Origin of the sequence: Embleya sp. NPDC005575 (genome assembly GCF_040605455.1) — a bacterium.
Taxonomy (GTDB): Bacteria; Actinomycetota; Actinomycetes; order Streptomycetales; family Streptomycetaceae; genus Embleya.
Genome location: NZ_JBEXCV010000071.1, coordinates 1 through 41,544, shown reverse-complemented (window position 1 = coordinate 41,544; position 41,544 = coordinate 1). Strand labels below are relative to the sequence as shown.

The window sequence follows — 41,544 nt, the reverse complement described above, 5'->3', positions numbered from 1 at the left end:
CCGCCGAGGCGCTGCGGGCGGCGACGCCCCGGACGTTGGTGGCCGCCTGCGACCGGGTCGTCGACGACTACCGGCGCGACCCCGACTCCGGCCGCCGTCACTACGACCCGGCCATCCACGCGCCGGTCGTCGACGGCGACGTGCTGCCCACCGACCCCCTCGCCGGCCTGGCCGAGGGTCGGGCGCGCGGACTGGACCTGCTGGTCTGCCACACCGCGGAGGAGTATTGGCTGTTCGACGCCGTGGGCAGCAGCGCGAAGGTCACCACCGATCGTCAACTAGCGGTCTTCACAGCGGACTTCGGCCTTTCCGAGGCTTTGGTGAGTGCGTACCGCGCGGCGATGCCGCAGGCGCCGGTCCTGGACGTCTACCTCACGATCCTCGGCGAGGTGATGTTCGGCGAGTACAGCCGGCGTCTGGCCGAACGGCATGCCCGCGCGGGTGGTCGAGCCTTCCTGTCCCGCTTCGCCCGTCGTCCGAATGCCCCGGGCGCGGTGCCCCGAGCCTGGCACTGCGCGGACGTCCCCTTCGCCTTCGGCAACCTCGATCTCGACGAGGTGCGATTCCTCATCGGTGGCCCAGCCGACGACGCGGATCGCCGACTCTCGCAGCGCATGGTGCGGACCTGGGCCGCGTTCGCCGCCACCGGCGACCCCGGCTGGCCGCACCTGGACGACACGGCACGGCACACCAGGGTCTGGGACACCCGGGACCGGCCCCGGCCGGCCGTCCACGCACCCTGGTCAAAGGTCGACTTCGGCCCGCTGTACCCGTGAGTGCGCGATGTACCGGAGAGCACGGCGAAAGACCTTGCGCGTCCATGAGCAATGTGGACCGGATCTGGGAAGGCTGGATGCGGCGCAACGGCCGGTCCCATCTTCCGCCCATGACGGCGTCGAGCGACCTGCTGGGCCATCGGATCGACGACCCGATCGTGACTCCGCTGGGACCGGGCGCACCGGGCGGCAGGCCCCGACTGACCCTCGACTTCACCTCCAAGTACGCCTACGACGTCGTCCCGTGAGAGATGTGCGTCGGTCATCCCGTGTGTGGCGCTTGCCGCCCGCCCGCCCGTTCCGCTCCCGGCGGGCCATTCGCCGCGCGCCGGACGTGGTGTTCATGTCGGCGTCACGCGCTCGTGGCCACGTGCTCACGCAGCCCTGCGACGGTAACCCTGAGGGCAAGTTGTACAGACAACTTTGCGCACTCTCTGAGACCGAGGAGACGCCCATGGCTACCGCCCCGGACATCGGCGGCCTGCCCGCCGTGTGGCTGCGGGACAACTGCCCCTGCCCGCTGTGCCGCGACCCGCGCACCGGGCAGAAACTGTTCCAGATCACCGACCTCCCGCTCGACCTGATCGCCGCCGAGGTGCACGAGCACGGATCCGACGTGGAGGTCGTGTGGGCGCCGGACGGGCACCGATCCGTCTACGCGCGCGCGTGGTTCGAGGCGCCCGGCGAGCCGGATCCGCGGAGCGAGGACGGCAAGACGTTGTGGGACGCCGCGGAACTGGAGGCGCCGCGCTTCGAGTTCACCTGGAGCGGCTACACGCGCGACCCGGCGCCCGCACTGACCGCGGTGCAACGGCTCGGACTCGCGCTGCTGCGCGGCGTCCCGTGCATCGAGGAGCAAGTCCTGTCGGTGGCAGGGACATTCGGCTTCGTCCGCGAGACGAACTACGGCCGGCTCTTCGACGTCCGAGTCGAGGACCGGCCCAACAACCTCGCCTTCACCTCGGTGGCGATCACTCCGCACACCGACAACCCCTATCGCGATCCGGTGCCGACCGTGCAACTCCTGCACTGCCTGGCCAACGAGGCCGCCGGCGGCGACTCCGGCTTCGTGGACGGCTTCCGGGCCGCCGCGTTGCTGCGCGCCGAACAACCGGACGCATTCCGGGTGTTGGTTCGCACGCCGGTGCCGTTCGAGTTCCGGGACGCGCACACCCGACTGCGGGCGCACCGGCCGATCATCGGCGCGGACGAGGCCGGTCGCATCCGTGAGGTGCGATTCAACAACCGCTCGATGGGCACGCTGCGGCTCCCAGCCGGCGAACTCGCCGACTTCTACTCGGCCTACCGTGCCTTCGCCGAGATATTGGCCCGGACCGAGCTGATGCTGACCCGGAGGCTGGAGCCGGGCGATTGCGTGGTGTTCGACAACACCCGGGTCCTGCACGCGCGCACCGCGTTCGACGGTGCGGGCAGGCGGCACCTGCAAGGGTGCTACGCCGATTTGGACGGCCTCGCCGGCACGTTGGATGTACTGGGCCGCACGACCGGAGACGCGTCATGACGGACCGCCGGGAGATCGACACGGCCATCCTCGACGAACTCGCCGACCTGTTCGCCGACCAGGGCGCGGGTGAATACCTCGGCGAGGCGGTGACGATGGCCGAACACATGTTGCAGGCCGGGGCGATCGCCGAGGCGGAGAGCGCGCCCGAGCACCTGATCGCGGCCGCGCTGATGCATGACATCGGGCACTTCCACGGGCCGCTGACCGGCCGCGACCTGATGGCGGGCGAGGACAACCGGCACAGCCACACCGGCGCCGATCGGCTCGCGAAGCGGTTCGGGCCCGAGGTGACCGAGCCGATCCGGCTGCACGTGGCGGCGAAGCGCTACCTGTGCGCCACCGAGCCGGGCTATGCGGCACGCCTGTCGGACGCGTCCGTGTACACGCTCCGTGTGCAGGGCGGGCCGATGGGCGAGGCCGAGGCACGCGCGTTCGCGGACGGGCCGTACGCGCTCGACGCGGTGCGGGTGCGGCGCTGGGACGAGGCGGCGAAGGACGCCGACGTGTCCGTCCCGGACTTCGCCCACTTCCGGCCGTTGCTGACCCGGCTGCTGCTGCCGTGAACGGTCGGCTCGGCGCGCCTGCCCGCAAGCGCCGACCGGGCCGATCCGCCGCGGTCGGGCCGACCGCCGCCGGTGCGATCGTCCGCCGCGGGCCCGGTCAGCCGCGTCGGCGGTACAGCGCCGTCGTGGCCACCGAGTTGTGCACCGTGAAGGCCACGGTGCCCGGGAGGTAACGGTCCTGCGACCACTCCACGGGCACGCCCGTCGGGTCCGTCGTGCGGCGCCGTTCGCGCAGCAGCGACGTGCCCGGCGGGCACCCCAGCAGGCGGGCGTCCTCCGCGTCGGCCGGCCACTGATCGATCGTGTGGTCGGCGTCGGTGAACAATACGCCGAGGTCCTCCAGAGGCTCGGTGTGCGAGACCGCGTCGATCGGGAAACCGTGCACCAAGGCCCCGATCCGCTCGGGATAGATCGTGCGCTCGATCATCACCGGTACCCGCGAGAGCGTCCGCAACCGCAGCACCCGGAACACCGTCGACCCCGGCTCCAGGCCCAACTGCGCGCACTCGCCCGGATCGCCCGCCGCCGGCTCGATCGCCACGGTTCGCCCGCCGGGCTCCTCGCCGATCGAGCGCGCCCAGCGGGTGAAACTCAGCAGTTCGGCGAAACTCTGCGTCCGGGCTGCCCCCAGCACCACCCGGCGGGTGCCGCGTCGGGACGTGACCATCCCGTCCGCGCGCAACACCGCGAGCGCTTGGCGCACCGTGCCGCGGGAGACGCCGTAATGCTGCGCGAGGTCGCCCTCGGCGGGCAAGCGGCCGCCGGAGCCGTACCTGCCGGTCGTGATCGCCTCCCGCAGATCGGCCGCGACCTGCCGATACCGCGCCTCGCCCTGAACCCCCATCGCCACCCCCCGAATTCCATTGCCGGGACGTCCGACCGTGGCGACCCTACCCGTTCGTCGAGAGCCTGCCGGGCCGCACGCCCATTTCCCGGGAACCTCGCACGCCCGTGTGCCTGCGTTCACGTTGCCGACATCGACGTCGGGCGTACTGGACCAAGTTGTACAGCCAACTCCGGCACACCATTCGAAGCTCCAGGAGAACCCCGTGACAGTGCTCCGCGTTCGTGCGACCGGACTGGTCGCCGGCCTTGCCGTGGCCGCGCTCACCCTGAGCGCGTGCGGCTCGGCATCCGACAAGAAGCCTGCGGCCGGCACCTCCGCCGCGCCGGGCGCTCCCGCCGCGGCCAAGGACGCGGCGTCGGCCACGTCCGTCCAGGACTTCGGTGGCATGGAGGCACTGGTGGCCGCCGCGAAGAAGGAGGGCAGGCTCAACGCGATCGCGCTGCCCCGCGACTGGGCCAACTACGGCGCGCTGATCGACGCCTTCCAGGCGAAGTACGGCATCAAGGTCGAGGTCGAGAACCCCGACGGCGCGTCCCAGGACGAGATCAACGCGGTGACCCAACGCAAGGGCCAGGACCGCTCGCCCGACGTGGTGGACCTGGGCAACGCGTTCGCGCTCAGCGCCGCGAAGCAGGACCTGCTCGCGCCGTACAAGGTCGCCGCGTTCGACAAGATCCCCGAGCCGCAGAAGGACGCGCAGGGCCGCTGGTTCAACGACTACGGCGGCTACATCTCGATCGGCTGCGACGCCGCGCGGATCAAGGAGTGCCCCAAGACGTTCGCCGACCTGCTCAAGCCGCAGTACAAGGGCCAGGTCGCGCTCAACGGCAACCCGACCAAGTCCGGCTCGGCGTTCGGCGGCGTGTACGCGGCGGCCCTGGCGAGCGGCGGCTCGTTCGACAACATCCAGCCCGGCCTGGACTTCTTCGCCAAGCTCAAGAAGAACGGCAACTACAACCCGGTCGAGTCGACCCCGGCCACCGTGCAAAAGGGCGAGACGCCGATCAGCATCGACTGGGACTACCTCAACGCCGGCTACGCGGACGAGTTCAAGTCCAAGGGCGTCGACTGGCAGGTGAACATCCCCGCCGACGGCGTCTACGCGCAGTACTACTCGCAGGCGATCGTGAAGTGGGCACCGCACCCGGCCGCCGCGCGCCTGTGGCAGGAGTTCCTGTACAGCCCCGAAGGCCAGAACCTGTGGCTCAAGGGCTACGCCCGCCCGGCCCTGATGGGCGCCATGAAGGAGGCCGGCACGCTGGACGCCGGATTCGCCGCGAAGCTGCCCGCTGTGCCCGGCGCCGGCGCCCCGGTCTTCCCGACTCCGGACCAGGTCGACAACGCCAAGAAGGTCCTCACCGGTGGCTGGGGCCAGGCAGTCGCCGGATGAGCACCGACCTCTCCGACGTCGGCGCGCCCGCCGCGGTCCGGATCGCGCCTTCGCTCGCCTCGCGCGAGCGGAGCGTGGCCCGGCCGCGGCGGCGGCGCCGCGTGCCGCACTGGCTCGGCGTCGCGCCGTTGTTGCTGTTCGCCGCCGTGGTCTTCGGCGTACCGACGGCCGCGATGGTCTTCGGCGCCTTCACCACACCCGCGACCGCCCCCGACGGGGTACAGGCCACCGGCGCCAACATGTCCGCGTCCGTGCAAGGCGCCTACCTGACCGCGTTGATCGGCAGCGTGAAGCTGTCCGCGGTCACGGCGCTGATCGCCACCGGATGCGCGCTGCCGATCGCCTACACCGTGGTGACCTCGCGCTTTCGCTTCGTCCGCGAGGCCGTACTGACCGCCTCCGGCGTACTCGCCAACTTCGGCGGGGTCGCACTCGCCTTCGCGTTCGTGGCAACGCTGGGCAACGCGGGCGTGGTGACCGGCAAGTTCGACCTGACCGAACACGGCTGGAGCCTCTACAGCTTCACCGGACTGTCCGTGGTCTACCTCTACTTCCTGATTCCGCTCATGGTGCTCATCCTGACCCCCTCCCTCGAAGGACTGCGCAGGCAGTGGCGCGAGGCGGCGCGCAACAACGGGGCCAACGCGTTCCGCTACTGGGTGCACGTCGCGCTGCCGATCCTGACCCCAGCACTGCTCGGCGGATTCGTGCTGCTCTTCGGCTCGGCGTTCGCGGCCTATGCGACGGCCGCGGCGATGGTCGGCAGTTCCGTGCCGTTGGTGACGATGCAGATCGCCGACGCGCTGTCCGGCAACGTCCTGGTCGACCAGGGGAACGTGGCGCTCGCGCTCAGCCTGGACATGGTGGTGGTGGCCGGCCTGGTCACCGCCGTCCATCTGCCCCTTCAGCGCAGGAGCGCCCGATGGCTCGACTAGCCGCACTGCGCGGCCGGATCCGCTGGTCGCGAGGCGTCGTCCTGGTGATCGCCGGGACGTACTTCCTGCTGCCGATGGTGTGTTCGGTGGTTTTCAGCATCGACGTGCCCGGCCAAGGCATCACATTCGACGCGTACACCGGGATCCTGGGGGCCGACGGCTTCCTCGACAGCCTCACGCTCACCCTCGAACTGGCCGCCGCCACCGTGGCATTGGTGTTGCTGTTGCTGGTGCCCGCGCTGATCACCGTGCGGTTGACCGCGCCGCGACTGCGCTGGGTGATCGAGGTGGTGTGCTCACTGCCACTGGTGGTCCCCGCCATCGCGCTGGTCGCCGGCATCGGCACGGTGCTGCGATGGGGGCCGGACCACCTGGCCGACACCCCGCTGTACGACACGTTCATCGCCATCCAGGACCCGGACTTCCCCGTCGTGCTCGTGCTCGCGTACACGCTGATGGCGCTGCCGCTGGCGTATCGCACGCTCGACGGCGGGCTCGCCGCGATCGACCTGAAGGTGCTGGTCGAGGCGGCGCGCGCGTGCGGCGCGAACTGGCCGCGCGCGGTGTTCCAGGTGGTCCTGCCGAACCTGCGCGGCGCGCTGCTCAACACCGCGTTCCTGACCCTCGCGCTCGTGCTCGGCGAGTACACCGTGGCCGCGATCCTGGGCTACCGTCCCTTCGCCGTGTGGATCGTCGGCATCGGCGGCTCGCAGGCCGAGATGTCGGTCGCGGTGTCGGTGATCGGCCTGCTCGTCACCTGGGTGCTGCTGCTCGCACTCGCCACCGCCGGCCGGCCGCGCAGCGCCCGGACGAAGACCACCCCGGAGACCTCGTGACCATGACGTTCGACCAACCGAAGATCCTCGCCGAGGACGGGACGCAGATTGCCGGCACCGGTGCGACCGTCGAATTCCGGGGCCTACAACGCTCGTTCGGTGATGTGCGGGCCCTGGCCGGGCTGGACCTGACGGTCAACCAAGGCGAACTCGTGGCCCTCCTGGGCCCGTCCGGGTGCGGCAAGACCACCGCACTACGGGTGGTCGCGGGCTTCGAGCATCCCGACGCGGGCGAGGTGCTCGTCGACGGCGAGGACATCACCCGAGTCCCCGCGCATCGACGCGACGCGGGCATGGTCTTCCAGTCGTACAGCCTGTTCCCGCACCTGAGCGCGCTGGACAACGTCGCGTTCGGCCTGCGGATGCGGGGCGTGGGTCGGGTCGAGCGGCGTGCTCGCGCCGGCGAACTCCTGGAATTGGTCGGCCTGCCGGACCAGGCCGGCCGCTATCCGCACCAGCTCTCCGGCGGCCAGCAACAGCGGATCGCGCTGGCCCGGGCACTGGCGCTGCGTCCGCGGGTCCTGCTGCTCGACGAGCCGCTGTCCGCGCTGGACGCCCGCGTGCGGCTGACCCTGCGGGACGAAATCAGGCGGCTCCAGCAGGAGTTGGGCATTACCACGCTGTTCGTGACCCACGACCAGGAGGAGGCGCTCTCGCTCGCCGACCGGGTCGCGGTGATGAACGCGGGCCGACTCGAACAGTGCGCGCCGCCGGCGCAGCTGTACGCCCGTCCGGCGACCGCCTTCGTAGCCGAGTTCGTCGGGGTGATGAGCCGGATTCCCGCTCACGCCGACGGTGCGACGGTGCACGTGCTCGGCCGCACCCTGCCGATCGACGGCGACCCGGCGCACGGCGACGTGGACGTGCTGCTGCGCCCGGAATCGATCGAGGTGGTGGCCGCGGCGGACGGCTCGGCGCAGGTGCTCGGCGCGGCCTTCCTGGGCGCGATCACCCGCCTGAGCGTGCGCTCGGCCGCCGGAGCAACGGTCAAGGTCGACGTACCCTCGCACGCCACCACCACGCTGCCACTGGGCTCGCACGTCGAACTCGCCCTACCGGACCGACCCGTACTGGTCGCACCTCGCAAGGAACCGGCGCGGGCATAGGGCCGGCCGGGCGCCGTTCGCGCCGAGTTCGACACCCGGGAGCGTGCCGCCGTCGTGCCCGCCTCCGGTGCGGCGGAGGCGGGCACGGCGGCGGTCGCCGGGGTCGCGGACTGCCGCGCGGGCCGCCTCGGTTCATGGCGCAGAGTGTGTCCGCCGCGGCACCCGTGAGGATCGAATGGTCGCGGCTGTCGGGCTCGCCGTGGTGCTGGTTTCCGGCGATCGTCACCTGCTTGGTGCCGTCCTCGCTGGAGAAGCTGCGGCTGAAGCAGCCGATGACGTTGCCGCCGTGGCTCCAGGCCGTCCCTCCACAGGGCAGCACGAACTTGGAGACGCCCAGCCCGTATCGGTCGAGGGTGCCGGAGCCGATGGGGCCGGCGGACCGCCTCACCTACCGCGGCGCTCGGTTCCGGGAGGGCGCGGGCCAGGTTTCGCCTCGATGTGACGCTCCGTCATGCAGGCCCCGTTGCCCGTCGTTCGCAGATCCGTACCGGTGTGCGTACCGGCACTGGTCGAACGGTCGGGAAGCCTGGACGCAAAAATCGAACTTGACTAGGTTTTCTCGCATGGAATCCGAGCGGCAGGCGCGCCACGACAACATCCGTACGCCGCGCGGCCGTTACGCAAAGGGCGTCGCCCGCCGCAACCAGATCCTGGGAGTGGCGCTCGACGTCTTCGCGACGCTCGGCGAAAAGGGCGCCCTGATCAAGGAGATCGCCGACCGCATGGGCATGTCCCAAGCCGGCGTCCTGCACTACTTCGGGTCACGTGAAGGACTGCTGATCTGGGTGCTCGGCGAACGCGACAGAGTCGCCGGGGAGAAGGTTCCCCAGGACGCGTGCGGCGACCCGCTCACCAGGATGGCCGAGATATTGCGCCACAACGGCGATGTCCCCGGCCTGGTGCGCCTGTACGTGAGCATGGCCGCCGCGGCCGGCTTTCCGGGTCACCCGGGACGCGACTTCTTCGAGGTCCGCTCCACCGACATCCTGGCCGCCCTGCGCGACGGCCTCGCCGACCTGCGACACCGGGGGCGCATCCGCCTCGACGTCGATGTCGACGCCATCGCCCGCCTGGCCCTCGCCGCCGCGGACGGCATCCAATACCAGTGGCTGATCGACCCCACCGTGGACATGGGGAGCGTCATCGACACCATCGTCGCCCTGGTGATGGACGTACCCCCGACCCCGGACGTGCCGTAGTCCCGCCGGCAGACGGTCTGTTCGGGTCGTAGCGCTCGACCCGGACACGGCCCGGCGGGCCGTCCCAGCCGGTCGCGTCCCTCGCCGGCGGGCACGAATCACCACAAGTGGGGTACCACGTTTGGGGTAATATGGGCGAGGTGAATCAGGATCGACGAGACCGTCTGCGAGACGCGGCCATCGAGGTGTTGGCGGAGTTCGGCGGACGTGGTCTGACCCACCGTGCGGTGGACGCGGGCGCGGATGTGCCGCTCGGTACCACCAAGAACTACTTCCCGACCAGGGACGCGCTGCTGCGTGCGGTCGCGGAACGATGCCTGGAGCTCTACCGCGAGTTGCCCGGACCGGCGCCCGGCGACCGCGAGAGCCTGGTGGTCATGCTGCGCAGGCTTCTGGAGAACGTCGCAGGACCCGGTCGACCCCGAATGCTGGCATACCTGGAGCTTCAGTTGGAGGCGGCGCGCAGGCCGTGGCTGGCGTCCGTTCTGGACGCCATCGCGGCCGCGGACTTCGCGGACTTCGAACGGGCCCAGCGAGCCGCCGGGTTGACGGTCACCCCGGATCGGGCCGCGGCCGTGACGCTGGCCTTGCACGCCGCCATCCCACACCTATTGACCGGTGGTCCGAACACCCTGGCAGCGAGCGGACTGGACGACCTCGACCGATTCGTCCGCAACCTCCTGGACACGGTGTACGCCCGAGCCGCGCCCCGGGCGGTCGCCGAGACCGCCTGATCGGGCGGTCGACCCGGGTGTTCGTGCATCGATCGAGGCTCTTCGCGGGTGCCCTCGCGGCGGCTCGGGTGCGTTGACAGACGGGGCGCGGCACGCCGCGCGCGACGGTACGGGCCGTCGGGGTGATGCCCGCGGAGCCGGCGGCTGGACGTTGTGGGGACCGCCCCAGAAGTGGTACCACAGATGTGGTAACTCTGATGGCGACGACGATCCCGGGGTGGTCCTGTGCCGGTTGGATATCTCGTGACGGTGGCGTCCGTCGCCGTCGCCACCGTGCTTGCGCTGGCGCCGCTGCGCCGACCGGGGTTGCCGGCGAACCTGAGTTTTCGCCTCACCCTCGTCCTCAACGAGGTGCCGTTCATCTGCTTCTGCTGGCTTTTGCTGTGCACGGCGTGGGCCTTCTCGCAGCGAGACGTGCGGTCGGTCGTCGGTTGGCTGACGGTCGGGCTCGCCGCCCTGACCGCGGCCGGGCTCGCGGTGATCGCACGGAACGGGATGCGGGCGGGCCCGGTGGTGGAGCGAGCCCTGGCCGACGCCCTGGGCGAAGACTGGCGCGCCCGCATCGACCCCGAGGCGGCCGCGCGACTGCGCCGCCGCCTTCCGCTCGGCCGCATCCTGTTCGGGCCATTCCTCCGCCGCCGCCGCGACGTCGTGCGGAGGGCGAACATCGGCTACGGCGACGCGGGCCGGAGAAACCTGCTCGACGTGTACCACCATCGATCCCGCCCCTCGGGCGGGCCCGTGCTGATCCACCTGCACGGAGGGAGATACGACCGGGGCGGAAAGAACAGCCAGTCACTGCCCTTGATCCACCGCCTCGCGAGCCAGGGCTGGGTGTGCGTCAGCGCGAACTACCGTCTGCGGCCCGACGCGCGGCATCCGGACCACCTCATCGACCTCAAGAAGGTGATCGCCTGGGTGCGCGAGCACGGCCACGAGTACGGCGCCGATCCGTCGAAGCTGTTCGCATCCGGCAGTTCGGCCGGGGCGCACCTGGCGGCCCTGGCCGCCCTCACGCCCAACGACCCGGCCTTCCAGCCCGGTTTCGAGGAGGTCGACACCACAGTCACCGCCGCCGTCTGCCTCAACGGCTACTACGGCAACTACTATGACCAAGGCCCCGATTCCTCGCCCCTGGCGTACGTCGCCGCCGACGCGCCACCGTTCTTCATCGCGCACGGCGACCACGACACGGTGGTACCGGTCGACATTGCCCGACGCTTCGCCGACGCGCTGCGCGAGGTTTCGGCCAATCCCGTCGTCTATGCCGAACTCCCGGGTGCCCAGCATGCGTTCGACCTGTTCCACTCGTTCCGCTTCGAGCGGGTCGTGGACGCGATCGAATCCTTCGCCGCCCGGATCGACGCACGCGAGAAAGCTGCCGGCCCAGGCGATCGTGAATCCCCACAATCCGACCGGCTATGTACCCAGCCGTGAGACGCTGCGCCGGTTGCCGGACGTCGCGGCCCATCCCGGCGGATGCGCGGGCCGGGCTGCTGCGCCGGCCGGTCGACGATCGGGTGGGTCAGCCTTCGGCCACGTCCATCCGGAGGAACTCGGTGATGCGGAACAGCTTCGGCGGGCGTGCCACGTCGTCGGCGAGCGCCTGGAACGCCTCGACCTCCCCGACCAGGCGTGGCGCGGCGACAGGACATCGCCGGCCGAGACCGCACTTGTTCGGTACGCAACGATGGATTCGTTCGATCCGAAGGGCCGCACGGTGAATGCCGAGCCGCCGAGAGCGCCGAAGCCGTGCGTCGATCCGGTCGCCGACCTGCCGTGATTGCGGTCCAAGCCGTTCCTCGTGGACAGCGATGGACACCTACGAGGTGTGGCCTCCGGGGGCGCCGGTGCGCTCGGAAGGTCGTTCCTTACGCGTCCGGGTCGGTGCCGACGGTGACTTCGCCGAAGGCGGCTGCGAGTGCCTTCGCGATCACGGTGGGCAGTTCGGTCCGTCCGTCGTCCTCGACCCAGCGCACCAAAGCCGTGTGCATGGCGGCAAGGCAGGCACTTGCCGCCACTTGGGCGCGGAACACCGTGTCGGGATCGGTCGTGTCGTACCCGAGGGCGTCGACGATCGCCTGCTGAAGGACGTAGTGGTTGTCCAGATGCCTGGCCCGCAGGGCCTGCGTCGAGATCATGAGCCGCAGGCGCGCCAGCAGGAACTCCTCGCTCGCCGACGGGCCTTCCCCGCGGCCGCGGCCGGTCAACGTCGCGGCCGAGTCGACGAGCGCGTTGCCGATACGGCGCACCGGAGGCTGCGCTGCGGGCTGCGCGACGATGCGCTCGGCGACCAGCGCGCCGTACTCGTCGACGAGCACGAGGTCTTCCTTCGTGGGGAAATGCCGATACACGGTCATGGGCGACATGCCCGCGGCCTCGGCGACGTCGACCACGGTCGTGGCGTCGTAGCCGCGTTCGGTGAAGAGCCTTACCGCGTGCTCCTGGATCGCGCGCCGGGTCTCGGCGCGCCGTCGCGCTCGCAGTTTTGAGGGCTGAACAGGCATGTGATAGACCCTACCGGAGTGATAGCAGCTACCAGATTGGTAGTAACTAACATCACATGGTGGTTGGTATGACTGATCTGACCGGCAGGACGGCTCTGGTGACCGGGGCATCGCGCGGCATCGGGCAGGCGATCGCGGCCCGGCTGGCGGCGAACGGGGCGGTGGTCATCGTGCACTTCGGCACGGACGAGGACGGCGCGAGGGCGACGGTCGAGGAGATCGAACGCACCGGGGGTGCCGCGCTCGCCGTCGGGGCGAGGCTGGGCGTCGACGACGACGTCGAGACGCTCTTCGCGGGAGTGGAGGCCGGCCTGGCCGGACGCCCGCTCGACATCCTCGTCAACAACGCGGCGGCCGCGCCCGCCGGCCCGCTCGGAGTCACGACACGAGCGGAGTTCGACCACCTGTTCGCGGTGAACGTGCGAGCGGTGTACTTCATCATCGAGCGAGCACTGCCGTTGCTCAGCGACGGCGGCCGCATCGTGTCGATCTCGTCGGTGGCAACGCGGATGGCCAGCTCGAGCCAGACGTCCTTCGCCATGACGAAAGCCGCAGTCGAGACGATGAGCAAGACCTTGGCCAACCAGCTCGGGACCAGGGGAATCACGGTGAACGCGGTGGCGCCCGGCGCCACCCGAACGGCGACCAACGGATCCTTCTTCGAGGTGCCGGGCCTTGCCGACCTCATCACCGACGCGACGGCGCTCGACCGACTGGGCGCCCCCGAGGACGTCGCCGACGTCGTCGCGTTCCTCGCCTCGGACGCCGCGCGCTGGATCACCGGCCACGTCATCGACGCGAGCGGTGGCCTGTTCCTCGGCCCGCGCACCTGACCGCACATCGTCGGCCCGCCAGTGCAGGTACACCCGGGCCGCCGCGTGTTCGAACTCCGGGCCGTGGCCTGCCTGTTCGCCGATGGCGACGTGGGCCCATCGACAGCTCCGCGGTGCTCGGCCGGCCATCACGGGCGCCCCGGCCATCGCGCTGCGACGTCGTCCCGGATTTCTGCGTCGGCTCGCGCGGGCTCAGGAGTGGTTGGGTGAGCCGCGGTCGGGTTCGGCTTCGGTTGGGTCCGCGGCGGCGGGGGCCGATTCGGGCGGGTCGTCGGGGTTGGGTGGCAGGGGCAGGTCGGCGACCACGCGGAAGCCGCCTTCGGGGCGGGGCCCGGTTTCCAGGGTGCCGCCGTGCAGGGCCACCCGTTCGCGCATGCCCACCAGGCCGTAGCCGCTTCCTTCCATGCCGGGCGACGGCACGCTGCCCTTGCCGTCGTCGAGTACCTCGACCACGACGCGGTCGGGGAGGTGGCTCACCCGTACGGTGGCTCGCGCGTCGCCCGCGTATTTGCGGGTGTTGGTCAGGGCCTCCTGCACGATCCGGTACACGGTCGGTCCCGCGGTGGGCGGCAGTGGTCGCCGCTCGCCGATCTCCTGGTAGTCGACAGGCAGCCCGGCCGCGCGCGACTCGGCGAACAGGCGCTCCAGGTCGTCCATCCCGGGCCGGCTTCCGGTCGGTGTGTCGTCGGGCCCGTCGGCGGCGCGCAGGACGCCGAGCAGTTGCCGCATCTCGCCGAGCGCCGCCCGGCCGGATCCTTCCAGGGTGCGCAGCGCGTCCTCCGCCACCTCGGGCTCCCGCCTGAGGGTGGCGCGGGCGCCGCCGGACATGAGGTTCATCGTGGTGATGTGGTGCGAGACGATGTCGTGCAACTCGCGGGCGATCCGGCGCCGTTCCTCGGTCACCGCGCGCTCCGCGAGCAACCGACGCAGCAGGGCGCGCTGTTGCTTCCACCTCGCGGTGCCGACGCCCACCGCGATCACCAGCGCCGTCGTTGCCAGGTCGGCGAGGGCCGACAACGCCACGTCTCCGGCGCCGTGCACCGAGCGCAGGATCTGCACCGCCATGCATCCACTGGCGGCGATCGCGAGGTCGCGGGTCCCGCGATAGCGGGCGACGGTGTACAGGGCGAGGATCATCGCGCCGCCGGAGGTGTGCGTGGTCGGCGCGAAGATCCAGATGAACGCGGCCTGGGTCAGGAGCACCGCGGCGAGGACCCGCATGGGCCGGCGCCGGCGTACGACCAAAAACGCGGCACCCGATGCCGACAGCACGATCCCCAGCGGTGTGACGTCGACGGTGTCGCGTTGCTCGGGGGAGAGATAGTTGAGCAGGTCGAGGGCGCCGGCCAGGAGCGCGAGCAGTACGTCGTTGCGTACGGGCCGAACGGTCACGACGGCGCGTAGCGTCCGGGCGAGAGCCCCGGGGGTGCGACCCGCGTCCTCGACGTCGCGCTCCCTCTCCGGGGTCGCTCGTGGGTGGTCGGACCCCATTCTCGGTTCTCCTTCGCTGGGTCGTCGTTGATCGCCGGACGCGGGAGGTGCCGGGTCCGGGGCGAGGGGTCGTCATCGGAGCCGGCCTCGATCGCTCGGCTGCGGTGAATATATCCGCCGGCGCGGTGCGGACGGTCACGGCAGAGGGTTGCCATGCGTGCGGCGGCGCGGCGCGGCGTGCGTCCGGCGGCATGAGCGACGCCCCCCTTTGTCCGCCATGCCCCACCTCCTTCCGCGCCCCGGGCAGCTACATATTCAAGTTCTGGTTAGAAGATCTCACGCAAGCACTTGACGCTAGCCATTCACGAGCGTTACAACTTATAACGAACGGCAGGGCAACTAAGTGTCATGGGCGGTGCGGCACCTCCGTGATCCGCACGTCCGACCACTCGCACACGAGGGAAACGTCATGTCAGCGTCATCGAACGTCCCGGCACGACGACGGCGGCCCTCGTCGAACATCGACAAACGCGCGCTGTGAAGAAGATCCAACACTGCCCACTTTTGCATCGTCTCGCCCGCGTCATCGGCGGCGGCGGCGACGAGTGCGGCGCCGCACCCACCCCCGCCGGGGCGAAGAGCCTCCGTCGGAGCCGAGCCTCGCGCCGGCTCCCCGCTGCCGACCCCACCCCGGCTGCTTCACGTCGTTTTCACCGCAGGAACGCAAAGGAGACAGCGCGTGTTTGAACGCATAGCCGACCTGGCGATTCGCCGGTCCCGGCTGGTACTGGTCGTCGCCGCCATCGCCGTGGTCCTCATGGGTGCCGCAGGCGCCGGTGCGTTCGGCAAATTGATGGGGGGCGGCTACGACGACCCGGCCTCGCAGTCCACCCGGGCCGCGGATGTCATCGGCAAGAAGTTCGGCGGGGAGACGAATCTGATCCTGCTGGTCCGCGCCCCTCGAAGTGGCATCGACGACCCGGCCGCCAAACGGAGCGGCCGGGCCTTGGTGGCCGACCTCAACAAGGAGCAGAGCCTCGACAACGTGATCTCGTACTGGGACGCGGACAACCCCGTCCTGCGCTCCAAGGACGGCCGCCAGGCCATGGTGCTCGCCCATGTGAAGGGTGACGACACAAAACGGGACGAGAACGCCAAGAGCCTCATCGACGCCTACTCGGGATCGTACAAGGGCGCACTCACGGTCCAAGCCGGAGGCGGCGCCGCCGTCAACAGCGACATGGGCACCCAGTCCGGCAAGGATCTCGTCCTGGCCGAGGCCATCGCCGTGCCGCTGACCCTCCTGCTGCTCCTGGTCGTCTTCGGCAACGTGGTGGCGGCCCTGCTGCCACTGGTCATCGGAATCATCGCCATCGCGGGCACGTTCGCGGAGCTCTACGTCCTCGGCAGCGTCACCGATGTCTCCATCTTCGCGACCAACCTGACCACGGCCCTGGGCCTCGGGCTGGGCATCGACTACGCCCTGCTGATGGTCAGCCGGTTCCGGGAGCAACTCGCGGCGGGGGCGAGTGTGGACGATGCCGTCCGGCAGACGGTGAACACCGCGGGCCGCACCGTCGCGTTCTCCGCCGCGACAGTGGCGGCGGCACTGGGCGCACTCCTGGTGTTTCCGCAGTACTTCCTCCGCTCGTTCGGCTATGCCGGAGTCGGTGTCGTCGCCATCGCGGCCTTCGGCACCCTGTTCGTGATGCCGGCCCTGTTCGTGGTCCTGGGGCACCGGGTCAACAGCGGGCGGATGCCGTGGGCGAAGCCCGGGCGCTCCGCCTCCCGGGCGCCGCTGTGGGGACGGCTGGCCCGCGTCGTCATGCGGCGGCCCGCGCTCACCGCGCTGCCCGTGCTCGCGGTACTGCTGTTGGCGGCGAGCCCGCTGCTGGACATCACCCTCGGCACGCCGGACGAACGCGTGCTGCCCGAGGACGCCCGGAGCCGGCAGGTCTCCACCGAGCTGCGGAAGAACTTCGACGGCAACGACGCCGCGGCTATTCACATCGTCATCGACAAGGCGGTGAGCGAAGCCCCCTTGGACGCGTACGCGGCCCGACTCTCCAAGCTCGAAGGCGTAGTCCGCGTCGAGGCCGGCACGGGAACCTACGTCGACGGGCGATCCACCGCCGCCGGACCCGGCAACGCCGACCTCGGCCGCCCCGACGCGCAGCGGATCAACGTGGTGAGCGCCGTGGCACCGAAGTCGGACAAGGGTCAGAGCCTGGCGAAGGAGGCAAGGGCGGTCACAGCGCCTGCCGGGACACACCCCCTGGTGGGCGGAACCGGCGCCGAGCTGGTCGACTCCAAGGGCTCCATCGGCAGCCGGATCCCCCTCGCCGCGGGCCTGGTCGCCCTCACCACCTTCCTCCTCCTCTTCCTGTTCACCGGCAGTGTCGTGCAGCCGCTGCGCGCCCTGGTCCTGAACATGATCAGCCTGGGAGCGACCCTCGGCGTCATGACATGGATCTTCCAGGACGGCCACCTCGCCTCCCTGCTCGGCTTCACACCTCAGCCGATGGACACCTCGATGACCATGCTGATGTTCTGCGTCGCCTTTGGCCTCTCGATGGACTACGAGGTGTTCGTCACCAGCCGGATCAAGGAACTTCACGACCAGGGCGAGGACACCGAGTCCGCCGTGGCCAACGGCCTCGGCCACACGGGACGCATCGTCAGCGCGGCGGCCTGCCTGCTCGCGGTGAGCTTCTTCGCCTTCGGAACGGCCAAGCTCAGCTTCATGCAGATGTTCGGCCTGGGCAGTGGGCTGGCCATCCTCATCGACGCCATCGCCGTACGCGGCATACTCGTTCCCGCCGCGATGCGTCTGCTCGGCCGCTCCGCCTGGTACGCGCCCCGCCCGCTGCGCAAGTTCCACGACCGCTTCGGCCTCAGCGAAGGTGGGCCCCGGCCCGCGACCGCCGCGGCCGAGTCGCCGTTCGTGAAGAACTCGACGGGAGCCTGACTCGCGAGACCGCCCCGCCGCCGTGCCCGCCTCCGCTGCCCCGGAGGCGGGCACGGCCGTGTGTGGCACAGGGCCTTTCGTCAGGGGCGGTGGGTCAGGAAGGTGCGCAGTGCGGTGGTCAGTACCGGCGGGTTGTCTTCCTGGACGTTGTGTCCCGCGTTCGGTATGACCACGAGTTGCCCGTCCGGGATGCGCCCGACCAGGTGTTCGGCGGTGGCTTGGGGGAGTACTCTGCTGCGTCCGCCGCGTACCAGCAGAACCGGCACGCCGGTCAGCCGATCGGCGAGCCGATCGATGGCCGCGAGAATGGCGGGGAAGTCGGGGGGACGCGGATCGCCCTTCGGCACCCAATCGCCGTCGGGTATACGGCGAAACAGTGTGCTCATGCGGTACGCGACACTGGCGCGGTCGGCGCGCGGATTGACCCGCATCGCGGCCTCGAGCACCGTTTCGAGATCTCGCACGGGACCGAGCCCGGTCATGAATGCCCGCACTCGCCGGGTGCTTTCGAAGTCCACGCCGGGTGCGACGTCGACGAGCGCCAGCCGTTCCACCCGGTCGGGCCGCGCATCGGCGGCGTGGGCCGCGATCAGGCCGCCGAGCGACATACCGACCAGCTGGAACCGGTCGAAGCCGAGGTGATCGGCCGCAGCGACGACGTCGGCCGCCATGGTGTCGATGCGGTAGTCGTGGGACCAGCCGCTGTCGCCGTGACCACGTAGGTCCAGCGCGACCAGCCGGCCGGCGTCGCGCAGGCCGAGGCAGACGAAATCCCAGGTGTGCGCGGTCAACCCGCCGCCGTGCAGCAGCAGTACCGGGGGTCCTGTTCCACCCCAGTCGAATCCGTGCAACCGGCAGCCCGCACGGGAGAAGCAGATCTCGCGGGGCGGCGTCGGATCGTGGATCACGACGCCGAGGGTCGTCGCCAACTCGGTCATCGCCACCATCGTGGATGGTCCGTACATGGCCCTCCGTCCTTACCTTGGCTGCTCAAGGTAAGGACATTACCTTGAGTGGTCAAGGTAGAGTTGGCGCGTGGCCACCCGAGTACGACGCAACCCCGATGACGCCAGGCGGATGATCCTCGAGGCGGCGAGCAAGCTGCTCGCCGCAGGCGGTCCGGCCGCCGTGCAGGTGCGCGCCGTTGCCGCCGAGATCGGGGTGTCCGATGCCGCGATCAACCACCACTTCGGTACGCGCGAACAACTACTGGAGTCGCTGCTGCGATTCGGCGGGGCAAAGCTGAAGGCCGAACTGCACGCCGTGCTGGGCACGTGGACCGATGGCCCGAACGACCCCGCCGAGTTGGTGCGTGCGCTGGCCGCGCTGTACGCCGACGGATATGCCGAACTGGCGCTCGCGCTGCATCGGTCCGGCCGGCGCGATACCGGGAGCGGAATGCTCGACGAGGTGGTGGACCGGCTGCACGCCCAGGCGCGGCAGCACTGCGCGGCCACCGGACGAACGCCGCCGCCACGCGAGGCGATCCAGCTGACGGTGGCCGGATTGCACCAAGCCGTCGCGACGGATCCGCTATACGGCAATGAATTTCTCAGGAGCGTCGGACTCGACGCGGCCGCACGGGATCGCATGCTCGACTGGTGGATCGAGACCCTGCGCACGACCGTTGCCGGACAGGACCCCGTTGTCCGGCCGCCCGACGTCATGGACGTTCCGCTCTTCGGCCTCTAGTCGTGGCACCGCGTCCCGTCGTGGCATCGCTCAAGAACCGCAGAATCCTGCCGCGACGCATGCTCCGGAGGTTGTCCGTGCCCCTTGACGAACTTGTTCGAATGTCGACCGCGCCAGGGCGGCCGGCGGCCGGTGAGTCGAAGGAACGGCCGGTCGCGGAACTCGTCGACACCTCTCGGGCACGACCTGCCGGATTCTCGGGGGTTGCGGGCGGTCCGGGGGGTTGTCTCTGTTATTTTCGGATGCTGCCCTACCGGCGACAGCCGACCGACGTCGTCGTGATCGACCGCCGGGGATCGGGCCTCGAATCAGGACAGGACGCCGGGTGAACTCTCTTTCGAACGGTGCGGCCACGACGGGCGGGCTGCTCCGGGCGTGTCGCCACGCCGTTCTGGAGGATCTTCCGGGGCTGATCACCACGTACGCCCGGCCGCTGGGCCTGGTGCGCCCGCTGATCTACCTCGTGGACGTGCAGCAGCAAGTGCTGCGCCTGGTTCCGGGCCGAGGCGCGGACGAGGGGGTCGGGGGCGAGGCGCCCGAGGCGGAGTTGCGAGTGGATGCCACGTTGGCCGGTCGGGCCTTCCAGAGCGCCGAGCCCGTGGAGGCCCCGACCGGCGCGGACGAGGGCGAGCCCGAGGAGCCGCGGCCGAGGCGTCTGTGGCTTCCCCTGACGGACGGAGCCGAACGCCTGGGTGTCCTGGGCCTGGAGACGGACGATGTCGACGACGGCGCCGTGGACCGCGCGCTGGACCTGGCTCTGGTGGTGGGGCTGCTCCTGGTGAGCAAACGCGCGTACAGCGACTCCTACGAGCGCCTGGTGCGCACCCGCCCGATGGGCCTCGCCGCCGAGATGCAGTGGACCCTGATGCCGCCGGGTTCCTTCGCCGGCGAACAGGCCACCGTCAGTGCGGCCTTGGAGCCCGCGTACGAGATGGGCGGCGATGCGTACGAGTACGCGGTCGACGGCGACACCGCGCACCTGGCCGTCTTCGACGCGATGGGCCACGACACCTCCGCCGGCCTCACCGTCGCCCTCGCGCTGGCGGGCTGCCGCACCAGCCGCCGCCACGGGGTGGGCCTGGTCGAGACGAGCGAGGCGATCGAGGCCGCCCTCCTGGAACAGTTCGGCCGCAGCCGCTACGCCACCGCGATCATCGGCCGGCTCGACCTGCTCACCGGCCTGTTGACCTGGGTCAACCGCGGCCACCACCCACCGGTCCTCGTCCGCAACGGCCAATGGGTCGCCACCCTGGAACGCCCGCCCGCCCACCCGATGGGCACGGACATGGGCCTGCCCGTCGCGCTGTACGAGGAACAACTCGAACCCGGCGACTGGCTCCTGCTCTACACCGACGGCGTCACCGAGGCCCGCAACCCACAGGGCGAGATCTTCGGACTCGACCGGTTCGTGGACTTCGTGATCCGCCACATAGCCGATGGCCTCCCCGCGCCCGAGACCCTGCGCCGACTGATCCGCGCGATCCGCGAATACCACCACGACCAGCTCCATGACGACGCCACCATTCTGCTCCTGCAATGGCACGGCTGCGCCCAGACCTGACCTGACCTGACCTGACCCGGCCCGGGCCGGAGCTCTCCTGCTCAGGCGGCCGAGGGTCGAGCCGCGGCGAGGAGGTTCACGAGCATCAGGCCGGACCCCCGTCGGCGCGTGCGCCGCAGGTGTCGAACCGTGGAGGGCATGCCCGCACGCACCGCCGTACCGATCGCGCCGACCCGGCGCCACACCTCGGCCACCGGCAGGCCCGCGGGGGTCCGTCGATCGGCCGCCACCGGGCCCTCGCGCCACCGGCATCGGAGAATCGCCCGGATCGAGGAGGCCGTTCCTTTGACGCCCGACCGCCGCGGGCGATGCGAAGCGGCGGGAGAGGACGCGTCGATGTCGGCCCAGACGGTCTTACCGGCCCGGTGCGTCCGGACGCCCCAGCCGGTGGTGATCGTGTCGAGGATGTGCAGCCCGAAGCCGCCCTCGTGTTCGGGACCGGTGTCGCGGCGAGTCGGCACCCGGGGGTCGGTGTCGGTGACGGACAACCGCACCCCGCGCCTGGTCCGGCGCAGGCTCAGTCCCACATCCCCGTCGGTGTACAACTGTGCGTTGGTCAACAGCTCCGACAGGACCAGGACGGCCGGCGCGACGCGATCCTCGTCCCAACCCCAGCCGGCGAGAGTGGTTCGTACCGCGCTCCGGGCCCGCCCGGAAGCACCGGCCCGTCGTGGCACGCGCCACCGGACGAGGGAACGACGACGGCGAGACATGACCCTCCTCAGGGGTACGGGCTCCTCAGGCTTACGAGGGGTGGACGGCGGACGCTGTTTCGGCCCGAGTTCGGCGCAACCACCAGGACAAGGAATACTGCGGTCGTGTTCTCGTCCGGACGGTCCACGTGCGTGCGATCCGAGCGGACGGGCCGATCCCCGGTGGCGGGGCCGTGACGTGCCCGCTCGTCCGGCGCCGGCGGTCCCTTCCTTTGGGCCGACGCCGTCATGCCCGCACACCTGCCCCCCGACTCGCGCCTCAAGCGTCACCCATCCGAATGGATCGGAGCCGCCGGCCGTCGACGCGCACACCCCACGGTCCGGACGCCCCGTCGTCTCCCTCAGCCGAGCAAGGGGGACGTCCAGGCGTCCCCCTTGCACAAGCGACGCCGTTTGCGCCCGCGCTCGTGTACTTCTACCGCGACGGCCGAGCACCCCACCGCACCAGCGGCCTACGACGCCTCTTCGGTCGATACCGATACCGACAACTGCTTTCGGGTATGACCGAATGTCACCGGTTGCCAAGCCCCGGCGCCGAGCAAACGGACAACGGAGGACGCATGTTACGCATCCACTTCACCCCGAAGGACCTGGCGGGGTTGGTGTTCGCCCACAACCGCGCGCTTCCGATAAGTGAGGCGGTGATGAGTCTGCAGGTGCTGCGCCGGGGCTCCGTCCCGCTGTTTCGTGCCTGGCGGAGTCAGGTGCTGGAACGGCTGCCCTCTCATGCGTCGTTGCTCGGGTCGTTGGTTCCGGCTGCCGGCTGGGTACCGGACTTCCTCACCCCCAGCGCACCGGCGTCCCCCGACGCGGGGGTCTTCGAGGCGATACGAGCCACGCCACGCGAGCGCCTTGCGACCGATGTGCATCGCCTGTCGTCGCACCGCAGCCTGCCCGGGTGGGTGCGGCAACTGGCCCATGGGGACCGAGACGCCCTGGACATGGTGGCCGACACCCTGGCGGCGTACCACGACATCGCCATAGCGCCGTTCGCCGACCGCATGCGGGCCGTGTTGGACGCCGACCGAGCCTGGAGGGTCGACACCATGGCACGCGCCGGGATCGGCGCCCTGCTGGCCGGGCTGCATCCGCAGGTGCACTGGCGTGAACCGGTACTGGAGCTTCCCGGCCTTCCCGGGCAAGGCGACATCGACTTCCACCTGGAGGGTCGGGGACTCCTCCTGTGTGGGCACATCTTCTGCGGCTCACGCCCTCGGGCGCTGCTCAACGACGTCGACACCCCTGTGCTGATCTACGCGCCGCTCCGGGATCCACAGACGAACGACCTCGTTTCGACACCGTCCCATGCCCGGAGAAATGCGCCAAAGTCCCTGGCGACGCTACTGGGGCGCACCCGCGCGGCCGTTCTGCGGACACTCGCGGACCCGGGCGGTCACACGACCACACAACTGGCCGGACACCTCGGTATTTCTCTCGCATCGGCTTCCGAACATGCCGCCGCCCTCCGGGCCGCCGGCCTGGTCACCAGTCTGCGTCAGGCCGGCACGGTTCGGCACACCACCACTGCCCTGGGAACCAGCCTCCTCTCGACCCCACACGACTCGCCCGCGTGAGCCGGCTCGTCGACGGCGCCCGCGTCGCCCAAGGTCGTGGATCCGCACCGCCTGACCCCGCGCGGGGCGATCGGGTCGGTTTCGAGAGAACGGAACACCCCTGCGCCGGCCACTCCTTCGGGTGACTCTCCCCCCATTGCCGGGTGGCCCGCGTCCTGCCGGGTGGATGCGCCTTGTCGGGTCCACACAGTCACCAGCGTGTCCTGTGCGGGCTGTGCAGGGCGCCGTTACGGGGCCTCGGTCACATCGACCGACCGAGGCCCCGAACACGTTCCGGGCGGGCGTCGGTTGCGCGTGCCGGTAGTCGCCCGGCCGCCGACCGGGTCGGGGACCTTCGTGGCGCGGGACGCCGCACGGTCGTACCCGCCGGCCGCTTCTTCCGGCGTGCCCGGCTCTGGTCTACGCCCTTCCCGTCCTCGTCGACCGGATGCTCGACACGGCCTTTCGCCAACCACCCGGATGCGGTGGGTGTCGTGTCGTGTTTCGCTGGTCGCAAGTCGCTGGGTCGGTCGTGCGCGGGGATGCGCGTGGTCGCGGCTCGTCGTTCGAGTCGCGGGCCCCTTCTCGCGTCGACGTCACGAGAAAGGACCAATGGTGCAGGTCTCGGGGATTGTGGGTGCCCTGGTCTTGGTGGGATTGGGGGTCTCGATGCCGTCGGGTGGCGCACAGGTTCGGGCTCTGTCCCCGCCGCCGCCGACCACGCCCACTTACAGTTGCTGCACGGAGACGCCGACTACGCCCTCGGCGTCGACACCTCCGCCCCGCAGCAACCCACCTCCCTCCCGAGGCCCGACGTTGCGCCCCTCGGTCCCCGGGTCGCATCCGGTGCTCGTCCTGACGCCGGCAGGGGGAGGCGCCGGTACGACGGTGGTGGTGCTCGGCTCGGGCTTCGCGACCTGTGCGCCCGACTACCGCGTCGACATCTATTGGGACGGCGCCGGTATCGCCCCCTTTGCGGTGCCCGTCGCCCCGAATGGCGGATTCAGTGCCCGACTGGTGGTCCCGAAGGACGTATCGAAGGGAAGCCACGAGGTTTCGGCACGATGCGGCGCAGCCGATCGTGCCTACGCCTCCTTCGAGGTGTCGGCCGGCGCTCGACCGGGATCACCACCCGTGCCCGTGTCTCCGGTGCGACCGACCGGGACCCGCTCTCCGTCGCCGTCCGCCGCGGTGGTCGACACCGGAGCCGGCGCCGGCGGAACCGCGGGATGGGTGATCGGGACGCTGGCGGCCGGCGGCTTCCTGGCCGTCGCGCTGGCCGGCTACATGGGCTTCTTCCGTCATCCGCAGCGGGGGCCGCGCTGGACCCGCCGACATGTTCGCGCCGTCATGCGACCGGGCCTCGCGTCGGGGGGAGTGCAAGACGTCGGGCAGACGCCCGGGCCGAGTCGAACGGTGCGTCTGGAACCTCGTTCCGACCCCGGTCGACAAACCATCGAGGAGGCGGATCCGTGATTGCCGCTGTGGCGGGGCCCGCGTTTGCGCCCGCGTTCGCGTGTGCAGTGTTGTTCGGTGACGACGGCGATGCCCTCATCGAGGAGGTGGATTCGTGACTGCCGCTGTGGCGCAGCCCGCGTCCGTACGGGAATTGTTGTTCGGCGAGGACGGTGAGGCGGCCGCGGCAAGTCTCGTGGACGCGGCTCGTGAACACGAGGTGGCCTCGATGCTCGGGCGTGCGGCCCAGGGCCTGACCGACACCGCGGGGCAGACCGTCGAGCGGGAGGTCGCCTCGATGGTCAACGAATTCCTGAGTCTGGATCTGCTCGATCTGGCGGCGGCCGGATGGGCGAAACACGCCGCGATGGTCGAGGCCGCGCGGCGTACCCGTGCGGCTCCGGGGACCGAGGAGGTCATCGCCCTGGCGACCCACCGGATCACGTCCACCCACCGTCCCTGCGTCGATCTGACGGTTGACGGTGCCAGGGTCGGGAGCCTGGAGATCTGCCTCACCGTTGCCTTCGACATCGAGGGGATGCTCGCCGTCATCCGCCAGGCCCGCCTGATGTCGCTGCGGTGCGGCACCTGCACGACCACCGGCACCCTGGCGATGCAGCAGGCCGTGGTGGCCAGCCGGCGCTGCATCCTGGACCTACCCGGTGCGCTGCAGCTCAGGTCCGGTATCGCCCTCCTCCCGACGCGGGACGTGACCCCGCCACAGGACCCACCCGAGCGGGCATAGCCCGGCGACGGCTCCGCCGAGTAGGCCGCGTGGCGGGTGGCCGTTGGTATTCGGCGGTGTAGGCCCGGACCCACGTCGCCGGCGGCACCGGGCCGGGACCGGGGTTCGGGTCGGGTCGGGGCCGGTCCGGACGAATGGCCCGTCGGCGACGCTCGGGCACGGTGGGGAGCGGAGCCGCAACTCGGTCGGCTTCAGCGCCTGCCGCAACACTCCGGTGGTGTCGACGACTTCCCGGAGAGAGATCAATTCTCCCACCGCCGGCGCCCGTTCCACCGCATCCACCGACAGCAGACCGGCCGGATGCGGCAACAAGGCCTCAAGTACTCGAAGTTCACACACTGGGCGCGGAACCGGACTCGGACCGGCTCTGGTCCTGCGCTGCGCCGCCCGTGACGCGGGTTTTCGGTGGACGAGGCGACGTTCGCGAAGGTACTGCCGGCTTGGGGCTGTGGACCCACGCGGCCCGGACCGCGTTGTTCGCCGGGCCGCTGCCTTCACGGGCGACACGCCTGGATGGGTCTCGCGCCCGGCGCGCCTGTGCGGTTGGATGGGCATACGAGCCCCGGATCAAGCGAAGGAGGTTCCCCGTTGGCCTTGCCACATATGCGCCCCGCCCGTCGCGACTTGCTCATCGTCGGCGCCGCGACGGCACTGGGCGGTCTCGTACTCCCGGCGAGCATCAGCAGCACGAACGCGTTCGCGGGGGTGCGCGACACGGAAATTGTCCGCCGGCTGCGCCGACTCGAAGAGCAACACGGTGCACGGCTCGGGGTGTTCGCCTTCGATCCGGCCACCGGACGGCACGTGGGCCATCGGGAGGAGGAGCGCTTCCCGATCTGCTCGGTGTTCAAGACCGTGCTCGTCGCGGCCGTCCTGCGCGACCTGGACCGGGACGGCGAATTCCTCGCCGAGCGCATCCACTACACCGAGCAGGACGTCACACGTTCCGGCTACGCGCCGATCACCGGCCGACCCGAGAACCGCGCACACGGTATGACGGTGGCCGACCTGTGCGCGGCGGCCATCACCCACAGCGACAATACAGCGGCCAATCTGCTGCTCCGCGCCCTCGGAGGCCGGGCAGGCGAGGCCGCCGGCCCGCACGCGGTCACCCACTTCTGTCGCTCGGTCTGCGACCCGGTGACCCGCCTGGACCGCCCGGAACCGGACCTGAACTCGGCCGAACCCGGCCGGGACACCGACATCACCAGCCCCCGGGCCGTCGCCCGCACCTACGCCCGACTCGCCCTGGGCACCGCCCTGGCCCCCGCGGATCGCACCCGCCTCGGCGGATGGTTGCTCGCCAACACCACCGGCGACAAGCGCATCCGAGCCGGCCTGCCGCCCGACTGGAGCGTCGCCGACAAGACCGGCACCGGCGGCTACGGCACCACCAACGACGTGGCCATCGCCCGCCCACCCGGCCGCGGCCCGCTCGTCCTGGCCGTGCTCTCCACCAAACCCGACGCCCACGCGCCCGCCGACGAACCCCTCCTCGCCGAGGCCGCAGCCCTCGTCGCGGCACACCTCGCCTGACCGCGACCGGCCCCATCGCGCCCGAACTCCCGCCCAAGCCTGGCTCGTTACCCTGCGGATGAGGCGGGGTACGCCGGGCGGGTCCCCCCAGGCGAACCGCTCGCCGGCGGAACCGACGGCGGCCCGGTCTCGGGTTCGGATGCGAAGTGCCGGGACCCTGGACGGCATGGCCGCTGGTGTGCCTGCCAGGCTCGCCGGGAAACTCTCCCCCGAGGTCGGCGGATTCCACCCGCCCGAGCCGCGGACACGAGGACGAAGGAAGGAGCTTGTCGCCGTGAAATGGCGAATCCAGCCGCCCGCCCGGAAGGTCCGGGAGGCCGGGCGGCGGTTCCGGAAGGAACGAGATGTCCCGTACGGACAGGACGAAGCCGCTGTGGGTACGCCATGTGGAGCACCACCCCCGGCCGGTCCACACGATCACCGCTACGGCGCCTGTGACCTGCCTCCCCACCCGACGGGGGAGGACTCGGACACCCGCTGCCGATGGGAACACCCCGGCGCGTTGTTGTTCGGCCGCACGTGCTGCGCGGGTTGCACCGTGCGCTCCTGCGTCAAGGAGCGGCAGCAGATGGGCAGGGCAGCCAACCGCAAGGAGCGCTACGCAGGCCGGCGCGAGGCTCGCCGAGGCGCGGCCGACCCGGCATGAGACCGGTGACCACCGGCGATGCCCACGTCGAATGAGCGCAGAAGGGCCGGGGGACGGGAGCAGCGAGGTGTCCACGGCGGACCCGGCCGTTTCACCGGTGGCTACGGTACTCGCGTGCGCGAACCGGATGCCGGCCGCGTTCGAGACGACGCACCGGCCGAACTCGTCAGGTAGGCCCGCTGATGCTGTGGCATCGTGAGCGTTCCGGGCCTTCCGGGTGGTGAGAACCGCCCGGAACACTCACGACCATCCAGTGGTCGGAGGCCGACGTACCCGCCGATCGACCAAGAGGCCGATGGCGAGCCGTGCCGGCGTCCGGCTGCGACGGAAGTGCGTTGCTGCTCGTCGCGGCCAGTCGTCGAACGCCAACCGGCTGCGCATTGCCGTGCTCGGCCGAAAGCCCTGAGACGACGTCTATCCGACCAGGCGACGGCGCCAGTCCAGGGGGGTGACGGTGATGGCCCGATCGGGGTCGCGGTCCCACTCGACGGGGAGGCCGACTGCTTCGAGAGCGGCTACGACCTCGTGGCCGACGGCCGCGGTGGTTTCGGACGAGCCGTCGAAGCCGCCGTAGAGCAGCGTCAATCCGTGGCCGGCCGCCGCTGAGTCCGTGCACTGCGTGTGGAAGTAGACGAAGCCGCGGGCATCGGGCCCGCTTTCGCCGCCGATCTCGGACTGGCCGCAGTTGCGGCAGCAGGTGAAGTGCTCACGGGCGGTGATGCCGGCCCCCTCCAGAGCGGCGAATGCGCGGGTGAGCCGTTCAGGGTGGGTCTCGCCTTGCCATTCGGTCTGCTCCGCGACGCGTTCCATCCACATCCGGTCGGCCAACGCCACCCCCTGCTCACGCGAAATGGGCCGGCGGTTTTCGGTGACCAGGTAGTCCTCGGCGAGCTCCGCCAATTCGGTGCGAGAGGCGTAACCACCGACCAGCACCTCGCGAACCCGCTTCTCCAACATCTCGAACTCGCCTTCGTCGAGGTCGAGCGGCGGCACCGCACGAGCGGGACCCATGTCCACCAACGACCAGGCCAGGCCGGCGTCCCAACCGAACTCCCGGCGGGCCCAGCCGATCATCGCCGCGATCACAGTTTCGGGAGCGTCGACCATCACCCGGAAGTGCCGGTCGGCGGCGCCGTCACGGTGCTCCAGCGTGTAGTGTCCGCCGGCCTCATGCCAGACCTGGGCGAAGACATCCGGCAGGTCGGGTATCCGCTGGACCACCAGAAATCGCTCACCGTCACCGCCGATGCGCCGGACCAGCTCGGCCAAGTCCTCGGCGGAAGCACGGACGTGCCGCTCCCGGTTCTCCGTATTCACCACGATCTCAAGCATCCGCAGACTCTGACACACGCCTGTGACACGCGGCGCGAACCGGCCTCGGTGGCGTGCCGGGGGAGTGGTGTTCTTGCCCTGTGACCCCGCAGGCGTTGCCGGGGGTCGGTAGGGTCGGTTGACTCGACGATCACGGGAGGACTCCATGTTCAAGTTACCGGTGCGGGGTGCGGTAGTTGCCGTAGTGGCGTTGGCCGCGTTCGGCGTCTCCTGCGACAAGACGGACGGCGATGCGAACGCGGCGGGCGAGTCCGCTGTGCCGGCGAGTGCCTCCGTCTCGCCCTCGGTGCCGCGCGGAGCCGCCACCGTCCCCGCACCGACCTCGGCACCGGTCGAGAAGGTCCGCGATGCCTTCGCCGGGCTCCAGGCGACCTTGCGCGAATCGTGTACCCCGAGCAACTGCGCCTACTTCCTCGGGCGGGTCCACGACGAACTCCACCGCCTGGACCGGGCCATGAAGGCGGACCCGAAGGGTCCCGGCCACTTCCCCGAGCCGATCGCCCTGATCAGGAAGCTCGACGCCGAACTCGGCGGCGACCGGTCCTCCGAGAACCTGAGGAAGCATCAAACCTCGCTGATCGGCACCCGGGACAAGATCAACACCTGGATGCAGGGCCACCCCGACGACTACCGCTGACGCGCTGTCCGCTGAGACGCCACCCGCCGACGCGCCGTATCTCGGCCGCCGTTCACAAGCCTTCCGGATGACGGGAAAGCCAGTCGGGGTGTGAGGCCCCGAGCGCATCGCGTTCCACCGGGCTTCGGGCGATCACGTCGAGGCCGCCGTCGTACGGGTGCGCCAGCCAGTCGAGCCCGACCGGAGCGAGGATGACGCCCGCCGTCTCGTCGTCGGCCACGGATCGCAGCAGCGGATCGAGCGCGGCCGGTGTGTTGGGCAGGCTGCCCGCGTACACATGGACATCGGGATCGGCCGCATCGCCCGAGCGCACGCTCCGCCAGTACGCGCCCGGGGCAAGTGCCGCCAACTGCCGTGAGCGGCCCGCCGGTTCGACGCCGTCGCCGCACGCGCAGCCGACGACCACCAGGCGCGGCGGTGCGCCCAGGTCGGCGAGTACCGTGTGTTGCCGTTCGAGCAGCACTCGGTACTCGCTGTCGTTTCGCGCGTAGCGCCGGGAGTCGGGCAGGCTGTGAAAGCGCACCCACTTCTCGGGGAACGCCTCTTTCAACAGGTGACCGAGTGGCGGGCATCCGCCCCAATGGGTCCGCCAATCGGCGGACAACCGGGCGAGATCGACATGCCCGTCGGCACGGCCGGCGATCGCCCCTGCCCCCACGGTTGCTCCTCCCCGAGAGGCCGGCGGCACATCCGGCCGAAGCGTCCCCACGGTACCGGGCAGGCCGCCCATCCGGCCGCCGGGTTCGAGAGCGGGAGCCCGCCTCCGGGTCCGACCCGTGCGCGGGGTCGGTCAGTTCCCGGCCCGGCCGTCGACCGGGACGAGGAGGACCGGGGATTTGGCGTGGTGGAGGACGGTGTGGGTGACGCGGCCGAGGTTGGGGCCGAAGCGGCCGGTGTTGCGGTGGGCGGCGAGCACGACCAGGTCGGCATCGGCGCTCGCGGTGATCAGGGCGTGTGCGGGGGTGTCCAGGACCACGTCTTCGGTGACGGTGACGTACGGGTACTTCTTGCGGAAAGGTTCGATCGCGGCGGCCAACGCAGCCTGTGCCGCCGTCCGCCAGTCGTCCATGACCCACATGGCCGGGGCGAAGCCGATGCCGCCGGCCATCATCGCGGGGTAGCGCCACGCGTGGACGGCACGCAGGGGCAGGTGTCGGGCCTGGGCCTGGGCCGACGCGGCCTCCAGGGCGGGGGCGCAGTCGTCGTCGGAGACGCCGATCACGACCGACTTCGGGGTGCGGTCGGCGGCGGCGTCGTGGTCGGGGTGGACGACCAGGAGCGGGCACCGGGCCGTCGCCGAGACGGGGAGGCTGACCGAGCCCATCAGGAGGCCGGCGAAGCCGCCCATCCCTCGGCTGCCCACGACCAGGAGCGCGGCGCGATCGCTCGCGGCCTCCAGCGCGTCGCCGGCGTTGGCGAGTTCGACCGTGGCGAGCACCGGCAGGTCGAGCCGGCGGGCGCGGGCGCGGGCGACGCCGCGGTCGACGATGGCGCGGGCGTTCTCGCGCAGTTGTTGACCGAAGCGGTCGTCGGCGGTGGCGACTTCGACCCATTCCAGCGCGTGCAGCACTTCGAGGGTGGTGTGTCGGCGTGCGGCTTCGTCGGCGGCCAGGTCCACGGCGCGTTCGGCACCGGGAGAGCCGTCGAATCCGACAACCACGTGGCCGAGGACCGGAGTCGAAGGGGAGGGCGATCCGGTGCTGGAGGTTGACGGCTGGTTCATGGCGCATCCCTTGCGGACGGTACGGACGGTGATCGGCGGGTCGGACACGGCCCATGGTGCTCGGGCGGGCACACCTCAGTCGTGGTCGTCCGATGTCTCGTCGGGCGGGGTCGGGACGACCACGAGGGGGCAGCGGGCGTGGTGGATCAGCCCCTGGCTGACCGAACCCAGCAGCAGGCCCGTGAAGCCGCCCCGACCGCGGGTGCCGACGACCAGGCACAGGGCGTGCTCGGCGGCCTCGCGCAGGACCTCGACGGGGTGACCGACGGCGACCTCGCGGTGTACCGGCACGGTCGGATACTTCTCGGTCCAACCGGCGAGGGTCTCGGCGAGCCCGAGTCGCCCCTCCTGCATCTCCTCGCGCATCCGCAGCCCGGCCAACAGTCCGCCGGACAACTGGCGGACATTGACGGCCACGATCGTGGCGCCCCGGCGGGCGGCCTCGTCGAAGGCGTACGCCACGGCGGGTTCGGAGCGCCGGGCTCCGTCCACCGCGACCACGATGGTCGGGGGCTCCGCGCTGGTGTGCTCGGGCTCGCGGACGACGACCACCGGGCACCTCGCGTGCGCGGTGATCGGGACCGCGATACCGCCGGTGGTCAGCAGTTCGGTGGCCGTCGGCAGTCGGCGCGAGCCGAGCACGACCATCGCCGCGTCCCGCGTGTGCTCGCGCAGGCCGGTCACGGGCGCTCCGTCGGCCAGGACCGCATCCGTGGTCAGCCCGGGGTGGCGGGTCGTGACGAGGTCGCGGGCCTCGTCGAGCGCGCGGACGCCGGCGTCGCGGAAGCGCCCGCTCCAGGTCTGCCGGTGCGGGTTCACCTCGGGGTCGCGGTCGGCGCCGCCCGGCCAGTCGAGCGCGTGCACCAGGCGCAGCGACAGGCCGCGCCGGGCCGCCTGGTCGGCCGCCCACACCACCGCGAGCCGGCCCGCGTCGGTGTGTTCGACTCCCACGACGATCGGCGTTGTTTCCTCGTGCGTGGTCACGGTCGGCTCCTTCTCCCGGGGCCGATCGCCTGTCGGCCCGTGTTACGAACACTGCTCGGTGTCGGTGGGGACGGACAGGGCCGTTCGACCCGGGCGTCGGGACCGGTCGGCCCTGCCTCACGCCGGTCGTCGGCGCGAGGCTGGCGGCGAGCGGCGCGGATGCGCCACGGCCGAAGGGAACGGGTCCATGAACGAGTTCGGCACACCGCACGAGGTCTGGGCGCTGGCCGCGGACGGCGAGACGGTACTGCTGCGACCGCCGGGACCCGAGGATCGGGATCGGGTGCTGGCGATGCACCACGCCATGTCGGCGGAGAACCTGTACCTGCGCTTCTTCGGCGCCTCGCAGACGTCGGTGCGCGAGACCGCCGAGCGGGTGAGTACGCCCGGCCGGGTCGGGTGCGGCGCGCTCCTCGCGCTCACCCACGACGGGGGCGAGGTCATCGGAGTCGTCGAGTACAACGGCGACCCCCGCTCCGGCGAGGCCGAACTCGCCCTGGCGGTGGCCGACGCGTGGCACGGCCGGGGAGTCGGCACCCTGCTGATCGAGCACGCGGTCACGATGGCCCGCGCGGACAAGGTCCACACGCTGGTCGCGGACACGTTGCCGTGGAATCGGCCGATGTTGCGGGTCCTGGAGGACATGGGCCTGCCGGTGCGCAACCGTCTCGTGGCGGGCGTGCTGAACTGCGCGATCCCGCTGGACGGCGATATTCCCTCGACCGAGCGGTACCTGACCGCCCTGGCGCGGCGGGAGGCCCTCGCCGACGTGGCCAGCCTGGTGCCGCTGTTCGTACCCCGATCGGTCGCGGTGGCGGGTGCCGGGCATCGGGCGGACTCCGTCGGCCGAGCCCTGCTGCGCAACCTGAAGGCGGCGCACTACGCCGGGACCCTGGCCGTGCTGCACCCCACCGCGACCGAGGTGGACGGGGTGCCCGCGTTCCCGACACCCGACCGGCTCCCGGAGGTGCCCGATCTGGTGGTGGTGGCCGTCCCCGCCGAGGCGGTCCCCGCGCTGGTCGAGGACTGCGGACGCGCCGGCGTGCGCGCCCTGGTCGTGGTCACCTCGGGAGGAACGCCGGAACAGGCCGCGCGCGTGCACGACTCCGTCCGTCGACACGGCATGCGAATGGTCGGTCCCAACTGTCTGGGCATCGCGCAGACCGATCCCGGCACCGCGTTGAACGCGACCTTCGGCTGGGTCGTTCCCGCTCCCGGCAGCGCCGGGGTGGCGGTGCAGTCGGGCGGTGTGGGGATCGCGTTGACGGAGCAGTTGAACCGGCTCGGGATCGGGGTGTCGACCTTCGCGTCGCTCGGTGACAAGTACGACGTCAGCGGCAACGACATGCTCCAGTGGTGGCAGGCGGATACCCGGACCTCGATGGCGATCCTGCACCTGGAGTCCTTCGGCAACCCGCGCAAGTTCTCCCGGATCGCGCGTACCGTCGGCCGCACCAAGCCGGTGCTGACCGTGGACGCCGGACGCTCCGCCGCCGGCCGGCGCGCCGCCGGATCGCACACCGCCGCCGCGGTCACCCCTACCGTGGCGCGCGGGGCGCTGTTCCGCCAGGCCGGGGTGACCGCCGCACAGACCCTCGGCGACCTGGTCGCGGTCGCCGCCCTGCTGCACGCCCAGCCACTGCCCGACGGTGCCGCGGTGGCGGTGATCGGCAACGCGGGTGGCGCCGGGGTACTGGCCGCGGACGCGTGCGTGGACGCGGGCCTGGCCGTGCCGCGCTTCGGCCCCGACCTCGAAGCCGACCTCCGCGCCCTGCTGCCCGCCGGCGCCGCGTGCGCGAACCCGGTGGACACCACCGCCACCGTCGACGGCAAGACCCTACGACGCTGCGTGGACCGGGTGTTGGCGGCCGGCCACGTGGACGCCGTCGTCCTGGCCCTGGCCCCGACCGCGCTCGGCGACCCGCTCGGCGACATCCTGGAGGGTCCCGCCGACCGTGGGCGGCCCGTTGTGGTGATCGCCCCCGAACGTGCCGCCGCGGTGGAGCTGTTGCCCGCGGTGGGCGGGACGGTCCCGGTGTACGGCGACGCGCGCACCGCAGCGGTCGCGCTCGCGCACGCCTACGAGCGTGCGATGTGGCTGACCCGGCCACGCGGGACGGTGCCGGCGTTGATCGACGTCGATCGCGGCACGGCCCGCTCGCTCGCCGCCGAGTTCCTCTCGCGCGAGCCCGACGGCGGGTGGTTGCCGCCTCGCGAATGCGCACGCATGCTGGGCGCGTACGGCATCGAGGTGAGTCCGTGGCGGCAGGCCTTCGACGCCGAGGAGGCGGTGGCGCTGGCCCGCGAACTGGCGCCGCTGGGGGTCGACGGTGCGGTCGTGCTCAAGGCGTACGGCCCGCACATCGTGCACAAGAGTGATGTGGGTGGGGTTCGGTTGCGGCTTGTCGGCGACGACGCGGTGCGGGCGGCGTTCACCGATCTCGCCTATCGGGTCGGGGCCCTGATGGAGAGCGTGGTCGTGCAGCCCATGGCCGCCTCCGGCGTCGAACTGATCGCCGGGGTGACCCAGGACGAGGTACTGGGCCCGCTGGTGGTGTTCGGACTCGGCGGCGTGACCACCGACGTGCTCGGCGACCACGGCGCGCGGCTGACCCCGCTGACCGACTTGGACGCACACTCGCTCCTGGCCGGTTCGCGCGGGGCACCTTTGCTCTACGGCCATCGGGGCGCGGCACCCACCGACACCGCCGGGATCGAGGACATCCTGCACCGACTGTCCAGGCTCGCGGACGATGTGCCGCAACTCGCGGAAGCCGACCTGAATCCGCTGGTCGCCCGTCCCGACGGGGTCACCGTCGTCGACGCCCGGATCCGCCTCGCCCCGCGACACGAACAGGACCCGTACCTGCGCCGACTGCGCTGAACCCGCAGGCCGGTGCCGGGTCCGGGACACGCGTGCACGACGGCCGAGCGGGCGTGGATCGCCACGGCCCGCTCGGCACGTACGGGCAGGCCGTCGCGGAGATCCGCCCTTCGTGAATTCGCATCGCCACGAAGATGTTTCACCCGGGCCGAACGGCCCTGTGCCCCGGGTAACGCGGCCCTGACACACCTTCGACGGCGGGTTGCACGCTGAGGATGTTCGCCCGGGAGGTGACACCGTGAACGTCCTCATCACGTACGCAAGCGCGCACAGCGGTACGCGGGCAATCGCCCACCTGATCGGAGAACGCCCGCGCTCGCGCGGTCTGCACGCGCGGGTCGGCCCGATGAACGAGGGCGAGGACCTGTCCCGATTCGATGCCTACATCCTCGGCAGCGCGATCCACGGCGGGTCCCGGCCGCCGACCACCGCCACCACGTTCGCCGACGAACATCGGGCCGAGTTCGCGGACCGTCCGGTCCGGCTGTTCGACGTCGACCTCGCCCGCGCGCTCGTCGCGGTCGCAGCGACTCCGGGAGGCACCACATGACGCACACCACGATCGGGGACGTCATGACGCGCGACGTCGCCACCGTCGGATCCGTCGCCCGATTCCGCGACATCGCGGGCGTTCTGGAGACCTGGCAGGTCAGCGCGCTGCCGGTGGTCGACGACGGCCACCGCGTGCTCGGCATCGTCTCGGAGGCCGATCTGCTGCACGCGCGCGTGGCGGACGCCGAGACGGCGCGGGTGGGGCCGGAGGCGTACCGGGAGCCCGACTTGGAGCCGCTCGGCGAGGAGTTCACCGCCCGCGACCTGATGACGGCCCCCGTGATCACCGTGACACCGACATCCAGCACCCTGCGGGCGGCTCGACTGATGGACCGCCATCACGTCAAGCGCCTACCGGTGGTGGACCGGTCCGGGCGGCTGGTGGGCATCGTCAGCCGTTGCGACCTGCTGGGCGCTCTCCTGCGGTCGGACGCGGAGATCCGCGCGGAGATCGAGCAGGACGTCCTCTCGAAGGCGCTGTGCCTGGAACCCGGAACGGTCGAGGTCGAGGTCCGCGACGCCGTGGTGCACCTTGCCGGCGAGGTCGACCACCCCACCCTCGTCGACATCGTGCTGCGCCTGTGCGCCGCCGTCGACGGCGTCGAGAAGGTCTCCCACGGCCTCATTCACCCCTCCGACTCCGAAGACCCCGCGCTCGCACCGACAAGCGGGCGCATCGCGAAGGGGTGGGGCGAGGGGCACACCCGCTGAACCGTGGATGTCCCCCGAGACCCGCTGTCGGTCCGGGGGACATCGGTGTGCGTCGGGTTCGGCCGGACCGCCGCCGGGCTCAGCTCTGGTGCCGCTCGTTGCCCTGGTGCAACTCGGTCGCGTACACCGCCGCCTGGACCCGGCGCTCCAGGCCGAGCTTGTTCAGCACTGCCGAGACGTAGTTCTTGACGGTCTTCTCCGCCAGGCCCAGGCTCTCGGCGATCTCCCGGTTGGTCTGCCCCTGCGCGATGTGCTCCAGAACCTGCTTCTCGCGCTCGCTGAGCCCGGTCGGACCGGGCTCGGCCACCGGCCCCTTGCGGACCCGTTCCAGGACTCGGGTGGTCACCGCCGGGTCCAGCAGGGATTGTCCGCCGGCCACCGCGCGCACCGCCGCGATCAGGTCCTGCCCGCGGACCTGCTTGAGCACGTAGCCCGCCGCGCCCGCCATGATCGCCGCGAACAGCGCGTCCTCGTCGTCGTACGAGGTCAGGATCAGCGCGTTGATCTCGGGGAAGCGCGAGCGCACCTCACGGCACACGTCGATGCCGCTGCCGTCGGGCAGGCGCCCGTCCAGGATGGCAACGTCCGGGCGCAGCGCCGGGATACGCCTCGTGGCCTCGGCGGCGGAACCCGACTCACCGACGATCTCGATGTCGGGTTCGCCGCCGAGCAGGTCGGCGAGGCCCCTGCGGACCACCTCGTGGTCGTCCAGCAGGAACACGCGAATGGGCGATGTCGACACAGCCCTCCTCCGGAGGTCGGTCCTGATGTGACTCCATTGTCGGACGTCGAAGACGCCCGCGCCTGTCACCGTAGCGGGCGGTGGAGCCCCAGGAGAACAGTCAACAGATCACGGTCGGTCAGCACCCCGAGCGCCGTGCCGTCCGCGTCGACGACGAGCAGGGCGTCGCGGCGGTGCTCGAGCAGTTGCTCCCCTGCTGTGACGACATCGGTGTCGGGGGTGACGAAGGTCGTCTCGGTCCCGGCGAGGGCACGGCCGGCGGTGTGCTGCTTGAGGCCCAGCGGGTCCAGGGTCCACACGGCGGCGAGGTCGCGGTCGCTGATCAGGCCGAGCGCCCGCCCGCCGTCGACGACGCCCACGTGGTGCAGGTGGGTGACGATCATCTTGTCCATCGCCGCCCACAGGGTGTCCTCGGTCCTCACCGAGACCACCGGGCCGTGCATCACCTCCCGCACCGTCGGGATCCGAGGGGTCGTCTCCGCGCCGGCCCGCCTTGTGTCGGTCATGGCGTTACTCCTGTCGGGTGTGTCGTAGCCGATCTCGCACGGTGGTACGACCTCACCGTGCTCTCCTCCGGTGGGTCCGCACAGAGTCCCCCGGCCCTGTTGGGACCCCTTTGCCCGGGTCGTTCGGCCCCGCGGAGCCCCTGGACGACCGGACCACAGGGGTCCGTCCGACAATGGGGAGACGTGCGGCGCACAGGCTGACACGATGGACTCGAGAAGTGTTTCGACCATGGGAGGGTTTGTGCCGTCGGACGAGCGACCGGCATTGCCGCGGATGCGCTTGGATGAGCTGCTGGACGAGCTCCAAGCACACGTGGAGGTGGTCCGTTCGGCCCGGGACCGGGTGAACGGGCTGTTGGAGGCCGTCCTGTCGGTGGGCAGCGAGCTGGACCTGGAGACCGTGCTTCGGCGGATCGTGGAGTCGGCGGTGTCCCTGGTCGATGCCGAGTACGGGGCGCTGGGGGTGATCGGCGACGAGGACCGGTTGGCCAGGTTCCTGCCGGTGGGCATGGACCCGGAGACCATTTTGCGGATCGGCCCGTTCCCCACCGGGCGCGGCATCCTCGGGCTGATCATCCGCGACCCGCACCCGCTGCGGCTGCACGACCTCTCCGAGCACCCCGACTCGTTCGGCTTCCCTCCCGGCCACCCGCCGATGAACACCTTCGTGGGGGTGCCGATCCGGATCCGCGGCACCGTCTTCGGCAACCTGTACCTCACCGAGAAGCGCGGCGGCGCGGACTTCGACGAGGACGACGAGGCGGTCCTGCGCACGCTCGCGGCGGCGGCCGGCGTCGCCATCGACAACGCCCGCCTGTACGACGACGTGCGCCGACGCGAGCGCTGGCTGGCGGCGAGCTCGGACCTGACCCGCAGCCTGCTCTCCGGTGACGCACCCGCCGACGTCCTGCGCACGTTCACCGCGACCATCCGGGAGATGGCCGACGCCGACCTGGTGACCCTGGCCGTGCCGGTGGCCGGAACCGGCGACCTGGTCGTGGAAGCCGCTGCGGGGCCCCTCGCCGATCGCATCCGGGGGCTGGTCCTGTCCGGCGAAAGCACACTGATGGGCAAGGTGTTCAGCTCGGGCGAGACGATCACCAGCAACGATCTCAGCCACGATCCGGGCGCGGTGGTGGCCGCCGCCGTGGGACGTGATCTCGGCTCGGCGTTCCTGCTGCCGCTGGGCGCCCGCGAGCGCATCCGCGGCGTGCTCCAGGTCGCCAACCAGGTGGAGCGTCCGCAGTTGTCGGACGCGGTGGTGCGCATGGTCACCGGCTTCGCCGACCACGCGGCGCTGGCCCTGGAGATCGCGGAGCGGCGCCGCGACGCCGAGTTGTTGACGGTGCTGCAGGACCGCGACCGGATCGCCCGGGACCTGCACGACCTGGCCATCCAACGCCTGTTCGCCACGGGTATGACGCTGCAGAGCGCGACGCGCTTCATCGAGCACCCCGAGGCCCTGGAGCGGGTCGAATCCGCGGTGGACGCGTTGGACGACACGATCAAGGTGATCCGGTCGACGATCTTCTCCCTCAAGGCTCGGGGGCGCGACACCGGCATGGGACTTCGTTCGCGCTGTCTGCACGAGGTGGACGCGGTCACCGAAATGCTGGGCTTCGCCCCGACGTTGCGCGTCGACGGCCTGCTGGACACCCGGGTACCCGAGCCGATCGCCGCCCATGTGATCGCGGTGCTGCGCGAAGCACTGGCGAACGCCGCCCGTCACGCCCACGCGAACCGAGTGGAGGTGCATGTCGAGGCGGACGACAAGTACGTGCGGGTACGGGTGCGCGACGACGGCGTGGGCCCGCCGGAGTCGCCGACTCGCGACAGCGGGCTGGGAAACATGCGCGAGCGGGCCGAAACCCTCGGTGGCACCTACTCGTTCGGGCCCGCCCCGGAGGGCGGCGCGCTCCTGGAATGGTGCGCCCCGCTGGGTTGACGACAGCGAACGCCTGCCGGTGCTCGTCTCGGACGACGGCATGAAATCGTGCCCCGGCCGCACAACCGGGTCGGCGGGGCAACCGGGCCATCCGACCCGTCCGCCGGGGCCATCGGCCTTTGCGGAGCGCTGCGGGATGCGTCGGCACGGACTCGACAGGCAGGCTCTGCGTAGCCGTAGCCGTAGCCGTAGCCGTAGCCGGTGCCGTCGGGAAGGGACGGGCCCATGCCTCTCGCCTCGCACGCTCCCACCGGACACGTGGTCGTCGGCGTAGACGGTTCGCCCGCCGCACTGTCCACCGTTCCCAGGCCGCCCTGGAGGCGGCGAAACGCAGGTCGCCGTTGTGACCGCAGGCGGTTGCCCCCGATCCGTCGAGGGCAACCGCCTTTTTCGGCACGCAACTTCCGCGAGTATCCGGCAACGTCCCGGTGGCAAACGGCTGTTGGGCCCACCGACTCGGGCCGGTCGGCCCTGGGGCGGCCACCGGGCTTGCGAGAGATTGAAGTCACGGCCCAGGAGAGCACATTCGTGGCCGAGCGCCGAGCACTGGGCCCGGCGCCCACAGGGAGGGAATCGACATGGCAACGTCACACGACCACCGACTGTCCTCGCGCCTGCACCTGCCGCACCGCACCACCTCGGCGCCCCGCCCCACGATCGACGGGACCACGCCCGACACCGTGGCCGGCTCTCCGGCGATCGCCGCGGTCCGCACCACCGACGTCGCCGTGGGGGGCCTGCGCGTCCTGCTTGGCTTCGTGTTCCTGTGGGCGTTCCTGGACAAGACGTTCGGCCTCGGTTACGCGACCGCGAGCGGCAAGGGCTGGATCGACGGCGGCTCCCCCACGAAGGGCTTCCTCTCCCACGTGGACGTCGGCCCGATGGCCGGCACGCTGCGCGGCTGGGCCGGCGAACCCTGGGCCGACTGGCTGTTCATGCTCGGCCTGCTCGGCATCGGCGTCGCGCTGATCCTGGGCATCGGTCTGCGTCTCGCGGCCGTCGCGGGCACCGCGATGATGGCGCTGATGTGGATCGCCGAATGGCCGCCCGCAAAGCACCTCGACAGCGGCAAGGCCACCTCCTCCACCAACCCGTTCACCGACTACCACGTCATCTACGCCATCTCCCTGATCGCCCTCGCCGCGATCGCCGTCGGCAGCCGCCTGGGCCTGGGTGCCCTGTGGGCCCGCTTGCCGATCGTTCGAGACCACCGCTGGCTGCTCTGACCGCCACGAGGCTCGGCCGGGCATCGTCCAAGTGACGGGCCCGGCCGAGCCCTGTGCGTCGGGCCACCGTGATCCCGGCCGTACCGACAGGAGCCGGAAGCCATGCGGACGCCACACCCACAGCCTGAAGAGCCCACCCCCGCACAACCCACCGGAGGACCCACCGAAGCGGCCGATCCCGTGCCCGGCGAGCCCACGGGCGAGCCGCCCGAACCGATCCGGCGGTGGCTCGTCCACTCGATGCCGCGACCCGGTCGCTTGTGCTCGTGGACCACGAGGGTGACCCGGACCCCGGAGCCGCGCAGCTCGCGGGCGAGGCCGACTGCCTTGTCCAACTCGGGCCGCTTGGTGGCGCGGGTGGAGATCTTCTCCGGGAACACCCGGGCCACGCCGTGCTCGGCGAGGCAGTCGAGTCGGGAGTCGAGCGACTGGCGGGCGGTGGACGCGCGGGCATACCCCAGGCGCTCGTGCCCGACGGGCTCGACACCCGCGCCGGCGGGCCGGGGCAGTTCGGTCCACACGGAACCGGGTCGGCGCCCCGCCGGCGTTGCCACCGCAAGCACCTTGGCGAGTCAGGGCACCAGTCGGAACCGGGCGGTGTGGTACTGGATCGCCACCCTGTGTCGGCCCTCGGTGGGGACACGCGGCGATCGCGTCGCTGCATCACTCGCACGCGCCGGTGTCCGTCCTGCCGCCGGACCGACCGCGCCCGCCGCGGAGCCGGGAACCGCCGGGTGGGCCACCACCCGGC

General features: G+C 71.1%; 37 protein-coding genes. 25 read left to right on the top strand and 12 right to left on the bottom strand.

Annotated elements, in window-relative coordinates:
- From ABZS54_RS23450 to ABZS54_RS23435, 4 genes are all read left to right on the top strand, one after another.
- Window positions 1–776 (top strand): carboxylesterase family protein (locus ABZS54_RS23450; protein ID WP_355539314.1); only part of this gene is annotated, 776 nt, incomplete at its 5' end.
- 44 nt (window positions 777–820) lie between these two features.
- A complete protein-coding gene (locus ABZS54_RS23445; RefSeq protein ID WP_355539311.1) occupies window positions 821–1,024 on the top strand; it encodes a hypothetical protein in 204 nt (67 codons plus the stop codon).
- A gap of 206 nt (window positions 1,025–1,230) precedes the next feature.
- Window positions 1,231–2,298 (top strand): TauD/TfdA family dioxygenase, encoded by a 1,068-nt coding sequence (locus ABZS54_RS23440; RefSeq protein ID WP_355539308.1) that lies wholly within the window; start codon window positions 1,231–1,233, stop codon window positions 2,296–2,298.
- Window positions 2,295–2,864 carry a phosphonate degradation HD-domain oxygenase gene (locus ABZS54_RS23435; protein ID WP_355539305.1) on the top strand — a complete coding sequence of 190 codons (570 nt, stop codon included), beginning with the start codon at window positions 2,295–2,297 and terminating at the stop codon, window positions 2,862–2,864. Before ABZS54_RS23440 ends, ABZS54_RS23435 begins: the two co-directional genes overlap by 4 nt.
- 97 nt (window positions 2,865–2,961) lie before the next feature.
- On the opposite strand, the gene ABZS54_RS23430 is transcribed toward ABZS54_RS23435, so the two are convergent.
- The gene (locus ABZS54_RS23430) at window positions 2,962–3,708 is read right to left on the bottom strand and encodes a GntR family transcriptional regulator (protein ID WP_355539302.1); all 747 of its coding nucleotides are present in this window, start codon (window positions 3,706–3,708) and stop codon (window positions 2,962–2,964) included.
- 211 nt (window positions 3,709–3,919) lie between these two features.
- On the opposite strand from ABZS54_RS23430, the gene ABZS54_RS23425 reads away from it, so the two are divergent.
- The 8 genes from ABZS54_RS23425 to ABZS54_RS23390 all read left to right on the top strand — a co-directional run bounded on the left by ABZS54_RS23425 (window position 3,920) and on the right by ABZS54_RS23390 (window position 11,694).
- Complete coding sequence (locus ABZS54_RS23425; protein ID WP_355539323.1) at window positions 3,920–5,101, top strand: extracellular solute-binding protein; 1,182 nt, start codon at window positions 3,920–3,922, stop codon at window positions 5,099–5,101.
- Entirely contained in the window at window positions 5,098–6,036 is a 939-nt protein-coding gene (locus tag ABZS54_RS23420) for an ABC transporter permease subunit (RefSeq protein ID WP_355539299.1), read from the top strand. Before ABZS54_RS23425 ends, ABZS54_RS23420 begins: the two co-directional genes overlap by 4 nt.
- A complete protein-coding gene (locus tag ABZS54_RS23415) occupies window positions 6,024–6,872 on the top strand; it encodes an ABC transporter permease subunit (protein WP_355539296.1) in 849 nt (282 codons plus the stop codon). Before ABZS54_RS23420 ends, ABZS54_RS23415 begins: the two co-directional genes overlap by 13 nt.
- A gap of 2 nt (window positions 6,873–6,874) precedes the next feature.
- Window positions 6,875–7,978, top strand: coding sequence for an ABC transporter ATP-binding protein (locus ABZS54_RS23410; RefSeq protein WP_355539320.1), 1,104 nt, complete (start codon window positions 6,875–6,877; stop codon window positions 7,976–7,978).
- A 563-nt stretch (window positions 7,979–8,541) separates the two neighbouring features.
- Entirely contained in the window at window positions 8,542–9,177 is a 636-nt protein-coding gene (locus ABZS54_RS23405) for a TetR/AcrR family transcriptional regulator (protein ID WP_355539293.1), read from the top strand.
- A 140-nt stretch (window positions 9,178–9,317) separates the two neighbouring features.
- Window positions 9,318–9,911, top strand: a complete 594-nt coding sequence (locus ABZS54_RS23400; RefSeq protein WP_355539290.1) for a TetR/AcrR family transcriptional regulator — start codon at window positions 9,318–9,320, stop codon at window positions 9,909–9,911.
- A 243-nt stretch (window positions 9,912–10,154) separates the two neighbouring features.
- Window positions 10,155–11,348, top strand: a complete 1,194-nt coding sequence (locus ABZS54_RS23395; RefSeq protein ID WP_355539287.1) for an alpha/beta hydrolase — start codon at window positions 10,155–10,157, stop codon at window positions 11,346–11,348.
- A gap of 13 nt (window positions 11,349–11,361) precedes the next feature.
- Complete coding sequence (locus tag ABZS54_RS23390) at window positions 11,362–11,694, top strand: hypothetical protein (RefSeq protein ID WP_355539284.1); 333 nt, start codon at window positions 11,362–11,364, stop codon at window positions 11,692–11,694.
- An 88-nt stretch (window positions 11,695–11,782) separates the two neighbouring features.
- On the opposite strand, the gene ABZS54_RS23385 is transcribed toward ABZS54_RS23390, so the two are convergent.
- Window positions 11,783–12,418 (bottom strand): TetR family transcriptional regulator, encoded by a 636-nt coding sequence (locus ABZS54_RS23385; protein WP_355539281.1) that lies wholly within the window; start codon window positions 12,416–12,418, stop codon window positions 11,783–11,785.
- 68 nt (window positions 12,419–12,486) lie between these two features.
- Between ABZS54_RS23385 and ABZS54_RS23380 the strand changes: the two genes are divergently transcribed.
- On the top strand, window positions 12,487–13,251 hold the full coding sequence (locus ABZS54_RS23380) for an SDR family oxidoreductase (RefSeq protein WP_355539278.1): 765 nt from the start codon (window positions 12,487–12,489) through the stop codon (window positions 13,249–13,251).
- A gap of 192 nt (window positions 13,252–13,443) precedes the next feature.
- Here ABZS54_RS23380 and ABZS54_RS23375 read toward each other — a convergent pair whose 3' ends face one another.
- Window positions 13,444–14,742, bottom strand: coding sequence for a sensor histidine kinase (locus ABZS54_RS23375; RefSeq protein ID WP_355539275.1), 1,299 nt, complete (start codon window positions 14,740–14,742; stop codon window positions 13,444–13,446).
- Window positions 14,743–15,421: 679 nt separating this feature from the next.
- On the opposite strand from ABZS54_RS23375, the gene ABZS54_RS23370 reads away from it, so the two are divergent.
- Complete coding sequence (locus ABZS54_RS23370; protein ID WP_355539272.1) at window positions 15,422–17,650, top strand: MMPL family transporter; 2,229 nt, start codon at window positions 15,422–15,424, stop codon at window positions 17,648–17,650.
- A gap of 80 nt (window positions 17,651–17,730) precedes the next feature.
- Here ABZS54_RS23370 and ABZS54_RS23365 read toward each other — a convergent pair whose 3' ends face one another.
- Window positions 17,731–18,615, bottom strand: coding sequence for an alpha/beta hydrolase (locus ABZS54_RS23365; protein ID WP_355539270.1), 885 nt, complete (start codon window positions 18,613–18,615; stop codon window positions 17,731–17,733).
- A gap of 70 nt (window positions 18,616–18,685) precedes the next feature.
- Here ABZS54_RS23365 and ABZS54_RS23360 point away from each other — a divergent pair, with 70 nt between their 5' ends.
- Both ABZS54_RS23360 and ABZS54_RS23355 read left to right on the top strand, forming a co-directional pair.
- The gene (locus ABZS54_RS23360) at window positions 18,686–19,342 is read left to right on the top strand and encodes a TetR/AcrR family transcriptional regulator (protein WP_355539267.1); all 657 of its coding nucleotides are present in this window, start codon (window positions 18,686–18,688) and stop codon (window positions 19,340–19,342) included.
- A gap of 325 nt (window positions 19,343–19,667) precedes the next feature.
- Entirely contained in the window at window positions 19,668–20,903 is a 1,236-nt protein-coding gene (locus ABZS54_RS23355) for a SpoIIE family protein phosphatase (protein ID WP_355539264.1), read from the top strand.
- 41 nt (window positions 20,904–20,944) lie between these two features.
- Here ABZS54_RS23355 and ABZS54_RS23350 read toward each other — a convergent pair whose 3' ends face one another.
- On the bottom strand, window positions 20,945–21,616 hold the full coding sequence (locus tag ABZS54_RS23350; protein ID WP_355539261.1) for an ATP-binding protein: 672 nt from the start codon (window positions 21,614–21,616) through the stop codon (window positions 20,945–20,947).
- Window positions 21,617–22,176: 560 nt separating this feature from the next.
- On the opposite strand from ABZS54_RS23350, the gene ABZS54_RS23345 reads away from it, so the two are divergent.
- The 3 genes from ABZS54_RS23345 (at window position 22,177) to bla (ending at window position 26,905) form a co-directional block, all read left to right on the top strand.
- Complete coding sequence (locus ABZS54_RS23345; RefSeq protein WP_355539258.1) at window positions 22,177–23,190, top strand: winged helix-turn-helix domain-containing protein; 1,014 nt, start codon at window positions 22,177–22,179, stop codon at window positions 23,188–23,190.
- Between the two features lie 1,549 nt (window positions 23,191–24,739).
- Window positions 24,740–25,369, top strand: coding sequence for a hypothetical protein (locus tag ABZS54_RS23340; RefSeq protein ID WP_355539255.1), 630 nt, complete (start codon window positions 24,740–24,742; stop codon window positions 25,367–25,369).
- A gap of 588 nt (window positions 25,370–25,957) precedes the next feature.
- Window positions 25,958–26,905, top strand: coding sequence for a class A beta-lactamase (bla, locus tag ABZS54_RS23335; protein ID WP_355539252.1), 948 nt, complete (start codon window positions 25,958–25,960; stop codon window positions 26,903–26,905).
- 1,060 nt (window positions 26,906–27,965) lie between these two features.
- On the opposite strand, the gene ABZS54_RS23330 is transcribed toward bla, so the two are convergent.
- The gene (locus tag ABZS54_RS23330; protein WP_355539249.1) at window positions 27,966–28,883 is read right to left on the bottom strand and encodes a hypothetical protein; all 918 of its coding nucleotides are present in this window, start codon (window positions 28,881–28,883) and stop codon (window positions 27,966–27,968) included.
- A gap of 145 nt (window positions 28,884–29,028) precedes the next feature.
- Between ABZS54_RS23330 and ABZS54_RS23325 the strand changes: the two genes are divergently transcribed.
- Complete coding sequence (locus tag ABZS54_RS23325) at window positions 29,029–29,520, top strand: hypothetical protein (RefSeq protein WP_355539246.1); 492 nt, start codon at window positions 29,029–29,031, stop codon at window positions 29,518–29,520.
- A 52-nt stretch (window positions 29,521–29,572) separates the two neighbouring features.
- On the opposite strand, the gene ABZS54_RS23320 is transcribed toward ABZS54_RS23325, so the two are convergent.
- The 3 genes from ABZS54_RS23320 to ABZS54_RS23310 form a co-directional block, all read right to left on the bottom strand.
- Window positions 29,573–30,178, bottom strand: a complete 606-nt coding sequence (locus tag ABZS54_RS23320) for a hypothetical protein (protein ID WP_355539243.1) — start codon at window positions 30,176–30,178, stop codon at window positions 29,573–29,575.
- 132 nt (window positions 30,179–30,310) lie between these two features.
- The gene (locus ABZS54_RS23315) at window positions 30,311–31,243 is read right to left on the bottom strand and encodes a universal stress protein (RefSeq protein WP_355539240.1); all 933 of its coding nucleotides are present in this window, start codon (window positions 31,241–31,243) and stop codon (window positions 30,311–30,313) included.
- Window positions 31,244–31,318: 75 nt separating this feature from the next.
- Window positions 31,319–32,227, bottom strand: a complete 909-nt coding sequence (locus ABZS54_RS23310; protein WP_355539237.1) for a universal stress protein — start codon at window positions 32,225–32,227, stop codon at window positions 31,319–31,321.
- Between the two features lie 187 nt (window positions 32,228–32,414).
- On the opposite strand from ABZS54_RS23310, the gene ABZS54_RS23305 reads away from it, so the two are divergent.
- From ABZS54_RS23305 to ABZS54_RS23295, 3 genes are all read left to right on the top strand, one after another.
- Window positions 32,415–35,111 carry a GNAT family N-acetyltransferase gene (locus tag ABZS54_RS23305; protein WP_355539234.1) on the top strand — a complete coding sequence of 899 codons (2,697 nt, stop codon included), beginning with the start codon at window positions 32,415–32,417 and terminating at the stop codon, window positions 35,109–35,111.
- A gap of 238 nt (window positions 35,112–35,349) precedes the next feature.
- Window positions 35,350–35,661 (top strand): flavodoxin domain-containing protein, encoded by a 312-nt coding sequence (locus ABZS54_RS23300; RefSeq protein WP_355539231.1) that lies wholly within the window; start codon window positions 35,350–35,352, stop codon window positions 35,659–35,661.
- Window positions 35,658–36,374: a CBS domain-containing protein gene (locus tag ABZS54_RS23295; RefSeq protein ID WP_355539228.1), complete on the top strand. Its 717-nt coding sequence runs from the start codon at window positions 35,658–35,660 to the stop codon at window positions 36,372–36,374. The genes ABZS54_RS23300 and ABZS54_RS23295 overlap by 4 nt, the downstream gene beginning before the upstream one ends.
- A 79-nt stretch (window positions 36,375–36,453) precedes the next feature.
- Here the strand turns inward: ABZS54_RS23295 and ABZS54_RS23290 are convergent, their stop codons facing one another.
- Both ABZS54_RS23290 and ABZS54_RS23285 read right to left on the bottom strand, forming a co-directional pair.
- Entirely contained in the window at window positions 36,454–37,116 is a 663-nt protein-coding gene (locus tag ABZS54_RS23290) for a response regulator transcription factor (protein ID WP_355539225.1), read from the bottom strand.
- A gap of 65 nt (window positions 37,117–37,181) precedes the next feature.
- Complete coding sequence (locus tag ABZS54_RS23285) at window positions 37,182–37,622, bottom strand: CBS domain-containing protein (RefSeq protein WP_355539222.1); 441 nt, start codon at window positions 37,620–37,622, stop codon at window positions 37,182–37,184.
- Window positions 37,623–37,896: 274 nt separating this feature from the next.
- On the opposite strand from ABZS54_RS23285, the gene ABZS54_RS23280 reads away from it, so the two are divergent.
- Both ABZS54_RS23280 and ABZS54_RS23275 read left to right on the top strand, forming a co-directional pair.
- Window positions 37,897–39,567, top strand: coding sequence for a GAF domain-containing protein (locus ABZS54_RS23280; RefSeq protein ID WP_355539219.1), 1,671 nt, complete (start codon window positions 37,897–37,899; stop codon window positions 39,565–39,567).
- Between the two features lie 578 nt (window positions 39,568–40,145).
- Window positions 40,146–40,793, top strand: coding sequence for a hypothetical protein (locus tag ABZS54_RS23275; protein ID WP_355539216.1), 648 nt, complete (start codon window positions 40,146–40,148; stop codon window positions 40,791–40,793).
- On the opposite strand, the gene ABZS54_RS23270 is transcribed toward ABZS54_RS23275, so the two are convergent.
- Complete coding sequence (locus ABZS54_RS23270) at window positions 40,682–41,314, bottom strand: recombinase family protein (protein ID WP_355539317.1); 633 nt, start codon at window positions 41,312–41,314, stop codon at window positions 40,682–40,684. The genes ABZS54_RS23275 and ABZS54_RS23270 overlap by 112 nt on opposite strands.
- Window positions 41,315–41,544 lie beyond the last annotated feature (230 nt).

Bases quoted from the DNA above. Each gene is read 5' to 3' on its own strand.
- ABZS54_RS23445 (WP_355539311.1), top strand. From the start codon at position 821: ATGAGCAATGTGGACCGGATCTGGGAAGGCTGGATGCGGCGCAACGGC.
- ABZS54_RS23440 (WP_355539308.1), top strand. From the start codon at position 1,231: ATGGCTACCGCCCCGGACATCGGCGGCCTGCCCGCCGTGTGGCTGCGG.
- ABZS54_RS23435 (WP_355539305.1), top strand. From the start codon at position 2,295: ATGACGGACCGCCGGGAGATCGACACGGCCATCCTCGACGAACTCGCC.
- ABZS54_RS23430 (WP_355539302.1), bottom strand. From the start codon at position 3,708: ATGGGGGTTCAGGGCGAGGCGCGGTATCGGCAGGTCGCGGCCGATCTG.
- ABZS54_RS23420 (WP_355539299.1), top strand. From the start codon at position 5,098: ATGAGCACCGACCTCTCCGACGTCGGCGCGCCCGCCGCGGTCCGGATC.
- ABZS54_RS23415 (WP_355539296.1), top strand. From the start codon at position 6,024: ATGGCTCGACTAGCCGCACTGCGCGGCCGGATCCGCTGGTCGCGAGGC.
- ABZS54_RS23410 (WP_355539320.1), top strand. From the start codon at position 6,875: ATGACGTTCGACCAACCGAAGATCCTCGCCGAGGACGGGACGCAGATT.
- ABZS54_RS23405 (WP_355539293.1), top strand. From the start codon at position 8,542: ATGGAATCCGAGCGGCAGGCGCGCCACGACAACATCCGTACGCCGCGC.
- ABZS54_RS23385 (WP_355539281.1), bottom strand. From the start codon at position 12,418: ATGCCTGTTCAGCCCTCAAAACTGCGAGCGCGACGGCGCGCCGAGACC.
- ABZS54_RS23380 (WP_355539278.1), top strand. From the start codon at position 12,487: ATGACTGATCTGACCGGCAGGACGGCTCTGGTGACCGGGGCATCGCGC.
- ABZS54_RS23375 (WP_355539275.1), bottom strand. From the start codon at position 14,742: ATGGGGTCCGACCACCCACGAGCGACCCCGGAGAGGGAGCGCGACGTC.
- ABZS54_RS23365 (WP_355539270.1), bottom strand. From the start codon at position 18,615: ATGTACGGACCATCCACGATGGTGGCGATGACCGAGTTGGCGACGACC.
- ABZS54_RS23350 (WP_355539261.1), bottom strand. From the start codon at position 21,616: ATGTCTCGCCGTCGTCGTTCCCTCGTCCGGTGGCGCGTGCCACGACGG.
- ABZS54_RS23345 (WP_355539258.1), top strand. From the start codon at position 22,177: ATGTTACGCATCCACTTCACCCCGAAGGACCTGGCGGGGTTGGTGTTC.
- ABZS54_RS23330 (WP_355539249.1), bottom strand. From the start codon at position 28,883: ATGCTTGAGATCGTGGTGAATACGGAGAACCGGGAGCGGCACGTCCGT.
- ABZS54_RS23325 (WP_355539246.1), top strand. From the start codon at position 29,029: ATGTTCAAGTTACCGGTGCGGGGTGCGGTAGTTGCCGTAGTGGCGTTG.
- ABZS54_RS23315 (WP_355539240.1), bottom strand. From the start codon at position 31,243: ATGAACCAGCCGTCAACCTCCAGCACCGGATCGCCCTCCCCTTCGACT.
- ABZS54_RS23305 (WP_355539234.1), top strand. From the start codon at position 32,415: ATGAACGAGTTCGGCACACCGCACGAGGTCTGGGCGCTGGCCGCGGAC.
- ABZS54_RS23295 (WP_355539228.1), top strand. From the start codon at position 35,658: ATGACGCACACCACGATCGGGGACGTCATGACGCGCGACGTCGCCACC.
- ABZS54_RS23285 (WP_355539222.1), bottom strand. From the start codon at position 37,622: ATGACCGACACAAGGCGGGCCGGCGCGGAGACGACCCCTCGGATCCCG.
- ABZS54_RS23280 (WP_355539219.1), top strand. From the start codon at position 37,897: ATGCGCTTGGATGAGCTGCTGGACGAGCTCCAAGCACACGTGGAGGTG.
- ABZS54_RS23275 (WP_355539216.1), top strand. From the start codon at position 40,146: ATGGCAACGTCACACGACCACCGACTGTCCTCGCGCCTGCACCTGCCG.